A 42,864-nucleotide genomic window follows, 5' to 3' on the forward strand; every position below is an offset into this window, starting at 1 on the left:
TAGCCATTGGTATATTGTTTTGGGAGTAGCTCTGGTAAGGCGTCACTATGATGCTTTAAAGCTTGTTTAACGTATTCGCGTAATTTAGGTTGAGTTAACCCATCCGTACTTGGATAAATTGCTGTAAGCTGAGTTTTTGGTAGAGGTGTATGTTCATGAATGAGCTGAATTTCAGGATGATACATCTCAAGGCCGCGAGCACCTACACGGACTTCACCAAAAATGCGTAAGCGATGACCGGGTTTTATTTTATCAGTCAGGTTCTTATAAATATGATAAAAGCGTAAGGTGACTTTAGCGAATTCATCTTGCACCAAGGCTGCCATAGATTTTCTTTTTCCCGGGGGGAAATCAATTGATTTGACTTCTCCTTCGAGTAAATAGCTCCGCCCAACCACAAGTTGATTCATTGGAATAATCGTACTGCGGTCTTCATAATCACGTGGCAGATGAAACAGTAAATCATCTGTGGTAAAAATATTTAGTTTTTCGAGCAGGGCTGCTGAAGCCGATCCAACGCCTTGTAACTGATGGACTGAAGTCATGTCCCCTCAACGAGTTTTCTATGCATATATTATTTATCGGTTATGGTAAAACATCTCAGCGTGTTGCTAAACAACTATTTGAGAAAGAACATCAAATTACCACAATCAGCCGTAGTGTAAAAACGGATAGTTACGCAACACATCTTGTTCAGGATATTTTTACGCTCGATTTAAGTAAAATTGAATCTGTAGATGTCGTATATATTTTACTTTCTCCAAATGAGAGTACGGTTGAGGGCTATCAGCAAACTTATGTTGATAGTATTGAACCGATTCGAGAAGCATTAAAAATACATCCAGTGAAAAAAATAATCGTTGTCTCCTCTACGCGGGTATATGGTGAAAATGCAGGAGAGATTATTGATGATTTTAGTGAAATTCATCCAAATGATGCACAAGGCCATATATTGCTTAATATGGAGTTACTCTGGCAAAAATATTATCCAACTCAATCTGTAATTGTTCGCCCTACAGGTATTTATGGAACTTCGATTGCCCGTTTAAAGAAAATGGCTGAAAATCATCAAAGCTATCCAAATATACATTATAGCAATCGAATACATATTGATGATTTAGCAAGATTTTTGGCTTTTATGGCTGATTATGAAAGTCATCAAGCAAGCTATATCGTGACTAATAATCAACCATTACCTTTGCATGAAGTTATCGCATGGTTTCAAAAACAATTGGGATTGCCAGAATTAACTTTAGAATCAAACCAAATTTCAGGTAAAAGAATTTATGCAAAACATTTATGTACAATAGGTTTTCAGTTAGAACACCCAATTTGCTTTAATGACTATTTATTATGTTTAAATGTTCATAGCGCTAAATAAAATTTTGATTAAACTTTAAATAAGAACATAAATACCTGATGAGGCAGTCAAATTGCCGATAAAGATAAAAAGTTTGAAAATGAAAAAAATTTGTTTAGCTCTTATTTTGAGCGGAACAGCTGCTGCGAGTTGGGCCGAGGATCAGGTGTGGTGTGCATATGATCCTATCGGGTCCCAAGGGGATATTACTCGCCGTTTAAATGACATTCGGCTATATGCCCAGCAATATCAAGTCAAATTTAAAGTTGTTACCTATCAAAAAGAGCAGCAGGCCATACAAGCTTTTGATGATGGGAAATGTTCAGGTTTAGCTGCATCCAATTTCAATACTTATCGTTATAACCAGTTTATGGGAAGTACTGCGGGTATAGGGCTTATTCCTAATAATCGTACGGCCAAAAGCTTTTTGCAGCTTTTAAATCACCCTACCATTGAGAAAAGGCTGGTTTCTAAGAATTATGAAGCTGTAGGAATGATTCCAATTGGAACTGCTTACATGGTTCTAAAAAATAAGAAGCTCTCTAGAGTCGCTCAATTAAGAAATCAACGTATTGGGGTGCTACCTAATAATCCACCACAACAAGCATTGGTACGAAGTGTAGGTGCTCAGCCAGTTTATGTTGATTTATCAAACGCGATTGCGCAGTTTAAGCAAAATAAAATCGATATTGTTCCTGCACCAGTGTATGGGTTATTGCCATATAACTTACAAAAAGAATTTGGACCAGATACTCAAGTCATCAATTTTCCTTTGGCATATTTCGGTGTCAATTTAATTATTAAACCGCAAGCTTATCCTGCTAATTTTGGCCGAAAAATCCGAGGATGGTTTGTTCATAATAGCCAATTGCTGACGAATCGTGCGACACAATGGGAGAATCATTTACCTGCTTATTATTGGGTGGATGTCTCTTTTTATGAAAAGCAAAGTTATGATGTAATGGTTGCCAAAATACGTAATCAGTATGTTCTTTCAGGTTATTACGATGCTTATTTCGTTCAGCTTATGAAGCGTTTACGTTGTATGGACGATCCACGTTATTTTGAATGTCCAATCCGCTAATAAAATAAAAGGCAACCGAAGTTGCCTTTTATTTTGACTGAAGACTTTAAGCTTTTTTGCGTTTTAAACGGCGTTTAGCTTGTTGAGATGCCATTGCTTCAAGAGCATCTTTCAATTCTTCGTCGGTAAAGGTGGTGATGTGCTGTAACATTTGTAAGGTTACTTCATCAAGTACCAACTGTGCACCAGCAGCCATTTGACGGAAGTTATCATCAAACTCAATTTGGCCTTGGTCATTGGTACGAATATAATTTTGCTGTGTAAGCACTTTTAAGAAACTTTGGAATAAAGCTTTGTCGAAGAACTCTGGCGAATTAAATTCATATAGAACTGATAAACGTTGTCCTAATAAATGACTTAACTCTTCAACTTGTTTAGCAGAGATATTACCTGAACCACGTTGAGTAATGAGCGCAAGTGTCATGTAGTAACGCTCAAGACTTTGCTTAACTGGCGTTGCTAAAACAACAAGCTGATTATGCTCTTCTGTATTTGGTGCAGAGCTAATCAAGTTACCTTCATCGTCTTGTTGAATAAGGTTAGATTGAACTAGAGCATCTGCATATTGCTCAACTTGTGCCTTAAGCTCGCTGCTCTTCCATTTAAGGAATAACTCAGCTTTCAAGAATGGATAGAGCGTATAGATGACATTGGTTAAATCTGAACGACTGATTTTCCCATTGTGTTCAACAAGTGATGCTACCAGAGAAGGTAAAACAAAGGCGTGCAAGATGTTATTACGGAAGTAAGTCAGAAGAACAGCTTGGTTATCTTCAATCGCAATAATATCGCCAAGCGCATGCTGAACGCGTTTAATGAGTTTAAGCTTTAAACCATACGCAATAATTTCTTTACCAGAAAGTGGCGTTACTTCCATACGTTGGTCATATGGGAAGTTCGATGCCAAGTTACGATAAGCTTCTAGCTGCTTAATACAAATTTCTTCATCAAGCGTATGCTTTGGAGTCGCAAGCAAAATAATAGAAAGTAAAGAAACAGGGTTAATCACCACAGCTCGGTTAATATTTTCTAAAATTGCATGTGCAGAGCTATTTACTGCATCCGAAACAGCTTGAGGAATTGGGTCGTCATTTTTCTCGATGTAAACGTTTTCTGCATTATGTTGCTTAAGCAGATCATCAAGGAAAACAGGTTCACCAAAGTTCACGTGGACTTTACCAAAAATACGTTCAATTTTTCGTAAGGTTTTCACAATACCAAAAATAGATTCGGCCTCTTTTGGCTTACCTTGCATTTCGCCTACGTAAGTTGAGCCTTCCATGAGTCGTTCATAACCAATATAAGTTGGTAAGAAAACGATCGGTTTAGCACGGCCACGTAAATGGCTGTGAACTGTCATGGCAAGCATACCGGTTTTAGGCGGTAATAAACGTCCCGTACGTGAGCGTCCACCTTCAATAAAGTACTCAAGTGGCGTGTTGCGTGACAAAATACTATATAGATATTCTTTAAATACAGTAGTGTAGAGCCCATTTCCACGGAAAGAGCGACGAATGAAGAATGCACCGCCTCCACGTAAAAGCTGACCAACGAAAGGTAAGTTTAAGTTATCGCCTGCAGCAATATACGGAACCATTAAGCCACGTTTATAGATGACATATGACAATAGTAAATAGTCAATGTGACTGCGATGACACGGTGTATAGACAACTTCATAGTCTTTCGCTAGTTCACGAACGGTACTAAAGTTATGCACCTCTACGCCGTCATAAAGCTGGGTCCATAAGCGCGTTAAGGCAAGATCAGCAAAGCGCACTGCTGAGTGTGAATAATCCGATACGATTTCATTCACATAGCCAATCGCACGGCGTTCAGCTTCAAGCATGCTCACTTTTCCGCGGATACTTTCACGGCGGATTGCTTCTTGCACATCACGAGATTTAACAACCGATTGCATGACATTGCGGCGATCCGACAAATCGGGGCCTAACACGACTTCACGCTGACGGTCTAAATAATCATTTAACGTACTTACAATATAAGTTGCTGGTGAAAGATTTGGATAATGCTGCTGTGCATAATCAACCAATTCACGTAGCGATTGTGGTTCATGAAATTCTAAATAAGACTGACGGCCATGCAAACCAATATTAACCAGCTGCTTAACTGTGCTTGGTGTTGCCCACGTATCTGAAAATAATAACTTAAACCAAGAATCTTCTTTATCTGGCGAACGGCCCCATAAAACTGTAACCGGAACAAGCTCTATATCGAGTTCAGGATTTTCTTGTAAAACTTCAATCAGTTTTAATAAGCGTGGTGGAAAAGCATGAGGAGGCGGATTCAGTAAATTATTTTCATCATTGTGCTGTAAAAATAAAACTGATGCTTTTTCCTGATGAGTGCCAACAACTAATGGATCTAACGCAGGTTTTAAATTTAAACGACGCGTTTCTCCATCAACCACCAGAGCATTGCTTCGAGAGTGGTTTTGTAAGACGTAACAAACCACTTTTTGGCGGTCAGTTTTTGCTTCTGTTTCTGTTGTTTCTGATACTGGTTCAGTAGGAACTTCCCCAAGAACATGTGGTGTTACCACGAGGTCAAGTAGTTTACTCGAAAGCCGACGATACATTTGACCAAACCCACTCTTGGACATAAGAACTCCTACTTCTTAAAGACAAATCCCAGCACCAAATGCAGAGGGTAATTATTTTGCGGCATTTATTAAAAAAAACAATATGCTACTTTCTTATAAATTATAATGCTTTTGGCATATTTTATCGTTAAAAATCGTATTTTTAGCTGTTATATGAACAATGTTCGTCAGAAGTTGACTGATTGTTCCATGTTCAAATAGTTTTTTATGGCACAATAGATTCTACACATCTGTACTTTAATACGATTTTTTACCTGAAATATGAAGGTATCTCTCATGAATGCGTTAACCCAAGAACTTGTCGATCTTCTTACTTTAGAAAAGCTAGAAGAAAATATTTACCGTGGCATAAGCCGTAATCTTGTCGGTAAACGTGTCTTTGGTGGGCAGGTTTTGGGTCAGGCTTTACGTGCGGCATCTTATACAACCGATCGCCCAGCGCATTCTTTGCATGCATATTTTTTATATGGTGGCGATATTAATGCCCCAATTATCTATGAAGTAGACCGTTTACGTGATGGGAAGAGTTTCGTAAGCCGTCAGGTTCGTGCCATTCAACACGGACGAGTTATATTTTCGGCGATGGTTTCTTTTGCTAATCCAGAAGAAGGCTTGAACTATCAACATCAAGAGCCAGAGTATCCCGCGCCAGAGACTCTTAAATCTGAAAATGAGCTCAAAGAAGGTATTTTAAATTTCGTACCTGAAAATGTTCGTGCTAGCTTTATGCGTGAGCGCCACGTAGAAATTCGCCCAATTGATCCGGTAAATCCGTTTCAACCGCAACCTGAAGCTCCTTATAATGCGCACTATATCCGCACACATGACCGTATTCCAAAACAATTAGATGATATTGCTCTGCATCAAGCGATTGTTGCGTTTTATTCAGACTTTACCTTAATGACAACTGCTTTGAGACCGCATGGGCTTAGTTATATTTCTCCAAGTTTGCAGTGTGCAAGTATTGATCATGCCATTTATTTCCATCGTCCGCTGCGTGCCGATGAATGGATGCTTTACGATATGGAAGCAACCGTTAGCGCAGCTTCTCGCGGCTTAAACTTTGGCCGTATGTGGCAAAATGGCCAACTTGTATGCAGTACCGTGCAAGAGGGTTTAATTCGTTTGCGGGAAATTGAAACGCAATAAACTCATTTATAAAGCCATCTCATCAGATGGCTTTTTTATTTTTAATTGAAACGATGTGACAAAAAATTGCTCGTATGAAAAGCGAGCTCATGTCATATTTGCAAAAGGATTGCCAACTGAAAAAAATAATGCTGATATGAACTTAAACACACAAATTCTTATTGCTGCCATTTTAGGCTTAGCCTTTGGTTTTATATTAACGTTGTATCCCGATACTGCGTTTGTAAAACATAGTTTATATGGGTTAGGCATATTAAGCAGTGTCTTTATTGGGCTGCTTAAAATGTTGTTGGTGCCTTTGATTTTTAGCTCGATTGTTGTGGGTGTCTCTAATTTGCAGGCGGGAGGGAAGTTAGGTCCAGTCTGGAAAATTACCTTTTTATGTTGTTTGACCACAACAACATTAGCTTTAATTTTAGGTATAAGTTGTGCTCATCTATTTGAAGTAGGACGTGGTATAGATATCTCTATTTTCCAAATGTCTATGCAAAACTATCAGGCACCAGATAGTTTAAATCCTGCAAGTTTTTTCACTAATTTTATTCAAAATACATTAATTAACCCATTTAAAGCATTCAGCGATGGTAATGTTTTAGCTGTTGTGGTGTTTGCACTATTTGTTGGTGTTGCTTTAGTCCATGGCGGTGAGCGTTTTAAAAGTATTCGCTTATTAAGTCATCAATTTTTTGAAATGATGATGATGCTAGTCGGCTGGGTAATGAAGCTAGCACCTTTGGGTATTTTTGCCTTATTAGCAAAGTTAATGGCAACGGAAGATATTTCAGTACTAAGTCGTTTGGCTGAGTTTGCTGTTGTAGTGACAGGGACTACCATTTTTCATGGCGCTGTTGTTTTGCCGCTATTACTTTGGATTTTTGGCCGCATGAGTCCTTGGACTTTTTTCAAAGGAACACGTACAGCGCTAATTACAGCATTTGCAACCAGCTCTAGTTCTGCCACAATGCCCCTTAGTATGAAATGCGCACAAGAAAACTTAGGTGTTCGTCCGCAAACAGCTGGTTTTGTAATTCCTTTAGGTACACAGCTTAATATGGATGGCACTGCACTATATGAAGCAGCCGCTGCATTATTTGTCGCAAATTTGGTGGGGCTAGACTTAAACCTGACACAACAAATTATTGTGTGTTTAACAGCAATGATTGCATCACTAGGGGCCCCTGGAATTCCAAGTGCTGGTATGGTTACCATGATTATGGTTTTACAGTCTGTAGGTTTACCGGCTGAAGCAATCGCCATTTTACTTCCGATTGATCGCCTATTGGATACGGTAAGAACAGTGGTAAATGTGCAGGGTGATATGATGATTAGCGTGGTTGTTGACCGTTATACAAAAGATAAAGATATCAGTGTCTAATCTCCTAAATAAAAAAGCAGGATTTTAAATCCTGCTTTTTTATTTTTAAGCCGCTTGTAACTCGGCTCTTTTTGCTGCTGGAGATTGCGATAAATAACTTACCGCATCTTCAGTGCTGCCTTCTTTAACTGGATCATACCAAGGCATGAGGTAATCAATTTGTTGAGCAATAAGCCAGATTGGGTTTGGTAAAACCTGATTATCTTTTCTGCTAATTTTATACCACTCTACAGCAACCCATACTGGGAAAAATCTAGATTTAGCAGCATCAGCAAAACGTGGATCTTGTTTCATAATATGTGCAGCGCCATCTACCCATAATCCAAGCACCAGTACAATCACTGCAAGGCTTAAATAGTAGCGTGGAATATATCCACCACCCAAATGGCGATATAAATCAAAAGCAACGGTACGGTGTTCAATTTCTTCTGAACCATGCCATTTAACCAGATCGACCATTTCAGGGTCAGCGCCTAATTCTTCCCAACGCTCGTTATAGAGTGCATATTTCCCTAATACACAGGTCATATGCTCAACAGTTGCAATAACGCCTAAACGGAAAAGGTCCCATTGCGCTTGTAGAAATTGAGGGACTTCTTTATCAAATGGTTTATCTGCTAAGGCAGTGGTAAATAGATAATTCATAATGTCCAGATTTCGCTGGATATCAATATTACGTGCGCTTAAATATTCTTTATTGGCAGAAGTATGCGCATTGGCATGCATAGCTTCTTGGCGGATAAATGCTTGCACATCCTGTTTAAGTTTTTCATCTTTAATTTGCGGTAAAACTTTATTGTACAAACGGCAAAACCAGAATTCTCCAGCAGGTAAGATGTTATTAATTTCATTAATAAAATAACTTGCGAAAGGCTGATTTGGAATCCAGTCAACAGGGGTATCTTTCCAGTCAAATTTTACTTTACGTGGAAGAATTTTATAGTCAATAGAAGAACCTAAAGCCTTGTTCTTCAAAAAAGATAACAATTTCATCATTTAGTCCTGATTTTTAACTCGATGAAGTTATAACGAGTATAAAAAAAGCCCCTACATTTGTGTTTAGCAATAGGGGCCAATTTGAAAATAAATTTAATAAAGAAGTTGTATCTGTTTTGATGATTTACTCTTCAGTATCCTCATCTGATGCTTCAGGGATCGCGTCAACGTCAAATTCTGGTTCTTGATCAAGCGTAAAATGCAGGCGTCCAGCCATAACACTTGCTAGCTCTTCTAAACCTAATTTATTAAGTGATGAGAAAAGTTGAATCGAGAAATCAAGCTTCATTTTTTTCAGCTGTTGCTTAACTTCTAATAGCACTTTGTTTGCAGGGCCACGATTAAGTTTGTCTGCTTTCGTTAAGAGAATATGAACAAAGAGATGACGTGAATAAGCCCACTCTAGCATCATCATGTCGAAATGCTGTAGAGGATGGCGAATATCCATAAGTAATACTAAGCCTTGTAAGCTTTTACGATGGATTAAATAGTTCTCTAATTCTTTTTGCCATACTCGTTTCATATCTTCAGGTACGGCTGCATAACCATAGCCAGGAAGATCGACTAAACGTTGATCGGGGTTGCCTAGACTAAAGAAGTTAATCATCTGAGTACGGCCAGGTTTTTTAGAGGCGCGCGCTAACTGTTTTTTATTGGTTAATGCATTGATAGCACTAGACTTACCGGCATTTGAGCGTCCTGCAAAAGCGATCTCGTAGCCACTATCTTCAACACAAAGTGCCAATTTAGGTGCACTCATTAGAAACTCAGCTTGGCGTAACCAGTTGAGTGATTGCACAGCATATGCTGTGATCGCTGGATCTGGTTTCTTTTCATAGCTGATCTTTTGCTTGGGTGCGAGTCTGGCTTTGGTGTCTTTCGATTTTTCACTACGACGCATAAAAAATAACTTTTTAAATGAGAGGGCTCGCGCCTAGTATAAAGGAGCTTGGGTATTCTTGCTAATTTTCAATAAGTCGACTTATCAAAATCAGTAGAGCTTAGATTTGTAAAAATGCAATAGGGGAGTTGGCAGGAGCAGATTTTGATTGCTGCAAAACTTCTCCGAGTGTGTATTGATCTAGACTTTGATAAAAGCTCTCTAAAGCCTGATCTAAAATACCTTTTAAACCACAGTGACTGCGTAATACACAAGGTGGTGTATTACATTCAACAATTTGATTGTCGCCCTGTAATATTCGAACAATTGAACCTAAATTTGAGTTAAGTGCCTCTGGATTTAAGCGAATTCCGCCGCCTTTTCCACGAATGGTAATAATCCATTCCTGCTTGCCCATGAAGTGAACAACTTTAACTAGATGGTTTTGTGAAACATGCAAATCTTTCGCGATTTCTGCAATCGTGTAGGGTGCATCACTTGGGCGTGCAACATACATTAAGAGTCGTAATGCATAATCGGTAAATTTATTAAGCTGCATGATCACCAAAAATGGAAGAGATTAAAAGGATGATCATCTTAGCCTGAAAGTCTAAATAAGAAAACTTTCAGGCAAGAGGTTTTTACATTACAGCGTTAAAGGGGCTGAAACCTGTACTTGATCACCAACTCTATAATGCTCAAGTAGAATATTAGCAACTGAAAACTCAGTATGATTTTCTTCAGGCTGCACTTCAAAGTGATACGAGTTATCTTCTTGAGCTTCAGTAAATTTAAAAGCTTTCGGTTGTTCAAGTTGTTGCTCGGGAACTTGTACTTTAACTGAAATAAAGGCATTTGCTGGGCTAGTCAGTACGTCTTCATGGTCAGTTGCTTTTAAAGTGAAGCGTTTGCCAGATTCCAAAGGATCAATTTGAGTAATTTCAAATGAACGCCAGCCAGCCCATCCACCTTTTAAGCTTTCAAGTTGTTCATATTTTTGTTTTTCAACACCAATCAAGATATCAGCCAACTGTAAATATGCTTGTTTCCACGCTTCAATAAGCTCTGATTCGAATGGCACGTTGAGTACTTCACTAATTGAATGAAGCAAGTTGTCCCCAACAATTGCATATTGGTCTGGTTGAATATCTAAGCTCACGTGTTTAGTGGTGATGCGTTCTACCGCTTTAGCGAGCACAGTAGGGTTCTCAATATTTTCTGCATAAGCAAGTACAGCAGCTGCAAGAGCACGTGGCTGACGTAAGCTGGTTTGGTCATCTAAATTAAAAACATTTTTTAATTCGGGATTGTTATTAAGCATGCGCTTATAAAAGTATGTAGTCAGCGTAACGCCGTGTTCACGTAAAACCGGTACAGTAGATTTAACAAGTTCAATTTGTTGTGGAGTCATGGCTAGACCTTATTTATCTGGCTATATAAGATGTATTTAAAATACATCTTTAAAAAATTAATGGCAATAACTTTTTTATAAAAAACCATAAAAAAATTAGGGGATATAAAATCCCCTAAAATTAACGCAATTTTTTTAATATTTTTATTTACCAAATAAAGAGCCGAGCAAGCCCCTTACGAGTTTTTGGCCGGTACTTCCTCCTAAACTGCGTGCAGCACTTTTGGCAAAAGTTCCCACAATGTCTTGTGTGAGTTTAGCTCGTTCACGGGCTGCTCTTTCTTCCTCTTTTAATTGCTCACGTGCCAAACGTTCCTGCTCTTTAGCTTGCTGTTTTGCTAAAGTTTCTTGTTCTTTAGCTTGTTGTTTTGCAAGTTCGGCGTCTTGCTGCTGTTGTTCGCGTTCAGCAACTTTATTCTGTAGCATTTCATAGGCACTATCACGATCTACAGCTTGTTCATAAACCCCAGCAATAATACTTTGCGAGATTAAAGTCTGACGCTCTTCTGGAGTGATCGGTGTAAATGCAGAGTACGGAGGCATAACCCAACCACGTTCTACAATCTGTGGTGTACCTTGCTCATCTAGACAGCTAATGAGTGCCTCACCAACACCAAGTTGGGTAATAGCTTCATCAACTTTAAACTCGGGATTAGCACGGAAAGTGTCTGCTGCGGTTTTTACAGCTTTTTGATCTTTAGGGGTGAATGCACGTAATGCATGTTGAACGCGATTACCAAGTTGACCAAGAACGCTTTCGGGTAAATCGAGTGGGTTTTGAGTAATAAAGTAGATACCCACCCCTTTGGAGCGGATTAAACGTACCACTTGTTCAATTTTGTCTTGTAGAGCTTGGCTGGCATTATCAAATAACAAGTGAGCTTCATCAAAGAAAAACACGAGTTTAGGCTTATCCATATCACCCACTTCTGGTAGCTGTTCAAATAACTCTGAAAGCATCCATAAGAGGAAAGTGGCATATAACTTAGGTGTATTCATGAGCTTGTCAGCAGCAAGAATATTGATATAACCGTGTCCGTTTGCATCGGTTTGGATAAAATCCAGAATATTTAAAGCTGGTTCCCCAAAGAACTGTTCTCCACCTTGGTCGGCAAGAGCGAGTAAGTTGCGCTGAATGGCACCTAGGCTGGCTGGAGATAAATTACCATACTCGGCTTTAAACTCAGCTGCATGTTCACTCACAAAAGTGATCATGGCTTTTAAATCTTTAAAATCGACTAATAGTAACCCTTGGTCATCTGCAATGCGGAATACAGCAGATAACACACCTTCTTGGGTATCATTTAAATTGAGCATGCGAGCCAATAAAATTGGCCCAATTTCAGAAATAGTGGTTCGGATAGGATGGCCTTGCTGACCAAATAAATCCCAAAAAACAACTGGGTTCGCTGCGAATGGAACACTATCAATTTGTAAAAGTTTTAAGCGTTCATTAAATTTATCGGAAGCTTCACCAGCTTTTGCAAGACTCGAAACATCGCCTTTAGCATCGGCAAGAAATACTGGCACACCGATTCGAGAGAAACTCTCTGCTAGAACTTTTAACGTAACTGTTTTACCTGTACCTGTGGCGCCTGCAATAAGTCCATGACGGTTAGCAAACTGGGGAAGTAAAACAATTTCTTTTGATGTGTCCTTAATATTTTTAGCAATAACAATCGGTGTACCCATATATTTTTATCCTATGGTTTGAGTCACTATAATGTTGTCGTTTTACAGTTGTTTCAGTGCATTTTCGATATCTTGTATCAAATCTTGCGGATCTTCTAGTCCTATACAGAATCGAACCAATAATCCTTGTTGTAAATGTGTATTCTCAAGTTTTCTCATCATTTTTAAATCATAAAGCATAATCAGGCTAACGGGTCCACCCCAGCTAAAACCGAGCTTAAATAACTCTAATGCATCGCAGAAACGACGTACTGCTGTAATGTCATATTCAGGTTTAAAAATAACACTCACTAAACCTGCACTTTGATCAGTTGTGCATATTTCTTGCCAGTATTGATGGCCTGGTGAGGATTCATCACTTGGGTGTAGAACTTGTGCAAATTGGCGTTGGTCCTTTAGCCACTTAAGTAAAGTTTGAGCATTGGCTGACTGTTGTTCATAGCGTAAAGACATATGAGCAAGGCTGCGTTGAACTTGAGCCGCATCATCTCCAGAGATTGCGATGCCTAAAATGGCGTGTGTGCGGAATAGGCGGTGATGAAGTTTCTCATCACGAGTTACAATGCTGCCCATTAGGATGTCACCACCACCACTTGGATATTTTGTTAATGCGTGAACGGTTAAATCGACTGATAGATGTTCATCAGAAAAATTAAAAGCATTAAACGCAAGCCCAGCTCCCCAAGTGTTATCTAGAGCTGTCAATACACCATGCTTTTTAGCTTTCTTGACTAGATTTTTAAGATCAGGGAATTCTAAAGTAACTGAACCTGCAGCTTCTAACCATAATAGTTTACTTCTTTCGGTAGGTTGAAAACTTGCAGCGTCAATGGGGTTATATACTTTAACAATAATGCCATATTGACTTTGTAGATAAGTTAAATGTTCTAGATTTGGCCCGTAAATATTGTCTGGAACCCATACTTCATCATTAGTGCTTAAAAATGCTGAGTTCACAATATTAATTGCGGATAGGCCACTCGGTGCAAGCAAACAATGCAAACCACCTTCAATTTGCGCAATATTGTCGCCTAAGGTGAATGTAGTAGGGGTGCCATGTGTTCCATAGCTATAGTCATACTTATCAGTCCAGTGACGATCAAAAAGGTGCGAAGTTGATTTGAAAATGATAGTCGATGCGCGAAATAAGGGAGGTTGCACTGTTTCAATGAATTGCGGAGCCTTTCTTGGGGCATGAATGAGACGAGTCTGGAAATCGTTATGCTTTTTCATAGTGCGTTATGTTTTAAATGATAAAGTTAGATTAAGAGAAATTTAAATTCTTCGCTAGATTTATAAAGTTTTGTAAGACGTTTCGTTACAGTAGACCTATAAAACAAAAACTTGGCTTTATTTTTGCAAAGACCACTACAACATTCTAACAACAATAGGTTTAAGCGCATGAAGTCGCATTTAAGAGTTCATTATTTTCAACATATCGCGGGTGAGGGTTTTGGGAGTTGTTATTCATTTTTAAAAGCTCACCACGCGACTATTAGTTCTACGGAGTTTTTTGCACTTCCGGTTGATCGGTCACTTGAAATAGAAGCTTTACCACAAATTGATGAGGTTGACTTATTATTAGTCATGGGTGGCACCATGAGTGTAAATGATGAGGCGAATTATCCATGGCTTAAGATAGAGAAAAGATGGTTGCGTCGTTATTTAGCAGCAGGAAAGCCTGCTATAGGTCTCTGCTTGGGTGGGCAGCTAATTGCTAATGCACTAGGCGCCGCAGTCAGTCGAAACCGCTATCAGGAACTTGGTTGGTCGACAGTTCAAAGGGTAGCAAATTTACCTCAAGACAGCTTTCCATTGCCTGAAAAGATAAAGGTGATGCAGTGGCATAGCGAAACATTTGAAATACCCAAAGGTGCTATACACTTAGCCGAGAATATAGCTTGTCGTAATCAGATGTATCAAATTGGAAAAAATGTGCTGGGTTTTCAATTTCATCCAGAAATGACACCAGCCGCTTTAGAACTCTTACTTGAAAATGAAGAAGAGCTATCTATTTTTAGGGGGGAATATGTTCAGCCTGTGAGTGAACTGCAATATTCAGAAGCACAAAAATTTGAACAAGGTAATCAACTCTTAAATAAAGCGATTGAGTTTGTCATAAATGCCTAGATGAGTTGTGAATGCTAGTTTAAAGCACGTTTTGAACAAAAAACAGAAAAAGAGAATTGCATAAGACTTAAACAATCGTTATAATGGGCGACCCTCAAAAGGAGGGGCATTTACTGCGAAGAAAGTAGTAAATGTGCATTACAGTCGTGGCATCGATCATGACCTTAGTGATTTTCACTGCCTTTGACACTTACCAATGGGTGAGATGCGTCAAGGGTGATTCTTTATATGTTTGGCTTGGAGTTTACTGGTATGTCTAACCAGAGAATTCGTATCCGTTTGAAGTCTTTTGATCATCGTCTGATTGATCAATCTGCTCAAGAGATCGTAGAAACCGCTAAGCGTACTGGCGCACAAGTTTGTGGTCCAATTCCGATGCCTACTCGCATCGAACGCTTCAACGTTCTTACTTCACCGCACGTTAACAAAGATGCGCGTGACCAGTACGAAATCCGCACCTACAAACGTTTGATCGATATCGTTCAACCTACAGATAAAACTGTTGATGCATTGATGAAATTAGATCTTGCGGCTGGTGTTGATGTTCAGATCGCTTTGGGTTAAGGCTTTCGGTTGATTAACTTCTAAGTTAATTAGGCCGCTTTTTTAGAGGTTTATGCACATGGCTATTGGTTTAGTCGGTCGCAAATGTGGTATGACTCGCATCTTTACAGATGCAGGTGTTTCTGTACCTGTTACAGTCATCGAAGTCGATCCAAACCGCATTACGCAAATCAAAACACTTGAAACTGATGGTTATCAAGCTGTTCAAGTAACTACTGGTGAACGTCGCGAATCTCGCGTAACTAACGCTCAGAAAGGTCACTTCGCGAAAGCTGGTGTTGCTGCTGGTCGTTTAGTTAAAGAGTTCCGTGTTACTGAAGCTGAGCTTGAAGGCCGTGAAGTTGGCGGTACTATTGGCGTTGATTTGTTCGCAGTTGGTCAAATTGTTGACGTAACTGGTCAATCAAAAGGTAAAGGTTTCCAAGGTGGTGTTAAACGTTGGAACTTCCGTACTCAAGACGCTACTCACGGTAACTCAGTTTCTCACCGTGTATTAGGTTCTACAGGTCAAAACCAGACTCCTGGTCGCGTGTTCAAAGGCAAGAAAATGGCTGGTCACTTAGGTGACGAACGCGTAACAGTACAAGGTCTTGAAATCGTATCTATTGACGCTGAACGTTCTGTTTTAGTTGTTAAAGGTGCAATTCCTGGTGCAACTGGCGGTGACGTGATTGTACGTCCTACCATCAAGGCCTGAGGGGAAATACCGTGAATTTGAAAACTGTTTCCGGCTCTGCTGTTGAATTGTCTGAAGTTGCTTTCGGACGTGAATTTAACGAAGCTCTTGTACACCAAGTTGTTACTGCTTACTTAGCAGGTGGTCGTCAAGGTACTCGTGCTCAGAAATCACGTGCAGACGTTTCTGGCGGTGGTAAAAAGCCATTCCGTCAAAAAGGTACTGGTCGTGCTCGTGCGGGTTCTATTCGTAGCCCTATCTGGGTTGGCGGTGGTAAAACTTTTGCTGCTCGTCCACAAGATTGGTCTCAAAAAGTAAACCGTAAGATGTACCGCGGTGCAATGCAATGTATCTTAGCTGAACTTGTTCGCCAAGATCGTCTTGTATTAGTTGAAGAGTTTGCAGTTGCAGCTCCAAAAACTAAAGAATTGCTTGCAAAGCTTAACGACTTAAATGCTGCTCGTGCATTAATCGTTACTGACGCTGTAGATGAGAACTTATATCTTGCAGCACGCAACCTTCCGCATGTAGATGTGGTAGATGCAACTGCAATCGATCCTGTAAGCTTGATCGCGTTTGATAAAGTTGTGATGTCTGTAGCTGCTGCTAAGAAAATTGAGGTAGAACTCGGATGAACAACGAACGTATCTATCAAGTCCTAAAAGGACCAGTCTTCTCAGAAAAGGCACAAGTATTAGGTGATACTGTTGGTGTTCAAGTATTTAAAGTAGACATCAATGCTACTAAACTTGAAATCAAAAAAGCAGTTGAAAAACTTTTTGGTGTAGAAGTTGTTAAAGTTAACACAACTATTACTAAAGGTAAGACTAAGCGCTTTGGTCGTACATTGGGACGCCGTTCTGATGTTAAAAAAGCATACGTCACCCTGAAAGCTGGCCAAGATGTTGAAATGGCTGACTTGGGCGATACCGCTGAAAGCGCAGCGGAATAAGGACGAAAATTATGCCGATTCAAAAATGTAAGCCAACGTCTCCAGGACGTCGCTTTGTAGAGAAAGTGGTTCATGACCATCTTCACAAAGGCGCTCCTTACGCACCGTTGGTTGAAGCTAAAAAACGTACTGGTGGTCGTAATAACAACGGTCACATTACTACTCGTCACGTTGGTGGTGGTCATAAACAACACTACCGTATCGTTGACTTCAAACGTAACAAAGACAGCATCCCAGCTGTTGTAGAGCGTATTGAATACGATCCAAACCGTACAGCACATATTGCTTTGTTGAAATATGCTGATGGTGAGCGTCGTTATATCATCGCACCTAAAGGCTTACGTGCTGGCGATAAAGTACAATCTGGTAACGATGCTCCAATTCGTCCAGGTAACTGCTTGCCACTTCGTAATATGCCGATCGGTTCTACACTTCATAACGTTGAACTTAAAATTGGTAAGGGTGCGCAATTAGCGCGTTCTGCTGGTGCTTCTGTTCAGTTGTTGGGTCGTGATGGTTCTTACGCAATTATTCGTCTTCGTTCAGGTGAAATGCGTAAAGTACATGTTGAATGCCGCGCTGTAATTGGTGAAGTTTCTAACCAAGAAAACAACCTTCGTTCATTGGGTAAAGCTGGTGCTTCGCGCTGGCGTGGTGTTCGTCCTACCGTACGTGGTATGGCGATGAACCCGATTGATCACCCGCACGGTGGTGGTGAAGGGCGTAACAAAGGTATTCAACCTGTAAGCCCATGGGGTCAAAAAGCTAAAGGGTACAAGACACGTACCAATAAGCGTACGACTAAGATGATTATTCGCGACCGTCGCGTCAAGTAAAGGAATCTGACTAATGCCTCGTTCTCTGAAAAAAGGCCCATTCGTCGATGCGCACTTGTTCGCTAAGGTTGAAGCGGCTGTTGCTAGTAACTCTCGCAAGCCGATTAAAACTTGGTCTCGTCGTTCGATGATCCTTCCAGATTTTGTTGGTTTAACAATTTCTGTTCATAATGGTCGTAACCACGTTCCAGTAATTGTTACTGAGCATATGGTTGGTCATAAACTCGGTGAATTCGCGCCAACTCGTACCTATCGTGGTCACGGTGTTGACAAGAAATCTAAACGTTAATAGGTGTCATGATGGAAGTAACTGCTAAATTACGCGGTGCCGCTATCTCGGCACAGAAAGCACGTTTGGTTGCAGATCTTATTCGCGGCAAATCTGTTGCGCATGCTTTAAATATCTTAAACTTCAGCAATAAAAAAGCTGCTGTTTTAGTAAAAAAAGCATTGGAATCTGCGATTGCAAACGCTGAACACAATAACAGTTTAGATGTTGACGATCTTAAAGTATCTACGATTTACGTTGACGAAGGCATGAGCCTTAAACGTATTATGCCACGTGCTAAAGGCCGTGCAGATCGTATTACTAAGCGTACTTGTCACATCACCGTTAAGGTAGGGGTTTGATATGGGTCAGAAGGTTCATCCAATCGGTATCCGCCTAGGTGTTGTGAAACGTCATAACGCTAACTGGTATGCGAATCCGAAACAATACGCTGAATACTTGCTTAAAGATCTTCAAGTTCGTGAGTTTTTAACTAAAAAACTTAAGAATGCGATGGTAAGCAACATTCTTATCGAACGTCCATCAGGCGCTGCTAAAGTAACTATTAGCACAGCACGTCCTGGTATCGTAATCGGTAAAAAAGGCGAAGATATTGAGAAATTACAGCGCGAACTTACCAGCATTATGGGTGTTCCAGCGCAAGTAAGTATCAACGAAATTGATCGCCCAGACTTAGATGCGCGTTTAGTTGCTGAAGCAATCGCTTCTCAATTAGAAAAGCGTGTAATGTTCCGTCGTGCTATGAAGCGTGCGGTTCAAAACACTATGCGTGCTGGTGCTAAAGGTATCAAAGTTGAAGTGTCTGGCCGTTTAGGTGGTGCAGAGATTGCTCGTACAGAATGGTATCGTGAAGGTCGTGTACCTTTACATACGCTACGTGCAGACATTGACTATGCAACTATGCGTGCAGAAACAACTTACGGTACGATTGGTGTTAAAGTTTGGATTTTCCGTGGCGAGATTTTAGGTGGCATGAAACAAGTCATGAACCCTGCTCCTGCTGAAGATCGTCCAGCTAAACGTGGTCGTGGTCGTGGTGAAGGTCAAGAGCGTCGTGGTCGTCGCGGTGACCGTGCTGCTGACAAGGGAGAATAATCCATGTTGCAACCTAAACGTACCAAATTCCGTAAGGTGCACAAAGGCCGTAATACTGGTCTAGCGCATCGTGGTAGTACAGTATCATTTGGTTCGATTGCAATCAAAGCAACTGAACGTGGTCGTATGACTGCTCGTCAGATTGAAGCTGCACGTCGTACTATTAGCCGCCGTATTAAGCGTGGTGGTAAAATCTTTATTCGCGTATTCCCGGATAAACCAATTACTCAAAAGCCTCTTGAAGTGCGTATGGGTAAAGGTAAGGGTAGCGTGGAGTACTGGGTTTGCCAGATCCAACCAGGTAAGATCCTGTACGAAATTGAAGGTGTGAACGAAGAATTAGCGCGTGAAGCATTTGCTTTAGCTGCTGCTAAACTTCCGTTTAAAACCACTATCGTGACTCGGACGGTAATGTAATGAAAACTAAAGATCTACGTGAAAAATCGGTAGAAGAGTTGAAAGCTTTGCTTGATGAGCAACAGCTTAATCAATTCCGTCTTCGTATGGCGAAAGCAACTGGTCAGTTGGGTAAATCGCATGAAGTGCAAGTTGCTCGTAAGACAATTGCTCGTATTAAGACACTCCTTACCGAAAAACAGGGGAACGGACAATGAGTGAAAAAACAGTCCGCACGTTAACCGGCAAAGTAGTAAGCGACAAAATGGACAAGTCTATTGTTGTTCTTATCGAACGCCGCGTTCAACACCCGTTGTATGGCAAATCAATTCGCCGTTCAACTAAGTTACACGCTCATGATGAGAACAATGTTGCTAAACTTGGCGATGTTGTGACCATTAAAGAAAGCCGCCCAATTTCTAAAACTAAAGCTTGGACTTTAGTGGAAGTAGTTGAAGCAGCTGCTGAGTAATTCGACGTTCTTGTTGCATCATCGGTCAATTTCGAGTACTCTTTGAGCCTTTCGAAATTGTGACCGGTGATGCTCGGTTTTGGAGTAGGGCAATGATTCAAACCGAAACTATGCTCGACGTAGCAGACAACAGTGGTGCTCGCCGCGTACAATGTATTAAAGTACTTGGTGGTTCACATCGTCGTTATGCTTCTGTTGGCGACATTATTAAAGTTACTGTAAAAGAAGCAATCCCACGCGCACGTGTTAAAAAAGGTGACGTGATGAATGCGGTTGTAGTTCGTACTAAATTCGGCATTCGTCGTCCAGATGGTTCTGTGATCCGTTTTGATGATAATGCTGCAGTTATCCTGAACAACAACAAAGCTCCGATTGCTACTCGTATCTTCGGACCAGTGACTCGTGAACTTCGTACTGAACAGTTCATGAAAATCATTTCATTGGCTCCTGAAGTTCTATAAGAGGCAATCATGGCTAAGATTAAAAAAGGCGATCAAGTTATCGTGATCGCAGGTAAAGAAAAAGGCAAACAGGGTACTGTATTGTCTGTTTCTGAAGACCGCGTTAAGGTTGAAGGCCTTAACTTAGTGAAGAAGCATCAAAAGCCGAATCGTGTAACTGGCGCTGAAGGCGGTATCGTTACTCAAGAAGCTTCGCTTCATATTTCAAACGTGGCAATTTTAAATGCTACAACCCAGAAGGCTGACCGTGTTGGTTACCAAGTGATTGATGGCGTGAAAACTCGCGTTTATAAATCAAATGGTGAATCAGTGGCGGTAGCGAAGTAATAGGTTGAAAAGGCAATGGCCAGACTTAAAGCACGTTACAACGAAGAACTTAAAGCGAAGTTACAAGAAGAACTTAGCATTAAGAACGTGATGGAAATTCCACGCATCACAAAAATTACCCTAAACATGGGTGTAGGCGCAGCTGCAACTGATAAGAAATTATTAGATGGCGCTGTAGTCGACATGCAATTAATTGCTGGTCAAAAACCAGTAATTACACTTGCTCGTAAATCTATCGCTGGTTTCAAAATCCGTGATGGTTGGCCGATTGGTTGTAAAGTTACTTTACGTGGCGACCAAATGTACGAATTCTTGGACCGTTTGATCTCAATCGCAATCCCTCGTATCCGTGACTTCCGTGGTTTCTCTTCGAAATCATTTGATGGTCGTGGTAACTACTCAATGGGTTTGAAAGAGCAAATCGTTTTCCCTGAAATCGATTTCGATAAGATTGATCGTATTCGTGGTATGGATATTACTATTACTACGACTGCTCGCACCGATGACGAAGGCCGTGCGCTTATGCGTGCATTCGGCTTCCCGTTCAAATAAGAGGTCGATATGGCTAAGAAAGGTATGATTAATCGCGAATTGAAACGCGAAAAAACAGTTGCTAAATACGCTGCAAAACGTGCTGAATTAAAAGCTACGATTGCAAACGTAAATGCAAGTGAAGAAGAGCGTTTCGAAGCGATGTTAAAGTTACAAGCATTGCCACGTAATGCATCTCCGGTACGTCTTCGTAACCGTTGTGGTTTAACTGGTCGTCCTCATGGTTACTTCCGTAAGTTCGGTTTAAGCCGTAACAAATTACGTGACACAGTAATGCAGGGTGATGTACCAGGCGTTGTTAAGGCAAGCTGGTAAGGAGCGACTAAATGAGTATGCAAGATACCGTTGCCGACATGCTAACACGTGTTCGTAACGCACAAATGGCTAAGAAACAAACTGTTTCTATGCCTTCTTCTAAGTTGAAAGTTGCAATTGCAAACGTACTTCAACAAGAAGGTTATATTTCAAATGTAGAAGTTGCTCAAGAAGAGACAAAATCTACTTTGACAATTACTTTAAAATATTTCGAAGGCAAACCAGTTATCGAAATGGTTAAACGCGTAAGCCGTCCAGGTCTTCGCCAATACCGTGGTAAAGATAAACTTCCAAGCGTTAAGCAAGGTTTAGGTATTGCAATTGTTTCTACAAGCAAAGGCATCATGACTGATCGCGCTGCACGTGCTGCGGGCGTTGGTGGTGAAGTTATTGCTTTTGTTTCTTAATAGGTGATTCCTCATGTCTCGTGTGGCTAAAGCCCCAGTAACTGTACCTAATGGTGTAGCAGTTACTCAGAACGGCCGGCAGGTCGAAGTGAAAGGCAGCAAAGGTACATTGTCTTTCAACCTGCATGCGCTGGTCGAGCTAAAACAGGAAGAAGGTAAACTTCAACTTGCTCCAGTTAAAGAATCGAAAGATGCTTGGATGCAAGCTGGTACTGCTCGCGCTGTATTGAATAACCTTGTAAAAGGGGTTAGTGAAGGCTTCGAACGTAAGTTGCAGCTAGTTGGTGTTGGTTATAAAGCTGCGGTTAAAGGTACTGTTGTAAACCTTAACCTTGGTTTTTCACACCCAATTGACTACGCTTTACCTGAAGGTGTAACAGCGGAAACTCCAACTGCTACTGAAATCATTTTGAAATCAGCAAACAAGCAGTTGTTAGGTCAAGTAGCGGCAGAAATCCGTGCATATCGTTCTCCTGAACCATATAAAGGTAAAGGTGTTCGTTATTCGGATGAAGTCATTCTTCGTAAAGAAGCTAAGAAGAAATAAGGCGCGAGGTTCTTATGAACGAAAAGAAACAATCCCGTTTGCGTCGTGCGAAAAGCACACGCTTGCACATTCGTGCATTGGGTGCGACTCGTTTGTGTGTAAACCGCACTCCGCGTCACATCTATGCTCAAGTTATTTCAGCAGATGGTGGCAAAGTTTTAGCACAAGCTTCAACTTTGGATGCATCTTTACGTAGCGGTACTACAGGTAATGTAGACGCGGCTACTAAAGTAGGCGCTTTAATCGCAGAGCGTGCGAAAGCAGCTGGTGTAACTAAAGTTGCATTTGACCGTTCTGGTTTTAAATATCATGGTCGTATCAAAGCCTTGGCTGATGCTGCTCGTGAAAACGGCTTGGAGTTCTAATCATGGCTAAAGTTGAACAAAACGAAGGTCTTGTTGAAAAGCTGGTTGCCGTTGATCGTGTAGCCAAAGTTGTTAAGGGTGGTCGTATCTTCTCTTTCACAGCATTAACTGTGGTGGGTGATGGTAATGGTCGTGTTGGTTTTGGTCGTGGTAAAGCTCGTGAAGTTCCAGCTGCTATTTCTAAAGCACTTGAAGCTGCACGTCGCAACATGATTACTGTAGACCTTGCAGGTACTACTTTACAACACCCTGTGAATGCTCGTCATGGTGCAAGCCGTGTATATATGCAACCTGCTTCTGAAGGTACTGGCGTAATCGCTGGTGGCGCTATGCGTGCCGTTCTAGAAGCTGCAGGTGTACATAACGTACTTGCTAAATGTTATGGTTCTACTAATGCTGCAAACGTAGTAAACGCAACTTTCAAAGGTTTGCGTGATATGACTTCTCCTGAGAAAGTCGCTGCGAAACGTGGTAAATCAGTAGAAGAAATTCAAGGGTAATCAATCATGAAAACGATTAAAGTTACCCAGACTAAATCTTCTTCACATCGCTTGAAAAATCACAAGCTTTGCTTACAAGGTTTAGGTCTGCGTCGTATTGGTCATACTGTAGAAGTGCAAGATACGCCTTCTAACCGCGGTATGATCAACAAAGTCTACTATATGGTTAGTGTAGAGGAATAAGCCATGACTCTGCGTTTAAATGAACTTGCGCCTGCAGAAGGTGCAAAACGTGAACACCGTCGTTTAGGCCGTGGTATCGGTTCTGGCGTTGGTAAGACTGGTGGCCGTGGTGTCAAAGGTCAAAAATCACGTAAAAGTGGTGGCGTTCGTCCAGGCTTTGAAGGCGGTCAAACTGCGATTTATCGTCGTTTACCTAAATTCGGTTTCACTAGCCAAATCGCTTTAAAAACTGCTGAAGTACGTTTATCTGAGTTAAGCAAAGTTGAAGGCGACATCGTTAGCCTAGAAACTTTGAAAGCTGCGAATGTTGTTCGTCGTGACCAAATTCGTGCTCGTATCGTACTTTCTGGTGAAATCACTCGTGCATTCACTGTTCAAGGTGTTGCATTGACTAAAGGCGCTAAAGCTGCGATTGAAGCAGCTGGCGGTAAAGTCGAGGAGTAATCTCGAGTGTCTATGTCTCCTAGTTCTTCAGGTCATGTCAACATGATGAAAGGTCAGCCATTTCATGTGAAATACCGTGAAATTATTCGCCGGATGAGTTTTCTAATCGGTGCATTGCTGGTCTTTCGACTAGGAGCGCATATTCCAGTACCAGGCATTAATAATGCTGCGTTAGAAAATTTATTTCATGCGAACCAAGGAACTATTCTTGGGCTATTCAATATGTTTTCTGGCGGTGCTTTAGAGCGAATGTCTATTCTTGCTTTAGGGATTATGCCGTACATTTCTGCGTCAATTATTGTGCAGTTAATGTCTACTGTAATTCCATCACTTGAAGCCTTGAAAAAGGAAGGTGAGCAAGGTAAGCGTAAAATTAATCAGTATACACGTCAGGGCACATTGTTGCTTGCAGTGGTTCAAGCAGTTGGTATGTGCGCAGGTTTGATTGGTCAGGGTATTACTCTGTCAGTTGGTCTTGCGTTTTACATCCCAGCAGTAACTTCACTTGTCGCTGGAACTATGTTCTTAATGTGGCTAGGTGAGCAAATCACTGAAAGAGGTATTGGTAACGGTATCTCAATGATTATTTTTGCAGGTATTGTCGCTGGTTTGCCTAAACTAATTATGCAATCAGTTTCTTCTGTAGATAATGGTCAGACAAGTTTAATTGGTCTTGTAATCTTTGGTCTTTTGTCTTTAGGTGTATTGGCAGCTATTGTGTTTATTGAAAAAGCACAACGTCGCATTCCAGTAAACTATGCGCAAAAGCAACAAGGGCGTCGTATATTTACAGCACAGCAGACGCATTTGCCATTAAAAATTAATATGGCGGGTGTTATTCCTGCGATTTTTGCAAGTTCTTTACTCTTGTTCCCGGCAAGTCTTGGTCAATGGGTGGGAAGTGCAGATCCAAATGCTGGTTTTATTAAAAGCAGCTTACAAGATTTAGCTTTAGTATTGTCGCCTGGACAGCCTTTGTATTTGGTGCTCTTTGGTGCGTTAATTATCTTTTTCTGTTACTTTTATACGGCTTTAGTATTTAGCCCTAAGGAAGTATCAGAAAATCTAAAACGCAGCGGAGCTTATGTGCCTGGTATTCGCCCAGGTGAGCAAACTGCTCGTTACTTAGATCATATTCTTAATCGTTTGACGTTTATTGGTGCGATTTATATTACGGTCATTTGTTTAATGCCAATGATTCTACAAAGCTCTTTTGGGATTCCATTCTATTTGGGTGGTACCTCATTATTGATCGTAGTTGTCGTGGTTATGGACTTTATGGCTCAGCTACAAGCGCATTTAACATCTCATCAATATGACAATCAAACATTAATGAGAAAAACGACTGCTCATCCTAAGGGATAAGCGCACTTAGAGGTTTCATCATGAAAGTACAAGCTTCTGTAAAGAAAATTTGTGGTAGCTGTAAAGTTATCCGTCGTAATGGGGTTATTCGCGTAATTTGTAGCGCAGAACCTCGTCATAAGCAGCGTCAAGGTTAATCTAATCAAGACCTGTTGATTTCAGTAGGCGAATTGGGTTAATATCCGCCCCTCAAGATTTTTGTGGGGCGGTTGATTATCTCTACTGCCTTTTTGGAGAAAGTGAATGGCTCGTATTGCCGGTGTAAACATTCCGGATAACAAGCATGCTGTTATCTCCCTCACTTACATCTTTGGTATCGGTCGCCACACTGCTAAGAATATCTTAGCTACAGTTGGTATTACTGAAACTACTAAGATCCGTGAGTTGGACGATGCTCAGCTTGATGCGATTCGTGCAGAAGTTGCTAAGGTTCCTACCGAAGGTGACTTACGTCGCGAAATTTCCATGAACATTAAACGTTTAATGGATTTGGGTTGCTACCGCGGCCTTCGCCATCGTCGCAGCTTGCCTGTCCGTGGTCAACGTACCAAAACTAACGCACGTACCCGTAAAGGTCCGCGCAAACCGATTAAAAAGTAAGATTTCTGGAAGCTAAAAGATGGCTAAAGATACTCGCACACGCAAGAAGGTCACTCGTACCGTCTCTGAAGGTGTTGCACACATTCACGCGTCTTTTAATAACACCATTGTTACGATTACTGATCGTCAAGGTAATGCATTGGCTTGGGCCACCTCAGGTGGACAAGGCTTCCGTGGTTCACGTAAATCAACTCCGTTTGCTGCTCAGGTAGCTGCTGAAGTTGCTGGTAAAGCAGCTTTAGATTACGGTTTGAAAAATCTGGATGTCCTTGTAAAAGGTCCTGGTCCAGGTCGTGAGTCTGCGGTTCGTGCATTAGGCGCAGTGGGTTATAAGATTAACAGCATTACCGATGTGACTCCAATTCCTCACAACGGTTGCCGTCCACCTAAAAAACGTCGCGTGTAAGGAGAAACATTCATGGCTCGTTATATTGGTCCAAAATGCAAACTCTCTCGCCGCGAAGGGACAGACCTGCAACTTAAATCTGGCGTTAAACCATTTGACGTCAAAACTAAAAAAGCTAACAAAGCACCTGGTCAACATGGTCAGGCACGCGGTGGTAAGCAATCTGAGTATTCACTACAATTACGTGAAAAACAAAAAGTCCGTCGTATTTACGGTGTGTTAGAACGTCAATTTAGTAACTACTATAAAGAAGCAGCTCGTGTTAAAGGCGCAACAGGTGAGAACTTGTTGAAATTGCTTGAAAGCCGTCTTGATAACGTTGTTTATCGCATGGGTTTTGGTTCTACACGTGCAGAAGCTCGTCAGTTAGTAAGTCACCGTAGCATTACTTTGAATGGTCGTCGTGTAAACATCGCATCTATTCAAGTTAAAGCTGGTGATGTAATTGCGGTTCACGAAGGTGCTAAACAACAATTGCGTATTAAAAACGCGATTGAGTTAGCTGCACAACGTGGTATTCCAGCTTGGATCGAAGTTGATCATTCTAAGCTTGAAGGTACGTTTAAAGCTGCACCAGATCGTTCTGATTTACCTGCTGAAATCAACGAAAGCTTGATTGTAGAATTGTATTCTAAATAATCCTTGAGGTAGCAATAATGACGCGTACTGCAAACGAGTTTCTAACTCCGCAAGCGATCAAGGTCGAAGCGGTAAGCGGGACCTCGGCAAAAGTGATTCTAGAACCTTTAGAGCGTGGTTTTGGCCACACTCTAGGTAATGCTTTACGTCGCATTCTATTGTCTTCTTTACCTGGCGCTGCTGTGGTTGAAGTAGAAATAGAAGGTGTCGAGCACGAGTACAGTACTTTAGAAGGCTTGCAGCAGGACATCGTCGAGCTCTTGCTGAACCTAAAAGGATTGTCTATTAAGCTGTTCGATCAAAATGAAGCATATTTAACATTAGAAAAACAAGGTCCTGGCGATATTACTGCTGCTGACCTTCGTTTACCTCATAATGTTGAAGTGGTTAACCCAGAACATTTAATCGGTACTTTAAGTGCTTCAGGCTCATTAAAAATGCGCTTGAAAGTTGCTCAAGGTCGTGGTTATGAAACATCTGATTCTCGTTTCCCTGAAGGTGAAACACGTCCGGTTGGTCGTTTGCAATTAGATGCTTCTTATAGCCCGATTAAGCGTGTTTCTTACACCGTTGAAAATGCGCGTGTAGAACAACGTACCGATTTAGATAAACTGGTAATCGACCTCGAAACAAATGGAACGGTTGATCCTGAAGAAGCAATCCGCAAAGCGGCAACAATCTTGCAACAACAAATTGCAATTTTTGTTGATCTTCAGAAAGACCAAACTCCAGTTGCTCAAGAGCCTCGTGAAGAAGTTGACCCAATCTTGCTTCGCCCAGTAGATGATCTAGAGCTTACTGTTCGTTCTGCTAACTGTTTGAAAGCAGAAAATATTTACTACATTGGTGATCTTGTTCAACGTACTGAAGTTGAGTTGTTAAAAACTCCTAACCTTGGTAAAAAATCGTTAACAGAGATCAAAGATGTTTTGGCATCGAAAGGCTTACAACTCGGTATGCGTCTTGAAAACTGGCCACCAGCTAGTCTTCGTATGGACGACCGTTTTGCCTATCGTAGCCGTTAATTAAGTAGGACTATCACCATGCGTCATCGTAATAGTGGTGTGAAATTAGGCCGTACAAGCAGCCATCGTAAAGCGATGTTCCAAAACTTGGCTAATTCTTTATTTGAACACGAGTTGATCAAAACAACTGTGCCTAAAGCTAAAGAATTACGTCGTGTTGCTGAGCCTTTAATCACTCTAGCAAAAAACGATACTGTAGCAAATCGTCGTTTAGCATTTGCTCGTACTCGTAATGCTGCAACTGTTGGTAAATTATTTACCGTACTCGGCCCTCGTTACAAAGAACGTAACGGCGGTTATCTACGTGTTCTTAAAGCGGGCTTCCGTGCTGGTGATGCAGCACCGATGGCTTACGTTGAGCTTGTAGATCGTGAAGTAAACACTTCAGCTGAATAATTGATTTTATTCAAAAAAGACCGGTTTTATACCGGTCTTTTTTATTTCTAGTCAAAAAATAAATTATAAAAATGTCCTCAAGTGACATAAAAAAGTAGATAAACGGTCAAACTTGACATTGTGTATTGTCAAAATTGTGTTTTAATAAACTTATATTCTCAACAATGGGTATAAAAATAAAATGGAAAAGCAAGTTGATATTTTAATCATTGGCGCAGGTATTTCAGGAATCGGAATCGCTGCCCATTTATCAAAAAATTCACCACAACGACAATTCGAGATTTTAGAACGTCGCGAGTCTTTTGGTGGAACATGGGATCTTTTCCGTTATCCTGGCATCCGTTCAGATTCAGATATGTCTACCTTTGGTTTTAACTTTAAACCATGGTGTAAAGCGAATGTATTAGCTGATGGTGCTTCTATTAAAGGATATTTAGGTGAAGTAATTAATGATTTTAAATTAAAAGAAAAAATTCATTTTGGTCATCGCGTACTTTCTGCTAATTATGATTCGGCTTCAAAAAAATGGCAGGTTGTAGTCGAAGATAGCAATAAAAAACAGCAGACTTGGATTGCCAATTTTGTTGTAGGTTGTACAGGTTACTATAATTATGATCAGGGTTATGCACCTTCTTTCCCAAATCAAGAAGCATTTAAAGGGCAACTCATTCACCCACAGCATTGGCCTGAAAACTTAGATTACGCAGGTAAAAAGGTGGTTATTATTGGTAGTGGTGCAACAGCGATTACTTTAGTACCAGCAATGGCTAAAGGTGGGGCAGGTCATGTGACCATGTTGCAACGTTCACCAACGTATATTGCTAGCGTTCCTTCTATCGATTTCATCTATGAAAAAACGCGTAAATTTATGTCTGAAGAGGCAGCTTATAAATTTACCCGTGCCCGCAACATTGGTATGCAGCGTGCTATTTATGCGTTGTCTCAGAAACATCCTAAAACTGTACGTCGTTTACTTTTAAAAGCAATTGAAGTGCAGCTTAAAGGTAAGGTTGATATGAAGCATTTTACACCTTCATACAATCCTTGGGATCAGCGTTTATGTGTAGTGCCAGATGGGGACTTGTTTAAGATTTTATGTGAAGGCAAAGCAAGTGTAGAAACTGATCAGATCGAGAAATTTACTGAAAAAGGTATTTTACTTAAATCTGGCAAACATCTTGATGCTGATATCGTTGTTTCTGCAACAGGACTACAGGTTCAGATTATGGGTGGAGTTCAGGCTACTCTTGATGGGAAACCAATCAACTCATCTGAACATATGCTTTATAACGGCATAATGCTAAGTGATGTGCCGAATATGGCGATGATTATTGGCTATGTGAATGCCTCATGGACACTCAAAGTAGATATCGCTGCCGAATATATTTGTCGCTTATTAAACTATATGGACAAAAATAGTTATGATGAAGTGATTCCATCGGGTGATAAGACTGTGATGGAAGAAGATACTGTAATGGGTAAACTATCTTCAGGTTATATTAACCGTGCAGCACATGAACTTCCTAAACAAGGTAAGCGTGCTCCATGGCAGGTGACTAATAACTATTTAGAAGATAGAAAGTCTTTGAAAAATGCAAAATTTGAAGATGGCATTCTTCATTTTCATAAGCGTTCTGAAGCAAATGAGCGTAAACCAAAATTAGTATCTTAAGTCGTGTTAAATAAGAAAAGGGGCGTAATGCCCCTTTTTTTATGAAACTATTAAAGTGTTCTTGAAATTAATTCTTTCATGATTTCATTTGTACCTGCATAAATTCTATTTGCTCGATGATCAATGTAGGCACGTGCAATTGGATATTCAAGCATATAGCCATAACCACCATGCAATTGAAGGCATTCATCTACAATCTTCGAGAACATATCAGAAATTTTATATTTAGCAGCAGCTGCAGCTTCTACACTCAATTTTTCTTCAAGTTGTAATTCCATACAACGATCTAAATATGTCCGGCAGAAATCGATTTCTGTTCTAAGTTCAGCAAGTTTAAAACGCGTATTTTGAAATGCGCCAATAGGTTTACCAAACGCCTTACGATCTTTTGTATATTGAACAGTATGTGCAAATGCTGCTTCAGCACCTGCCTGACAAATAATAGCAACTAACATTCGTTCCCATGCTAATTCTTTCATGAGCATGATAAAGCCCATACCTTCCATGCCTAAAAGGTTTTCTTTGGGAACACGAACATTATCAAAAAAGAGTTCGCAGGTATCTTGGCCTTTCATACCAATTTTGTTTAGAGGTTTACCTTTACTAAAACCAGCACGGTCTGCTTCTACAATAATTAAGGATAAGTTCGCCGATCCTTTATCACTATTACCAGTCTTACAAACGACTACAGCCATGTCGCATAAGTAGCCATTTGTAATAAAAATTTTAGAACCATTAATGATATATTCGTCACCATCAAGTACGGCGGTGGTTCGTACCGCTTGTAAATCTGAACCAGTGCCTGGTTCAGTCATTGCAATAGCAGTAACAACTTCTCCAGTTGCCATTTTTGGTAACCATTTTTGTTTTTGCTCTTCATTACCAAAATTATTAATGTAATTAGCAACAATATCGGAATGTAGAGAAAAACCAGTACTTGAGTCCATCGCATACGCTTGTTCTTCTATAAGAATCATACTGTATAGGCGATCTACCCCAGAGCCTCCATATTGCTCTGGCATTGTGGTGCAAAGAAGACCTAGTTCTCCAGCTTTATTCCAAAGATCTCGGTCAACATGTTGCTGTTTTTCATATTTCTCTATATTGGGAATGACTTCCTTTTCATAGAATTTACGCACTGTCTCACGGAAGGCTTCGTGTTCTTCATTGAATAATTGTCTTGGTAACATATTTGGAATAGGACGGATGGCACCAGATTGCATTTGTATTTCTTCCTTGGTTCAGGTGTGATGTTATGCCCTAAACATACGTAAGCATTTCATCCCTAACAATGTGATGAATGCTCAATTATGCAGATGAGATGATAAATTTGGTCAATTTGATATTTTTAGCGATCTTTAGGATGTGATCAGGTAAACTAGGCGCACTATCAACGCAGATGGGGACGTAAATGTCTGACGAAATGACCTTGGAAGAACGTAAAGTAATTTATCGAGCACGCCGCGGCTTAAAAGAAATTGACGTCTATTTTGACCCGTATGTAAAAAATTATTATTTAAAAGCTGATCCGGCTGAAAAAGCATTATTTGCAGAGTTGGTTGATCAAGAAGATCCAGATTTATTAGATTGGTTCATGGAAGTTTCTGAACCTCCACGTACTGAGTTACGTGAATTTATTTATAAACTAAAACAGTATGTGCATGGCTAAACTGTTTTGATAAAAGAATTAAATTTTGAGCTGAAATATAGCCGTGTCTCGGTAATATTTCAGCTTTTTGTTGGTTTGGGTTTAGCAATTTTGCTTTATCAGTTATTAACGCCGATATGGTGGCTATGTGCTGTCATTCTTCTATTTATTGGTTTTATTTTCTTTCTAAAGCAAGCTCAAATATCTCAAATTGAATATTTAGATCAAAAATTATGGTCGGTTGCATATTTTTCGAAAAAAGAAATTTACCGTGGGGAAATTACTAAAATAATTGATTATCAGTTATTTGTGGTTATTTATCTTGAAGAAACTCCTACGAACATAGCTATTGTTTGGTTCGATCAGCTTCCTATTCAGCAGTGGAAAAGATTAAAAGTTTTAGAAAAACTCTATTAATTGTTAGACAATTCTACAATTGTATATTTATTTAAAAATTATAAAAAACAAAAACTTAATAATTTTTTTCTTCATTAAACTTTGGATTGTCTAATTAAAATATAGAAAAAAGCCAAGGAAAGACAATTGTCTGACAATTTCACCTATCGGTAGCTATTTGATCGGTTAAAGTACAAACACCAACGTAAAGTGTGTCGGAGGTCTCAAAATGGAGATGCCAACATGGTCGTTCTTGGTCATTGCCATAATTCTGGCAGTGGTGATAGGAAGAGCAGGAACTTTACTCAGGGAACATCTTAACAAAGTTAGTTTTAACAAGGTTAAGAGACAGAGGATGCAAGGTCGTCGATCAGTCAATTATTAAAGTTGGTTAATCGATTAATTTCATCAAGTGTCCAGTTTATAACTGGGTGCGATTGTAGTAAGGAGGTCTCTCATGGAGATTTCAATGTGGATGTTTCTGTTAATTGCAGTTGTTATGGCTGTAGTAGTAGGAAGAGCAGGAACTTTACTTAAGGATTATATAGAACAAAAATAATATAAGCCGTTAAAAGCTTATCCCAGTTAATAAGTAGCATGTGCTGAACCGTCGCAATGCTACTTTTTTTTGCCTAAAATTTCTGTTTCCTCGAAAAACTGTCAATTTTATCTGCTGTGAAGTGTGTCAAAGTATAAGCGCTACAATTAGAGTAATTACTCTTTTATTCAAGATATGCATCTGCTAATGTACATCTGAAAAGGAAAAAACAAATTACATAGAGGACAGGAAGATGTCTAAAGTCCAAAAAATAAGCCAAGGTTTGGCGGTGAGTTTTCTTGCAGCTTCAGTTTTATCAGGTTGTTCATACGTCGTGAAAACCGGAGCAAATGTTGCTCTAGGTTTTACGGAAAAGCACGTCGTTCCACCTATTTTGGCAATGCAAGATGCTGAAATGGTATGTAATACCGGTAGTGCGTTAACGCCTGCAATCATGTCTACCAAAGGGATGGGTGCAGATCCGACACGTGTTGCAGTATTAATGTATGCAGCATCAGGTGTATGTGCGGAAAATCAAGCTTTAGAACAAGAACTGCGTTATTTACGTGCTTCAAAAGCAGGTCAAGTGACAGAAGCCCAAGATGCACGTATTGCACAGAAGCGTTGGGCAGCAATTGCAGCTGAACGTCAGTATACAGGCTATAAGTTATTTGCTGATCGTTGGGAATCTAAATATAAATATCACTTAGGTGACTCTTGCCCAACGATGCGTAATGATACTGATCAAACTGTTTATTTACTTGGCATGATCAGTGGTCTTCAGGCTGTGACCAACGATATTAACTCAGGCGGTGCAGTCAATGTTCCTAAAGATATCGCTGCTATTGTAGAGCGTGGCATGGTTTGTCTAGATAATGAAAAATTCTGGGGCGCACCTAACGCAACGCGTGCTGTTATCTGGACTTTATTGCCAGGTGCTGATGAAGGGAAACCTGATCCGTACCAAACTTTAAAACAGTCAATTCAGATTGGTGAGAAAAAAGGTGTTCGCCTATCTCATGCCTTATATGCTGTAGCTGCTCAAGCAAGCGGCGATGATGCAAAAATCCGTGATGCATTAAGAACCTATGCAGCATCACAAGCTGATGACAAACCTGTCAATCCGAACTTTAAGTTAATCGATAGTATGGCTGGTCTTATTGTACGTGGTATCTCTGACCGTTACTGGACTGAGCATACTGGTGTACGTACCGGAGATGATGGTATGTCTCATTTCTGGGATGATAAAAATGAAGGTGCAGCAGAGCTAGATGAGTTGTTTGATGGGGGCGCCGCTTCAGAGGTTCCTGCGGATTCATCTGCTCCACCAGCAGCGCAGTAAGAATATTTGAAAGACTAACTTCTTGCGAGTCTATTGTTAAGTTCTACAATAATTGTAAGAAGTTTAATTTCAAGGAGTGTGCCATGAAGGATCATGTACTGAATAGTAAAGTGCTTTTGGTCGCAGTGTGCATTTCCATATCTGCATGTCTACAGGTGTTTCCTGATACTTTTATTTATTGGCGCGAAAGTTTACTTGGCGAATTCTGGCGTTTGTGGACTGCACATTGGGTACATGTTGGATGGGTTCATTTCCTTTTAAATATGATGGCATTCGCTTGTTTACCCTTTATTTTTCCACATACAAAAGCATGGCATCTTCTAAGTCTACTTTTGCTGTTGCCACCCTTTATTAGTTTGGTGTTCTACTTTTATTTACCTTATATCGAAGCTTACGCAGGTCTGTCTGGTGTCTTACATGGACTATATACAGCGGTTGCTTTGGTCTATCTGCAATATCGTAAAGAGCGAAATTTTGCTTTGCTGGTTTTAGGGTTAATTATTGCCAAACTCATATGGGAAAACACTTTTGGACAAACAGGAACTGCTCAACTAATAGGGAGTCCAGTTTTAACTGAAGCTCATCTATATGGGGCAATTGGTGGAGCAATCTTTGGAGGATGTTATTGGATTTTCCAGAGATTAAAAAAGAAACATTGACAATACAAACTGTTAAAAAAGAGATTTTAGTCATTCTTTATTAACAAAGTTTGATGCAAATTTGATCGTTGAATAAAGGGATTGGTAGAAGGGGGATGGATTTAACCCCTGACCAAGAAAAATTGCATGACTCAAGTCCTTATTTTTTAGGGATTTGAGAGAACAAAATTGGAATATTTATGCAAGAACATCAAGAAAAAAGATCTGGATTAGGTCTGCTGGGTTATATCTGGAACGAATGGATCTCAACATTCGTCATCCTCATTCTGCTATTAATGACGCTAATTATTGGTACCGGGGAAATGATCCACGGACAATTATTACGTATCGGGGAACGTCTTTATGGCGACCCTGCTACAGGTATGCAATATTCTTTTTTGCGTGCTGAGCCTGAAAAGCCAACTTGTGATCGACATCCAAATATCGAGGCTCAAGTAAAAGAACAAATGAAAGCGAACGCGTCTGATGATTTCGCGAGTTTCTTTGGTGCAGCATCGGAAAGTGATGTCCGTGCATCACTACTCGCAGCAAAGCAACAATGTGATGAAAAATATCAGGCATATGATAAAACTATTAAATATATCGAAGCTAACCCAGGGGTACGTACTTACCGTGCTATCGAGACAGGTTTCTTCGGTATTTTTAAATTTGGTACAGAGAACCGTGCCATTTTACTGGTCTTTATGGTTTTGATTTCTGCGATTACTGCATCGTTGAAATATCACCATATTGGTTTGCGTAATCCGGCAACAAAAATAGATTACAAAGTATATTCCCTGTTTATGTTGATTGGTAATGCACTACTTAGTACCTCTGTCATTAGTCAGTATCGTTCCGTCATAAATTCTGGGGTAACACCTACCTATGAAACAGTAACGATTTACTGGATGTGGATGATTCTATTTGTTGTTCTGACTTTAATTAGTTTGTATCAATTATTTGTTTCACCTCCACCAAAACGTGAAGGCGGTAATATAGGTTTAGCCTTACTATCGGTGCCTCTATATGCTTACATGGCGTTAATTACAGGCATCGTATTTACGTTCTTTATGGATTACCCAATGGGGCAAGGTATTTACCTTGGTTTATTGGTTGAGTTCTCGGGTATCTTCTTAAACCTTGCCTTGTTTATTTGGGCAGGTATGCTTTTAACTCAAACACGCGTTATGGACTTGTTCCTTAATGTGCTTCGTCCATGGAACTTGGCACCAGAAACCTTAACTTGGTTAATTCTAATTGCTGCTGCTGTACCAACAGCTTATACAGGTGCATCAGGTATTTTCGTTATCGCAGCAGGTGCAATTATTTATAAAGAAGTCTGGAATGCGGGTGCTCGCCGTCAATATGCTTTGGCTGTGTCTGCAATGTCAGGTTCTTTAGGGGTAGTTGTACGTCCATGTCTACTGGTCGTTTTAATTGCAATGCTTGATAGCCGTCATGTTACGTCGGATGAGCTATTTGGGCATGGTATTTATGTATTTTGGTTAACTGCATTTATTTTCTTGGGTGTTTCACTACTTTTAGCTGAAGAAAAATTCCGTGTGAATTCACCAAAAGTTGCGATTCCGGGCATGATGCGTGCCTTTGTACCTGTAATTCCATACATTCTGATCACTGCTGTTGTTCTTGCGATCTATAAATATGCATTAGATACAGGAATGAACGAGTTTACTGCACCAGTAATTTTGCCATTAGTTCTGATCGCAATGATCTTGTACGACAAATTGGTTGCGACCAAAGAAGCGCCTGCAATCAATATTCATGAAGCGATTGTTCGTGAACACGAACAAAAATCACCATTCTTGCGTGCACATGATCCGCATAGCTCTCAATACCGTCTTGGTTTTGGTGGAGCACTTCGATTTGCGACCTCAGAAACTGTAGGTCATATCGGTGCTTTAATTATCTTGATGGCATTGTCCGCAAGTGTAGGTGGTTTAATTGAACGCTCTGAAGTAGTCGAATTATTACCGACTCATTTGGGCAGTATTTACATTTCACTTGCATGTATTGCGCTATTACTTGCCATTATTGGTATGTGTACAGATCCATTTGGTGCTGTAATTTTAGTTGCTGCAACTATTGCACCTGTAGCATACGAAAATGGTATCCATCCAATTCATTTCTGGATGATTGTGTTGGTTGCATTCGAATTTGGCTACGTAACACCACCAGTTGCCTTGAACCATCTACTTACGCGGTTGTCCGTCGGAGATGATGAAGTGAACGCTGCTGATGCTGAAGCGAAAGAGAAATATACAAGCTTCTACTTCCGTTATGAGCGCTGGTTGCTACCAATTATTGTCTTGTTCTCATCATTGGTATTAGTGACTTATGTGCCATATGTATTTAAGTTATTCGATTGGTATAAATAACTTAAATCAAAGTATTGGTTATACAAAAAAGCCTTCCTAAATGGAGGGCTTTTTTAATCAGTGGATTAAGTAAATTTAAAACAAGATGATTAGAATTATTTAAATCCGAACAAAAAAGCTAAAGATGGATAGCTTTAGCTTTTTTAAGAGCTCGTTGAAAAATTATTGCTGTTTAAGCTGAGCTTCCAGCAATTTAACTTGTTCTTCTTTGAGTTTGGTTAATTGATCCGCATCTGCATGCTGAGCTTTTAAGGTTGCTTCCTGATCTTTTAGCTGCCGATGAATATCTTCAAGTTTAGATACTTCTTCTTTTGCTAAAGACTCTTGTGCAGGGACAGGCTCTTTAAGCACATTTTCACTAACAAGTTGCTGAGAACTTGCATTTTCAGCTAAAGGTTCAGAACTTGGTAATGGCTCAGCTGGTTTCGGTTTAGCAGGAGCAGGAGTCGAGACAGGTTGTGGATCAACCAGTGGTGCTGACGACTCGGTTTTTTTAAAAAACCATTGCGCTGCAAAAAAAAGCACTACGAGAATGCTTAAGCCCCCAATTAAAATCCATAATAATTTTGAGTTTTGTTTTCTTTGTAGTGGCATGTTTAAGACCTTTAGTCGGGACGACGTGGCTTGAACTGTATTACCCCAATTTCATCCGGTTCAGCAGGTGTTTCAGGCTCATCAACATGAGTCGGACGATTTTCGCTATAACCGCATTCGATACATTCAATCCATTCGTCTTCTGCGGTGGTTAGCATGACAATTCGATCCATGGCTTCACATTTTGGACATTTTGCCCCAGCAATGAAACGTTTTTTCATCTTTATCACCCTAACCACACGATCAATTTAGGCCCATAGTTTAAGCGGTTTTATTGTCATTCGTCCAACCTTGATGACGTAACAACGCGTCAATTTTAGGCTCGCGTCCGCGGAAATTAACAAATGCCTCAAGCGCCGTGTCTTTTCCACCCACAGCTAGAATTGCCTGACGGAATTCTTTACCTGTTTGAGTGTTAAAAATGCCTTCATTTTCAAAACGATCAAATGCATCACTTGCTAAGACTTCTGCCCATTTGTAAGAGTAATAACCTGCGGCATAACCGCCCGCAAAAATATGACTAAAACTATGTTGGAAACGGTTGTAGTCGACAGTAGGAACGACCGCATATTGCTTACGAATATCGTTTAAGGTTTGCTGAATTTGCTCACTGTTCAGGGCTGGCGTTTTGGTGTGAATGGTCAAGTCAAATAATGCAAATTCAAGCTGACGTAAAGTTTGCATACCAGATTGGAAGAAGCGAGCATTTAATAAAGCATCTAGTAATTCTTGTGGCAAAGTCTGTTTACTATCGATGTGTTCACTTAATACATCTAGACATTCTTTATCCCATGACCAGAACTCCATAAACTGGCTTGGTAGCTCTACTGCATCCCAAGCAACGCCATGAGTTCCTGCAACCGAAATATTATCTACTTCGGTCAACATATGATGTAAACCATGTCCGAATTCATGGAACAAAGTAATCACTTCGTCATGAGTCAATAAAGCAGGTTGGTCACCTACAGGAGGAGTGAAATTACACACCATATAGCAAATTGGTTTTTGTAAACCATGAAGTGTTTGCATGCGCGAGCGGAAGCCATTCATCCATGCACCACCACGTTTACCTGTACGCGCATAGATGTCAAAGAAGAAGCCACCAATCACTTGGCCTTGGTCTTCTAATTCAAAATAGCGTGCATCTGGATGCCAGACAGGTGCTTGTCTTTCAATAATATTAATGCCGTATAGACGCTGCACAATCTGGAATAATCCCTGAACGACTTTAGGTGCAGGGAAATAAGGTTTTAACGCTTCTTGAGATAGGTTAAATTGTTGCTGTTTCAGCTTTTCAGAATAGTAAGTTGTATCCCAAGGTTTAAGCTCATCCACACCATTTTGTTTAGCAATATCTTGAAGTTCTGCAACTTCTTGAAGCGCAGGAGCACGCGCATGTTCTGCTAGATCAACCAAAAACTCATGTACTGTTTTTACGTCTGGTGCCATTTTGCTTGCAAGAGAATATTCAGCATAGTTATTGAAACCAAGTAGTTTTGCCATTTCCTGACGAAGACTTAAAATTTCTTCCATAATTTTGCTGTTATCAAACTCAGTTTGTTCAGACTGATCAGATGCGCGAGTCACATAAGCTCTATAAAGCTCTTCACGCAATGCACGGTCATCTGCATAAGTCATGATTGCAAAATATGCTGGGAAATCTAGGGTTGCTACAGCTTGGTCAAGTTCACGTTGTTTGCCGTACTGTTTTAATAACTCAATATTACTTTCTGGAAGACCTTTTAACTGATCTTCGGTAAGTGGCTTAAAGTAGGCTTGTGTTGCATCAAGTACGTGGTTTGAAAAATCAGAAGAAAGCTGTGAAAGACGCGCAGAAATCTCTGCATAACGTTTTTTCTCTTCACCCTCTAAAGCTACACCTGAAAGTTTAAAGTCACGTAAAGCTAGACGGATAGCACTTTGTTGGGCTGGGCTAAGCGATGTATAGCCTTGACCATCATGGATGTGTTGATAGGTTTGATAAAGCGCCGTGTGTTGACCAAGCTGAGTGTAATATTCACTTAATGCTGGTAATAAAGATTGATAGACTTCTCTCGTTTCTGCATTGCTCATTACAGCGTTTAAATGCGATAAAACGCCCCATGATTCACTTAGATTATTTTCAAGCGTATCGACTTGCTCAAGTACGGCAAGTTGCTGAGCTGCATCTGTAGGTGCAGCCGTAAGAGTATTTAAAAATTCCTGACCTGCTTGGATCGCTTGCTGGATGTCTTGTTTTAAATTTTCTAATTCAATTTGGTCAAAACGCGGAGTTGGTAAAGTCGCTTGCTGTAAAGTCATTGCTAATAGCCACATTATTTTTTAAACATGGTATTAGATGTAGGTCCTCTCAAGTCGGAAATCAAGCTTAATGTGTAAAATAACCCTTTTAAAAAGAAATAAGCCTCCAATTGGAGACTTATTTTTGAAACGTGATAATTATTTACTTACTATTCTGCCTTTGATTTTGCATTCGACTTTTTCTTTTTAGGCTTAGATTTTTTCTTCACCTTTTCTGATTTAGTCTCGGCTTTTGCTGAGGTTTTCTTACCAGATTTTTTGGTGTAAGAACTTGGCTTACTTTTTTCTTTCTTTTTGTGAACAGGCCGCTCACCATCACTACTGACAGTTGGTTTACTGAAAACTTCTTCAGTCGCCTGCGTAGTAGTTTTAGTCGTACGCGGCGCACGGCTACGAACTACTCGGCCTGCATGGGTAACTTGCTTAATGAGCTGGAAGTCAATTTTACGTTCTTCCAGATTGACACCAGCGACCTGAATTTTAACTTCATCGCCCAAACCAAAGACTTGACCACGATTTTGACCTACTAGATTTTGACTCGCTTGGTCATAAATAAAGAAGTCATCGCCGAGTTGGCTAATATGAATCATGCCATCAACATATAAATCTTTCAGTGTCACGAATAAACCGAATTCGGTCACCGCACTTACAATACCAATAAATTCATCACCTAGATGCTGCTGCATGTAGTGACATTTCAACCACGTCGTTACGCTACGAGAAGCTTCATCAGCACGGCGCTCTGTTTGAGAGAAATGTTCACCTGCATCATCTAGTGCAGCACCAGAGAGTGGATAAGGCTTTTGTTTCAAGTGAGCTTTAATGGCCCGGTGTAATAATAGGTCTGGGTAACGACGAATTGGCGAAGTGAAATGCGTATAAGCTTCATAAGCCAAACCATAGTGCCCTGCATTTTTTGCGCCATAATAAGCTTGCATCATTGAACGTAATAAGACGGCATGAATACTTGGTGCATCAATACGATCTTTAGTTGCTTCAATTACTCTTTGATAGTCTGCTTGAGTTGGTTGGTCAGGGAAGGGTAGCCCCAGTAATTTAACAAAGTCTTTTACTTTCTGAATACGTGAGAACTCTGGAGCTTCGTGCACGCGATACAACATTGGAACATCATGTTCTAATGCATATTCAGCTGCAGCAACGTTAGCAAGTAACATGCACTCTTCAATAAGTTTATGTGCTTCATTACGTGTACGTGGCAAAATTTCTTTAATCCCGCCTAGCTCATCAAAAGTCATGTAGGTTTCAATGGTTTCAAATTCCATTGCATGACGATCAGCACGTAAATTTTTCAAAATTTGATAAAGCTGGAAAAGCGTATTTAAAGATTTATGAACATCACGATCTTTTGGAATCGCATCTGTTGCGCCGTCAAAATATTGTGCTACCTGTGTATAGGTCAAACGCGCTTTTGAATGCATCACTGATGGATAAAAATCGTAACCAGTTACGCGGCCTGTACGAGAGAGTTTCAAGTCACAGACCATACATAAACGGTCTACATGAGGGTTCAGAGAACACAAGCCGTTTGACAAAGCCTCTGGTAACATTGGTAATACAAAGTGAGGGAAGTATACCGAAGTACCACGTTCCTCAGCTTCTTCATTGAGGGCTGAGTCTAAGCGTACATAATGGCTAACATCAGCAATTGCGACAACTACACGATAACCGCCACCTGGACGTTTTTCAGCATAAACCGCATCATCAAAATCACGAGCATCTTCACCATCGATCGTAACTAATGCTAAATCTCGTAAATCGATGCGGCCTTCACGATCTTGAGCAGATGGTTCTTTAAAACTTTCAGCTTCTTTTATAACTTCATCTGGAAATTCGTAAGGTAAGCCAAACTCAAGAATAGTCTGCGGAATAATAATTTCTGTATCAGCTTTGTCGGCCATAGATTGAATAATATGCGCCGTCGCAAATTCTTCACGAGTCGGATAGCTGTCTATTGCGACACGTAGCATATCGCCAACATTTGCTTCAGCATGTGTTACCAGTTCTTTTTCTAAAGGAATAGGCTGGTGCTGATTTGGATTGTTGGGCTGAATAAAATATTCGCCATCGTGAACCGACAATTTACCAATTAATTGTTTAACACGATGTTGTAAAACTTCTGTGATAAATCCCCAAGGTTTGCCTTTACGATCAACTGAAGTCTGTCGCACTCTAACTCGGTCACCGTTAAAGACTAAACGTAATTCACGTTCAGGAAGTAAAAGGTCACTTTGACCATCGATATGCGCTGTGCCTAAACCTTTACTATTGATATAAACAGTTGCTTCATAGGTCGGTTGATCTGCCACCAACTGAAATTTAAACCCGTCTTTCATGATTTGACCATCACGAACCATAGCACTTAAGCGATGACTGAGTGCTTCAATACTTTTTTGGTCATGAATATTAAAATGATCGACAAGTTCTGCATGAGATTGCGGTGTCTGCAATTGTTCCAATGTATCTAAAATAAGAGTACGGCTTGGAATAGGATTGTCATAACGTTCAGCTTCAGCTTTCGCTTCGGGGTCAGCCCAGTTTTTTGTCATGTCGTTTGGTTTCACGCTTGGCAGATAAGTTTAGCATAAGTCATGCAGACCCGAACTGCACGTTTAGGTTTGCAATAATGTGTTATGCACTACAGTATTTTGATGAAGAAATAATATCTATCTTAACAAGCGTTTGATCGAAAAAGACGAAAATAATGAGAAAATTGCTTAAAAAATAATTCATTGAACTAAAAAACAAGAAAATTTCACTATGATGACTTGAACAATAGGGTTTTAGTTTGTATTATGGCGGCTCGTTCCGG

The 42,864-nt window shown here is 40.3% G+C and carries 52 protein-coding genes and 1 pseudogene (1 of these 53 cut by a window edge); 39 read left to right on the forward strand and 14 right to left on the reverse strand.

Going from position 1 to position 42,864, the window contains the following annotated elements:
* Positions 1-545 carry the 5' portion of an ATP-dependent DNA helicase RecG gene (recG, locus tag J536_RS12855; RefSeq protein WP_032063089.1) on the reverse strand. It extends 1,501 nt beyond the left edge of the window, so only the first 545 of its 2,046 coding nucleotides appear in the window; its start codon is at positions 543-545; the stop codon falls past the left edge of the window.
* Between the two features lie 20 nt (positions 546-565).
* Here recG and J536_RS12860 point away from each other — a divergent pair, with 20 nt between their 5' ends.
* Complete coding sequence (locus J536_RS12860; protein ID WP_032063090.1) at positions 566-1,381, forward strand: NAD-dependent epimerase/dehydratase family protein; 816 nt, start codon at positions 566-568, stop codon at positions 1,379-1,381.
* Positions 1,382-1,460: 79 nt separating this feature from the next.
* Positions 1,461-2,444: a putative solute-binding protein gene (locus tag J536_RS12865; protein WP_032063091.1), complete on the forward strand. Its 984-nt coding sequence runs from the start codon at positions 1,461-1,463 to the stop codon at positions 2,442-2,444.
* 46 nt (positions 2,445-2,490) lie between these two features.
* Here the strand turns inward: J536_RS12865 and plsB are convergent, their stop codons facing one another.
* Entirely contained in the window at positions 2,491-5,064 is a 2,574-nt protein-coding gene (plsB, locus tag J536_RS12870) for a glycerol-3-phosphate 1-O-acyltransferase PlsB (protein WP_032063092.1), read from the reverse strand.
* A gap of 276 nt (positions 5,065-5,340) precedes the next feature.
* Between plsB and J536_RS12875 the strand changes: the two genes are divergently transcribed.
* Both J536_RS12875 and J536_RS12880 read left to right on the forward strand, forming a co-directional pair.
* The gene (locus J536_RS12875; protein ID WP_002116924.1) at positions 5,341-6,213 is read left to right on the forward strand and encodes an acyl-CoA thioesterase; all 873 of its coding nucleotides are present in this window, start codon (positions 5,341-5,343) and stop codon (positions 6,211-6,213) included.
* Positions 6,214-6,322: 109 nt separating this feature from the next.
* Positions 6,323-7,588 carry a dicarboxylate/amino acid:cation symporter gene (locus tag J536_RS12880; RefSeq protein WP_032063093.1) on the forward strand — a complete coding sequence of 422 codons (1,266 nt, stop codon included), beginning with the start codon at positions 6,323-6,325 and terminating at the stop codon, positions 7,586-7,588.
* Positions 7,589-7,633: 45 nt separating this feature from the next.
* Here J536_RS12880 and J536_RS12885 read toward each other — a convergent pair whose 3' ends face one another.
* The 7 genes from J536_RS12885 to J536_RS12910 form a co-directional block, all read right to left on the reverse strand.
* On the reverse strand, positions 7,634-8,584 hold the full coding sequence (locus J536_RS12885; protein ID WP_081035459.1) for a metal-dependent hydrolase: 951 nt from the start codon (positions 8,582-8,584) through the stop codon (positions 7,634-7,636).
* Positions 8,585-8,708: 124 nt separating this feature from the next.
* Entirely contained in the window at positions 8,709-9,485 is a 777-nt protein-coding gene (yihA, locus tag J536_RS12890) for a ribosome biogenesis GTP-binding protein YihA/YsxC (protein ID WP_002116788.1), read from the reverse strand.
* Between the two features lie 100 nt (positions 9,486-9,585).
* Entirely contained in the window at positions 9,586-10,023 is a 438-nt protein-coding gene (locus tag J536_RS12895) for an RrF2 family transcriptional regulator (protein WP_032063095.1), read from the reverse strand.
* An 87-nt stretch (positions 10,024-10,110) separates the two neighbouring features.
* Positions 10,111-10,875, reverse strand: a complete 765-nt coding sequence (locus J536_RS12900; protein WP_014207751.1) for a globin domain-containing protein — start codon at positions 10,873-10,875, stop codon at positions 10,111-10,113.
* Positions 10,876-10,877: 2 nt separating this feature from the next.
* Positions 10,878-11,030: a hypothetical protein gene (locus J536_RS25680; protein ID WP_014207750.1), complete on the reverse strand. Its 153-nt coding sequence runs from the start codon at positions 11,028-11,030 to the stop codon at positions 10,878-10,880.
* Positions 11,020-12,567 carry a helicase HerA-like domain-containing protein gene (locus tag J536_RS12905; protein ID WP_017386985.1) on the reverse strand — a complete coding sequence of 516 codons (1,548 nt, stop codon included), beginning with the start codon at positions 12,565-12,567 and terminating at the stop codon, positions 11,020-11,022. Before J536_RS12905 ends, J536_RS25680 begins: the two co-directional genes overlap by 11 nt.
* 42 nt (positions 12,568-12,609) lie before the next feature.
* Positions 12,610-13,800, reverse strand: a complete 1,191-nt coding sequence (locus tag J536_RS12910; RefSeq protein WP_002116687.1) for a PLP-dependent transferase — start codon at positions 13,798-13,800, stop codon at positions 12,610-12,612.
* A gap of 168 nt (positions 13,801-13,968) precedes the next feature.
* On the opposite strand from J536_RS12910, the gene J536_RS12915 reads away from it, so the two are divergent.
* The 30 genes and pseudogenes from J536_RS12915 (at position 13,969) to J536_RS13060 (ending at position 30,181) form a co-directional block, all read left to right on the forward strand.
* Positions 13,969-14,697 (forward strand): type 1 glutamine amidotransferase, encoded by a 729-nt coding sequence (locus J536_RS12915; RefSeq protein WP_017386983.1) that lies wholly within the window; start codon positions 13,969-13,971, stop codon positions 14,695-14,697.
* A 252-nt stretch (positions 14,698-14,949) separates the two neighbouring features.
* Positions 14,950-15,261 carry a 30S ribosomal protein S10 gene (gene rpsJ, locus J536_RS12920; protein ID WP_000070912.1) on the forward strand — a complete coding sequence of 104 codons (312 nt, stop codon included), beginning with the start codon at positions 14,950-14,952 and terminating at the stop codon, positions 15,259-15,261.
* A 58-nt stretch (positions 15,262-15,319) separates the two neighbouring features.
* Positions 15,320-15,958 (forward strand): 50S ribosomal protein L3, encoded by a 639-nt coding sequence (gene rplC / locus J536_RS12925; protein ID WP_014207747.1) that lies wholly within the window; start codon positions 15,320-15,322, stop codon positions 15,956-15,958.
* Positions 15,959-15,969: 11 nt separating this feature from the next.
* Positions 15,970-16,572, forward strand: coding sequence for a 50S ribosomal protein L4 (gene rplD / locus J536_RS12930; protein ID WP_002049755.1), 603 nt, complete (start codon positions 15,970-15,972; stop codon positions 16,570-16,572).
* Complete coding sequence (rplW, locus tag J536_RS12935; protein WP_002049693.1) at positions 16,569-16,889, forward strand: 50S ribosomal protein L23; 321 nt, start codon at positions 16,569-16,571, stop codon at positions 16,887-16,889. The genes rplD and rplW overlap by 4 nt, the downstream gene beginning before the upstream one ends.
* Positions 16,890-16,900: 11 nt before the next feature.
* Positions 16,901-17,725, forward strand: a complete 825-nt coding sequence (gene rplB / locus J536_RS12940; RefSeq protein WP_002049686.1) for a 50S ribosomal protein L2 — start codon at positions 16,901-16,903, stop codon at positions 17,723-17,725.
* 13 nt (positions 17,726-17,738) lie between these two features.
* The gene (gene rpsS, locus J536_RS12945; RefSeq protein ID WP_001138119.1) at positions 17,739-18,014 is read left to right on the forward strand and encodes a 30S ribosomal protein S19; all 276 of its coding nucleotides are present in this window, start codon (positions 17,739-17,741) and stop codon (positions 18,012-18,014) included.
* Positions 18,015-18,025: 11 nt separating this feature from the next.
* A complete protein-coding gene (gene rplV / locus J536_RS12950) occupies positions 18,026-18,355 on the forward strand; it encodes a 50S ribosomal protein L22 (protein ID WP_001982638.1) in 330 nt (109 codons plus the stop codon).
* A gap of 1 nt (position 18,356) precedes the next feature.
* A pseudogene (gene rpsC, locus J536_RS12955) lies at positions 18,357-19,173 on the forward strand (30S ribosomal protein S3).
* Positions 19,113-19,526, forward strand: a complete 414-nt coding sequence (gene rplP, locus J536_RS12960) for a 50S ribosomal protein L16 (RefSeq protein WP_002049688.1) — start codon at positions 19,113-19,115, stop codon at positions 19,524-19,526. The pseudogene rpsC and the gene rplP overlap by 61 nt, the downstream one beginning before the upstream one ends.
* The gene (gene rpmC / locus J536_RS12965; RefSeq protein ID WP_000849928.1) at positions 19,526-19,723 is read left to right on the forward strand and encodes a 50S ribosomal protein L29; all 198 of its coding nucleotides are present in this window, start codon (positions 19,526-19,528) and stop codon (positions 19,721-19,723) included. The genes rplP and rpmC overlap by 1 nt, the downstream gene beginning before the upstream one ends.
* Positions 19,720-19,977 (forward strand): 30S ribosomal protein S17, encoded by a 258-nt coding sequence (gene rpsQ, locus J536_RS12970; protein ID WP_002116661.1) that lies wholly within the window; start codon positions 19,720-19,722, stop codon positions 19,975-19,977. Before rpmC ends, rpsQ begins: the two co-directional genes overlap by 4 nt.
* Positions 19,978-20,069: 92 nt before the next feature.
* Positions 20,070-20,438: a 50S ribosomal protein L14 gene (gene rplN / locus J536_RS12975; protein ID WP_001982634.1), complete on the forward strand. Its 369-nt coding sequence runs from the start codon at positions 20,070-20,072 to the stop codon at positions 20,436-20,438.
* Positions 20,439-20,447: 9 nt separating this feature from the next.
* On the forward strand, positions 20,448-20,765 hold the full coding sequence (gene rplX, locus J536_RS12980; RefSeq protein WP_002116820.1) for a 50S ribosomal protein L24: 318 nt from the start codon (positions 20,448-20,450) through the stop codon (positions 20,763-20,765).
* A 15-nt stretch (positions 20,766-20,780) separates the two neighbouring features.
* On the forward strand, positions 20,781-21,317 hold the full coding sequence (gene rplE, locus J536_RS12985; RefSeq protein ID WP_002116961.1) for a 50S ribosomal protein L5: 537 nt from the start codon (positions 20,781-20,783) through the stop codon (positions 21,315-21,317).
* 9 nt (positions 21,318-21,326) lie between these two features.
* Positions 21,327-21,632 carry a 30S ribosomal protein S14 gene (rpsN, locus tag J536_RS12990; RefSeq protein ID WP_002049689.1) on the forward strand — a complete coding sequence of 102 codons (306 nt, stop codon included), beginning with the start codon at positions 21,327-21,329 and terminating at the stop codon, positions 21,630-21,632.
* A gap of 11 nt (positions 21,633-21,643) precedes the next feature.
* Entirely contained in the window at positions 21,644-22,039 is a 396-nt protein-coding gene (gene rpsH / locus J536_RS12995; RefSeq protein WP_002049732.1) for a 30S ribosomal protein S8, read from the forward strand.
* Between the two features lie 13 nt (positions 22,040-22,052).
* Positions 22,053-22,586: a 50S ribosomal protein L6 gene (rplF, locus tag J536_RS13000; protein WP_002116801.1), complete on the forward strand. Its 534-nt coding sequence runs from the start codon at positions 22,053-22,055 to the stop codon at positions 22,584-22,586.
* A gap of 14 nt (positions 22,587-22,600) precedes the next feature.
* Entirely contained in the window at positions 22,601-22,951 is a 351-nt protein-coding gene (gene rplR, locus J536_RS13005; RefSeq protein ID WP_002049741.1) for a 50S ribosomal protein L18, read from the forward strand.
* Between the two features lie 2 nt (positions 22,952-22,953).
* Entirely contained in the window at positions 22,954-23,451 is a 498-nt protein-coding gene (gene rpsE, locus J536_RS13010) for a 30S ribosomal protein S5 (protein ID WP_001141025.1), read from the forward strand.
* A gap of 6 nt (positions 23,452-23,457) precedes the next feature.
* Complete coding sequence (gene rpmD, locus J536_RS13015; RefSeq protein WP_000849088.1) at positions 23,458-23,634, forward strand: 50S ribosomal protein L30; 177 nt, start codon at positions 23,458-23,460, stop codon at positions 23,632-23,634.
* Positions 23,635-23,637: 3 nt separating this feature from the next.
* Positions 23,638-24,078, forward strand: coding sequence for a 50S ribosomal protein L15 (rplO, locus tag J536_RS13020; protein ID WP_002116985.1), 441 nt, complete (start codon positions 23,638-23,640; stop codon positions 24,076-24,078).
* Positions 24,079-24,123: 45 nt separating this feature from the next.
* A complete protein-coding gene (secY, locus tag J536_RS13025; RefSeq protein WP_014207743.1) occupies positions 24,124-25,443 on the forward strand; it encodes a preprotein translocase subunit SecY in 1,320 nt (439 codons plus the stop codon).
* Between the two features lie 20 nt (positions 25,444-25,463).
* Complete coding sequence (gene rpmJ / locus J536_RS13030) at positions 25,464-25,580, forward strand: 50S ribosomal protein L36 (protein ID WP_000867907.1); 117 nt, start codon at positions 25,464-25,466, stop codon at positions 25,578-25,580.
* 106 nt (positions 25,581-25,686) lie between these two features.
* Positions 25,687-26,043, forward strand: a complete 357-nt coding sequence (gene rpsM / locus J536_RS13035) for a 30S ribosomal protein S13 (RefSeq protein ID WP_000090816.1) — start codon at positions 25,687-25,689, stop codon at positions 26,041-26,043.
* A 19-nt stretch (positions 26,044-26,062) separates the two neighbouring features.
* On the forward strand, positions 26,063-26,449 hold the full coding sequence (rpsK, locus tag J536_RS13040) for a 30S ribosomal protein S11 (protein ID WP_001040166.1): 387 nt from the start codon (positions 26,063-26,065) through the stop codon (positions 26,447-26,449).
* 12 nt (positions 26,450-26,461) lie between these two features.
* The gene (rpsD, locus tag J536_RS13045) at positions 26,462-27,088 is read left to right on the forward strand and encodes a 30S ribosomal protein S4 (RefSeq protein ID WP_000135204.1); all 627 of its coding nucleotides are present in this window, start codon (positions 26,462-26,464) and stop codon (positions 27,086-27,088) included.
* Positions 27,089-27,105: 17 nt separating this feature from the next.
* Positions 27,106-28,113, forward strand: a complete 1,008-nt coding sequence (locus tag J536_RS13050; RefSeq protein ID WP_002116730.1) for a DNA-directed RNA polymerase subunit alpha — start codon at positions 27,106-27,108, stop codon at positions 28,111-28,113.
* Between the two features lie 18 nt (positions 28,114-28,131).
* Positions 28,132-28,509 (forward strand): 50S ribosomal protein L17, encoded by a 378-nt coding sequence (gene rplQ / locus J536_RS13055; RefSeq protein ID WP_002049717.1) that lies wholly within the window; start codon positions 28,132-28,134, stop codon positions 28,507-28,509.
* A 181-nt stretch (positions 28,510-28,690) separates the two neighbouring features.
* The gene (locus tag J536_RS13060; RefSeq protein WP_032063096.1) at positions 28,691-30,181 is read left to right on the forward strand and encodes a flavin-containing monooxygenase; all 1,491 of its coding nucleotides are present in this window, start codon (positions 28,691-28,693) and stop codon (positions 30,179-30,181) included.
* A 50-nt stretch (positions 30,182-30,231) separates the two neighbouring features.
* Here J536_RS13060 and J536_RS13065 read toward each other — a convergent pair whose 3' ends face one another.
* Positions 30,232-31,404, reverse strand: a complete 1,173-nt coding sequence (locus J536_RS13065) for an acyl-CoA dehydrogenase family protein (RefSeq protein ID WP_032063097.1) — start codon at positions 31,402-31,404, stop codon at positions 30,232-30,234.
* 188 nt (positions 31,405-31,592) lie between these two features.
* Here J536_RS13065 and J536_RS13070 point away from each other — a divergent pair, with 188 nt between their 5' ends.
* The 5 genes from J536_RS13070 to J536_RS13090 all read left to right on the forward strand — a co-directional run bounded on the left by J536_RS13070 (position 31,593) and on the right by J536_RS13090 (position 37,139).
* Positions 31,593-31,850, forward strand: coding sequence for a succinate dehydrogenase assembly factor 2 (locus tag J536_RS13070; protein ID WP_002117064.1), 258 nt, complete (start codon positions 31,593-31,595; stop codon positions 31,848-31,850).
* Positions 31,851-31,856: 6 nt separating this feature from the next.
* Entirely contained in the window at positions 31,857-32,246 is a 390-nt protein-coding gene (locus J536_RS13075) for a hypothetical protein (protein WP_005067287.1), read from the forward strand.
* A 770-nt stretch (positions 32,247-33,016) separates the two neighbouring features.
* Positions 33,017-34,105 carry a hypothetical protein gene (locus J536_RS13080; RefSeq protein WP_005067288.1) on the forward strand — a complete coding sequence of 363 codons (1,089 nt, stop codon included), beginning with the start codon at positions 33,017-33,019 and terminating at the stop codon, positions 34,103-34,105.
* Between the two features lie 83 nt (positions 34,106-34,188).
* Entirely contained in the window at positions 34,189-34,764 is a 576-nt protein-coding gene (gene rrtA / locus J536_RS13085) for a rhombosortase (RefSeq protein WP_005067290.1), read from the forward strand.
* 179 nt (positions 34,765-34,943) lie between these two features.
* On the forward strand, positions 34,944-37,139 hold the full coding sequence (locus tag J536_RS13090) for a TRAP transporter large permease subunit (protein ID WP_005067292.1): 2,196 nt from the start codon (positions 34,944-34,946) through the stop codon (positions 37,137-37,139).
* Between the two features lie 162 nt (positions 37,140-37,301).
* Here J536_RS13090 and J536_RS13095 read toward each other — a convergent pair whose 3' ends face one another.
* The 4 genes from J536_RS13095 to rnr form a co-directional block, all read right to left on the reverse strand.
* Positions 37,302-37,733: a hypothetical protein gene (locus J536_RS13095; protein WP_005067294.1), complete on the reverse strand. Its 432-nt coding sequence runs from the start codon at positions 37,731-37,733 to the stop codon at positions 37,302-37,304.
* Between the two features lie 11 nt (positions 37,734-37,744).
* Positions 37,745-37,954, reverse strand: a complete 210-nt coding sequence (locus J536_RS13100) for a YheV family putative zinc ribbon protein (protein ID WP_032004797.1) — start codon at positions 37,952-37,954, stop codon at positions 37,745-37,747.
* 40 nt (positions 37,955-37,994) lie between these two features.
* Positions 37,995-40,049, reverse strand: coding sequence for a M3 family metallopeptidase (locus J536_RS13105; RefSeq protein WP_032063098.1), 2,055 nt, complete (start codon positions 40,047-40,049; stop codon positions 37,995-37,997).
* A gap of 134 nt (positions 40,050-40,183) precedes the next feature.
* Positions 40,184-42,601 carry a ribonuclease R gene (gene rnr, locus J536_RS13110; protein ID WP_005078314.1) on the reverse strand — a complete coding sequence of 806 codons (2,418 nt, stop codon included), beginning with the start codon at positions 42,599-42,601 and terminating at the stop codon, positions 40,184-40,186.
* Positions 42,602-42,864: the final 263 nt, after the last annotated feature.

The sequence above is a fragment of the Acinetobacter sp. 809848 genome (assembly GCF_000581275.1).
In the GTDB taxonomy this organism is placed as follows: Bacteria; Pseudomonadota; Gammaproteobacteria; order Pseudomonadales; family Moraxellaceae; genus Acinetobacter; species Acinetobacter pittii.

Coding starts and splice junctions, on each gene's coding strand:
- J536_RS12860 (WP_032063090.1), top strand. CDS start 566: ATGCATATATTATTTATCGGTTATGGTAAAACATCTCAGCGTGTTGCT.
- J536_RS12865 (WP_032063091.1), top strand. CDS start 1,461: ATGAAAAAAATTTGTTTAGCTCTTATTTTGAGCGGAACAGCTGCTGCG.
- plsB (WP_032063092.1), bottom strand. CDS start 5,064: ATGTCCAAGAGTGGGTTTGGTCAAATGTATCGTCGGCTTTCGAGTAAA.
- J536_RS12875 (WP_002116924.1), top strand. CDS start 5,341: ATGAATGCGTTAACCCAAGAACTTGTCGATCTTCTTACTTTAGAAAAG.
- J536_RS12885 (WP_081035459.1), bottom strand. CDS start 8,584: ATGATGAAATTGTTATCTTTTTTGAAGAACAAGGCTTTAGGTTCTTCT.
- yihA (WP_002116788.1), bottom strand. CDS start 9,485: ATGCGTCGTAGTGAAAAATCGAAAGACACCAAAGCCAGACTCGCACCC.
- J536_RS12895 (WP_032063095.1), bottom strand. CDS start 10,023: ATGCAGCTTAATAAATTTACCGATTATGCATTACGACTCTTAATGTAT.
- J536_RS12900 (WP_014207751.1), bottom strand. CDS start 10,875: ATGACTCCACAACAAATTGAACTTGTTAAATCTACTGTACCGGTTTTA.
- J536_RS12905 (WP_017386985.1), bottom strand. CDS start 12,567: ATGGGTACACCGATTGTTATTGCTAAAAATATTAAGGACACATCAAAA.
- J536_RS12910 (WP_002116687.1), bottom strand. CDS start 13,800: ATGAAAAAGCATAACGATTTCCAGACTCGTCTCATTCATGCCCCAAGA.
- J536_RS12915 (WP_017386983.1), top strand. CDS start 13,969: ATGAAGTCGCATTTAAGAGTTCATTATTTTCAACATATCGCGGGTGAG.
- rpsJ (WP_000070912.1), top strand. CDS start 14,950: ATGTCTAACCAGAGAATTCGTATCCGTTTGAAGTCTTTTGATCATCGT.
- rplC (WP_014207747.1), top strand. CDS start 15,320: ATGGCTATTGGTTTAGTCGGTCGCAAATGTGGTATGACTCGCATCTTT.
- rplW (WP_002049693.1), top strand. CDS start 16,569: ATGAACAACGAACGTATCTATCAAGTCCTAAAAGGACCAGTCTTCTCA.
- rplB (WP_002049686.1), top strand. CDS start 16,901: ATGCCGATTCAAAAATGTAAGCCAACGTCTCCAGGACGTCGCTTTGTA.
- rpsS (WP_001138119.1), top strand. CDS start 17,739: ATGCCTCGTTCTCTGAAAAAAGGCCCATTCGTCGATGCGCACTTGTTC.
- rplV (WP_001982638.1), top strand. CDS start 18,026: ATGGAAGTAACTGCTAAATTACGCGGTGCCGCTATCTCGGCACAGAAA.
- rplP (WP_002049688.1), top strand. CDS start 19,113: ATGTTGCAACCTAAACGTACCAAATTCCGTAAGGTGCACAAAGGCCGT.
- rpmC (WP_000849928.1), top strand. CDS start 19,526: ATGAAAACTAAAGATCTACGTGAAAAATCGGTAGAAGAGTTGAAAGCT.
- rpsQ (WP_002116661.1), top strand. CDS start 19,720: ATGAGTGAAAAAACAGTCCGCACGTTAACCGGCAAAGTAGTAAGCGAC.
- rplN (WP_001982634.1), top strand. CDS start 20,070: ATGATTCAAACCGAAACTATGCTCGACGTAGCAGACAACAGTGGTGCT.
- rplX (WP_002116820.1), top strand. CDS start 20,448: ATGGCTAAGATTAAAAAAGGCGATCAAGTTATCGTGATCGCAGGTAAA.
- rplE (WP_002116961.1), top strand. CDS start 20,781: ATGGCCAGACTTAAAGCACGTTACAACGAAGAACTTAAAGCGAAGTTA.
- rpsN (WP_002049689.1), top strand. CDS start 21,327: ATGGCTAAGAAAGGTATGATTAATCGCGAATTGAAACGCGAAAAAACA.
- rpsH (WP_002049732.1), top strand. CDS start 21,644: ATGAGTATGCAAGATACCGTTGCCGACATGCTAACACGTGTTCGTAAC.
- rplF (WP_002116801.1), top strand. CDS start 22,053: ATGTCTCGTGTGGCTAAAGCCCCAGTAACTGTACCTAATGGTGTAGCA.
- rplR (WP_002049741.1), top strand. CDS start 22,601: ATGAACGAAAAGAAACAATCCCGTTTGCGTCGTGCGAAAAGCACACGC.
- rpsE (WP_001141025.1), top strand. CDS start 22,954: ATGGCTAAAGTTGAACAAAACGAAGGTCTTGTTGAAAAGCTGGTTGCC.
- rpmD (WP_000849088.1), top strand. CDS start 23,458: ATGAAAACGATTAAAGTTACCCAGACTAAATCTTCTTCACATCGCTTG.
- rplO (WP_002116985.1), top strand. CDS start 23,638: ATGACTCTGCGTTTAAATGAACTTGCGCCTGCAGAAGGTGCAAAACGT.
- secY (WP_014207743.1), top strand. CDS start 24,124: ATGAAAGGTCAGCCATTTCATGTGAAATACCGTGAAATTATTCGCCGG.
- rpmJ (WP_000867907.1), top strand. CDS start 25,464: ATGAAAGTACAAGCTTCTGTAAAGAAAATTTGTGGTAGCTGTAAAGTT.
- rpsM (WP_000090816.1), top strand. CDS start 25,687: ATGGCTCGTATTGCCGGTGTAAACATTCCGGATAACAAGCATGCTGTT.
- rpsK (WP_001040166.1), top strand. CDS start 26,063: ATGGCTAAAGATACTCGCACACGCAAGAAGGTCACTCGTACCGTCTCT.
- rpsD (WP_000135204.1), top strand. CDS start 26,462: ATGGCTCGTTATATTGGTCCAAAATGCAAACTCTCTCGCCGCGAAGGG.
- J536_RS13050 (WP_002116730.1), top strand. CDS start 27,106: ATGACGCGTACTGCAAACGAGTTTCTAACTCCGCAAGCGATCAAGGTC.
- rplQ (WP_002049717.1), top strand. CDS start 28,132: ATGCGTCATCGTAATAGTGGTGTGAAATTAGGCCGTACAAGCAGCCAT.
- J536_RS13060 (WP_032063096.1), top strand. CDS start 28,691: ATGGAAAAGCAAGTTGATATTTTAATCATTGGCGCAGGTATTTCAGGA.
- J536_RS13065 (WP_032063097.1), bottom strand. CDS start 31,404: ATGCAATCTGGTGCCATCCGTCCTATTCCAAATATGTTACCAAGACAA.
- J536_RS13070 (WP_002117064.1), top strand. CDS start 31,593: ATGTCTGACGAAATGACCTTGGAAGAACGTAAAGTAATTTATCGAGCA.
- J536_RS13080 (WP_005067288.1), top strand. CDS start 33,017: ATGTCTAAAGTCCAAAAAATAAGCCAAGGTTTGGCGGTGAGTTTTCTT.
- rrtA (WP_005067290.1), top strand. CDS start 34,189: ATGAAGGATCATGTACTGAATAGTAAAGTGCTTTTGGTCGCAGTGTGC.
- J536_RS13090 (WP_005067292.1), top strand. CDS start 34,944: ATGCAAGAACATCAAGAAAAAAGATCTGGATTAGGTCTGCTGGGTTAT.
- J536_RS13095 (WP_005067294.1), bottom strand. CDS start 37,733: ATGCCACTACAAAGAAAACAAAACTCAAAATTATTATGGATTTTAATT.
- J536_RS13100 (WP_032004797.1), bottom strand. CDS start 37,954: ATGAAAAAACGTTTCATTGCTGGGGCAAAATGTCCAAAATGTGAAGCC.
- J536_RS13105 (WP_032063098.1), bottom strand. CDS start 40,049: ATGTGGCTATTAGCAATGACTTTACAGCAAGCGACTTTACCAACTCCG.
- rnr (WP_005078314.1), bottom strand. CDS start 42,601: ATGACAAAAAACTGGGCTGACCCCGAAGCGAAAGCTGAAGCTGAACGT.